Source organism: Aeromicrobium sp. P5_D10 (assembly GCF_054049535.1).
In genome coordinates this window covers 1-55,281 of the sequence record NZ_JBFUME010000003.1, presented here as the reverse complement: position 1 = coordinate 55,281, position 55,281 = coordinate 1, and the positions used below count along the sequence as shown (strand labels likewise).

Below are 55,281 nucleotides of genomic sequence, written 5' to 3'. Positions count from 1 at the left end.
GCCGATCTCTTCCGCCGCCCGAGCAGTCGTCCGTCCCCGTTCTGATCGTTGAACCGGCCGTGGACTGGTCGTTGGTGGTAGCGCTCCTGCGCACCGCGGCGACGGCGATCGGTCCGCTCCCGGACGGTGAAGAGTCACTCTTCGGACTGGCAGATGCGATTGCTTCGTTGTGCGGCGGGCCTGTGGTGCTGCTCGATCCGGCGTGGCGGCTCATCGCGTACTCGGGAGGACAACCGCACGACGAGGTCCGCAGCCAGACGATCCTGGCGCGCAGGGCTCCGGCCGATGCCCTGGAGGGTCTTCGCCGAACCGGCGCCATGGAGGCGCTGACTCGCGGGGAGATCGTCCGGCTGGCGGACGAAGAGGTGACCGGATTGGGGCAGCGTTACGCGGTTGCCGCCAGAGCCGGAACCGAGATGCTGGCGACCATCTGGTGGCAGCCCGACGGGGAGGTTTCCGACGCTGAGGTCCGCCAAGGTCTGCGGCAGGGCGCCGACCTGGCGGCCCTCACCCTGCTCAGGCACTCCGCCGGCGACCGTCTCGAGGGCGCCTCCGGTGCCGCTGCGTTCCATGCCCTGCTCTCGGGAGCGCGGACCGAGCGGCTCGTGGCCGATCGACTCGGTGTGGACCTCGAGCGGGGATTCGTGCTCGCCGGGCTGCGGCCCACGGCCACCGAGGAAAACGAACGTGCAGGCACGCTGCGCCGGCTCGCCAGCATGGTGCGTACGCACTGCGACGCCTACCGCGTCAACTCCCAAGTAGCCGCCGGGCCGGATGCGGTGTACGTCCTGTTCGAGGCGCCCGACGTTGAACAGCGACGGCGTGCCGTGCAGGTGGTCACGGACATGCACACGCGGCTGCAGAAGTCGGCTCCGCATCGCGCGATGGTGAGCTCGTCCTACCCATCGCTTGCCGAGACGGCCGCCATGAAGCAGACGGTCGACGAGCTCCTGGTGTTGTCTGAGCGCCGAGGATGGACTGCGCTGACCGACAGTGACGACGTCGAGGCAAGCTGGCGTCTGGAGCAGTTCCGGGAGGTGGCTCTCGCGCACCCGTCGCTGCTGAGTGGCCCCATCATCCGTCTGGGCGAGCACGATCGCACCGAGGGAACCGAGTTCGTCACGACGCTGCGCGCGTACTTCGAGTCAGTCGGGGACATGAGAGCCGTGGCGAAGCAGTTGGGGCTTCACGTCAACACGGTGCGCTACCGCATCAACAAGGCGCAGTCCATCGCGCACTTCAGCCTGGACAGTGCCGACGAACGGTTACTGGCCGAGCTCCAGATACGTCTGTTGTCGTAGCCCAGGAACTGTCGGCGTCCTCATACGACCGGTTGTGCCAGGCGAGCGAGGGCCGCGCCGAGGACGGCGGCACGGAAGTCACCGATGAGCTCCGGCGTTGCGACGTGCCCGACGTCGTTCCACGTGATGAACCGGCAGTCCGGAAGGCCTGCGGCAGTGCGGGACGCGGCGGAGTGCGGCACGAAATAGTCGAGGAGCCCATGGGCCCACACGACCGGAACCGCGACGTTCGAGAGGTCGAAGCCCCAGGGCGTGCTCCACAAAGCCACGTAGTCATCGACCATGCCCTCGACGCCCGGCTCCAGTGCGCTTCTTACTGTGCGGTCAGCCTGTTCGGCGCGCGCAAGGATCTTCTCGCGGTCCACTTCCGCGGCGTCCAGTACCACCGAAGCCAGACCGTCGCGCAAGATCGCTTCGCGCGCGGGCTCCAGCAGTTGCCGGAGCGTGGCAGCGTCGGCGCGGTGCTCATGGACGTGCCGGTTGTGCCCGATGAGCAGCTCGATTTCCTCGGGGAGAAGAGACGCCGTCGCTCCGACGAGCACCCCGACTGCGAGGACGCGCTCGGGTGCTACTGCACCGACGGCCAGGGCATGTGGACCCCCTCCGGAGCCACCGATGACGATCGCGCGGTCGATCTGGCACATATTCATCACCTCGACGACGTCATCGGCAACGTCGACCACGGTCCGACCGGGCCGTGGATCGCTGGATCCGTATCCGGGCCGCTCGGGCGTGATGACGCGAAGGCCTTGGCGGATGAAAACCTCGTGCTCCGCCGCTCCGGCGAGGCGTCCGCCCGGTGTGCCATGCAGTTGCACCACCGGGATGCCGTCGGGGTCCCCGAACTCCGCCCAGGCCAGGGTTCGTCCATCGGGCAGCGTGCAAGTGGAGAGATCGTTCATGGTGTTCCTTCCGGAAGGGTGATGAGACGGTGATCGAGCTCGTGGGTGCTGGTGGCGCCGAGCAGTTGCATGGTCCGAGTCAGTTCGGTCTGCAGGATCTGGAGCATCCTCGCCACGCCGTCGTGACCGCCGGCCATGAGTCCGAAGAGGTACGCGCGACCCACGAAGGCTGCGGTGGCGCCGAGAGCCACCGCAGCGGCGATGTCGGCGCCGCTGCGGACGCCTCCGTCCAGGAAGAGGTCGAGGTCTGGACCGACGGCATCTCGGATACCCGGGAGAAGGTTGAGGGGGACGGGCGCGCGATCGAGCTGCCGGCCGCCGTGATTGGAGACCACGATTCCGTCGACCCCGATTGAGGCCAGGTCGACGGCGTCATTCACGTCCTGGACGCCCTTCACCAGGATCTTGCCCTCCCAGACGCTGCGGATCCACTCCAGATCCGCCAGGGTCGTGGTGGGGTCGAACATCGTGTTGATCATGCCGGCGAGATCGCCGGGCGAGCCGCCTGCGGTGGCGAAGCTCAGGGGCTCGCTGGTCAGGAAGTCCCACGTCCAGGCCGGTCGCCTCATGGCTTGCCCTGCGGTCTTCCACCGCAGCGTCGGCGGGATCGTCATGCCATGGCGCACGTCGCGAAGTCGCGCTCCGGCGACGGGGACGTCGACGGTCAGGACCAAGACGTCCATACCTGCCTCGCGTGCCGTCGCGAGTCTCTCGAGGTTCTGGTTGCGGTCCCGCATGACGTACAGCTGAAACCAGTTCCACCCCTCGCCGGCCGCTGTGGTCAGGTCGGCCGCAGGGGTGGTTCCCATGGTGGACAGTGTGTACGGCACACCTGCCGATGCGGCTGCGGTGGCGACGCCGATCTCCCCGTCGCGATGCATCATCCGCGTGAAACCGGTCGGACCGAGCACGAGCGGCATCGCCGTCTCGCGCCCTAGAATCCGTGTCCTCGTTGTCACGGTGCCGACATCGCGCAGAATGCGGGGATGGAACACCAGCCGATCGAACGCCTCCACGGAGGCTCTGAGGGATCGCTCGTCCTCGGCTGCCCCGTCGACGTAGTCGAATACCAGACGTGGGGCACGCTTCTCAGCCAGTGCTCGGAGGTCACCGACGGTGGCCGCTTCTTGAAGCGCGGATCGTCTGGTGGGCAATCCGCGTCTCGCGGGGATGAAGGCCCGAAGTTCCCGGAGTCGAGGACGGCGTCTGGCTTCGGTGTTCATGAATCAACCGTAGGGTCGGTCTCGCACCCGTCCAATGTCGTTGTGCGCCATCTTCGAGGTCACGCGATTGTGCCGTGGCACAACGGCTCGTCCTGCACATGCGTCACGTGCGAGCCGCAACCTCCACGTGGCGGTCGCGTCCTGCGCCGTAGCCGAAGGCGGTCATGACAAGGCTGATCACGATGAGAAGGATGAGTGGCGCGGTCCAGTCATGGGTTGCCTCGTGGACGATCCCGAGCAGGACCGGACCGGCTGCCGCGACCAGATATCCCAGCGACTGTGCCATCCCGGCCAGCGCCGCGGACTCGCCGGCCCCGGCCGCGCGCTGCGACTGGAAGCTCAGGGCGAGGACGAGGCACACTCCACCGCCGACTCCGAGCAGCGTGCACGCGAGGATCGCGAGACCCGGCAGGATCAACAACACGCCGAAGCCCGCAGCGACGATGACGGACGCAGCAGATGCGATGAACCGTTGGTCGTGGCGGCCCCTGGTGATCAGTGGGAGCAGAATGCTCGCCGCGAGGGCGACGATCTGGTAGTAGAAGAGCATCCATCCAGCGGATGACGTACTCATGCCCTGATGCGCGAGCATGCTCGGCAGCCAGGCGATGGCTGTGTAGAAGCCCAGTGACTGCAGGCCCATGAAGAAGCTGACCTGCCACGCCAGGCCCGACCTCCAGGGAGTCGGACTGTGTGACCGTCCCGCCTCGGCGGCGGGCCGATCGCCCCGCATGCGGGGCAGCCACACAAGCAGTGCGATGACTGCGAGCACGCTGCCCCAAGCGAGCGAGGAGCGCCATGATCCCGGCAACACCTGGGCAAGCGGTACTGAAATGCCTGAGGAAAGTGCTGCGGTCAAACCCAGGATCGTGACGTACAGGGAGGTCACGAGATGGATACGTGCCGGCGGAACATGGTGGCGGATGAGGGAGGGGAGTAGGACGTTTCCGAAGGCGATCGCCGCCGAGAGGACCACGGTGCCGCCGAACAGGAAGGGCATCCCGGGAAGTGAGCGGACCACAGTTCCGATGGCGAGCACTGTGAGTGCACCCACCAGAACGCGAGCGGAGCCGAAGCGATGGGAGACGCGGCCGACGAACAGCGATGTGACAGCGAAGGTGACGAGCGGGAGCGCGCCCAGCGCTCCGCCCCAGCTCGCGGCGAGCCCCGTGTCCCTCTCGATGTAGGGGAGCAGCGTACCGACGCCGGTCAGTGTGGCTCGCAGGTTTGCGGCCACGAGCAGGATCGCGATGAGCATTCCTGCGGTCAGCGTGATGGCGGGAGTTTTCACTTTCGCGAGGGTTTCAGTCATGGTGTTGTCCATTCGTCGGTGTCCGGGCGCCGAGAGAAATCACAACTTGATTAGGACGCCCTAACTAATATTGATCAGGCTACCCTAACCCGATAGGATGGAACATCGCGCCTCGTGATCGGTCGATCGCGAGGCGGTTCCACAGGATCCGTCGAGCCGAAGGAGTAGGCGATGCCAGCACGACGTCACACCCGTGACGAGGTGATCCGGTCCGCGCTCGGCGTGCTCGACGACAAGGGTGTCGAGGCTGTGTCGGTGCGAGAGGTGGCTCGGCGGATGCGGGTCAACGTCAACACCGTCTCCTTTCAGGTCGGCACCAAGGCGGCCCTCCTGGAGCTGATGGCCTCGACGGTTCTGGCCGGGATGTCGTTGGAGGCGCTCCCCGATGACGGGATCGAGCGGACCAAGGAGGTCCTGCGTCGCTGTCGGCGGGCTCTTCTGACGCACCGGGACGGAGCACGCCTGGTGGCGGGGACGGCTCCGATGGAGGACAGCACACTGCGCATGGCCGAGGCGATCACGACCGCGCTCGTGGAGTCCGGGGTGTCAGACAGCGAGAGCGTTCGCGCGACCTGGGGGCTGTTCTACTTCATGCTCGGACTGACCCAGGATGAGCAGGCCGGCCCTGAAGATGGTCCCAAGGCCCTGGAAGAAGCTGTCGCAGCTGGTGACTTCCCGACGCTGAGGCGTCTGGGGCGAGGTCTGGTCGACATCAGCTTCGATGAGCGCTTCGAGTTCGGACTCGACGCCATTTTGGGAGCGGTCCATCCGTCGGCTCGATGTGCTGGCACGGGCTCGGATTCAGGCTGAATCCCCGTCGGAGACACAAGGACGCGTGGCCTGTCGCAGTCAGGACGACGTTGCCAGGCGCGCTGCGATCTCGATGCGTGTGCCGAGGTCTTCGAGTTCGTCGAGGATGTCGTTGGCTCCCCAGACCTGATCGCGTTTGCGGTCGGTCAGGGGTATGAGAATGTCAGCATCGACAAGTCTTTGGATCGAACTGTAGATGCTTGAGGTCGGCGCCCGGAAGGAGCGGGCCGCTCCTTCGGCAGTGACCACCGGGTTGGCCGCGATGGTGTCGAGCAGCCAGAAGGTTGCGCTGTTGGCGCGGACACGCCCCAGGCGGCCACGCCACTCGTCTGGAATCTGCCGGAGGTTGACAGCGGTGACCTGTGATTCCCGTGCCGCGATACTGCTTGCGCCGGCCAGTGCGTGGACCATCGCGGCCGCGTTCCCGGTGCGGTATCGGTCCAAAAGGCCGAAGTAGTGATCCGTTCTGGCCACCAGCGCCGAGGCGATGGGGATGACGACTTTCGTCGTGGTTCCGCGACGGCGCAAGATGGCGTTGACCAGGGCCCGCCCGATTCTGCCGTTGCCGTCGGTGAATGGATGGATGGACTCGAACTGGGCATGTGCAATCGCAGCCTGCGCGAGAGCTGGGATGTCGTCTCGGTTCGCGAACCGGATCAGATCGTCCATGTAGTCGGCGACAGTTTCTGGCGGCGGAGGGATGTATTGCGCGCCGCGTGGAGAGAAGTCGCTACCGCCGATCCAGTTCTGCATGTCGCGTAGTCGGCCGGCGTACTTTGATTCGGCGGAATCGTCTGCCATCAAGGCATGGTGCGCCGTGGTCAGCGATTCGAGGCTTATGACTCCCGTTGTGCTGACGGTCTCGATCATCGTCTGAAGCGCGGCGGTTGCGGCGACCATGGACCGGGCCGATGAGTTGGCCTTGGAGCCGTACATAGCTCGGGCGTAGTCGGTGATCGAAGCCTCGACATGTTCGATTTTCGACGAAGCAACGGACTCGCTCCGTAGGAGCATGCTCGATACCGCCTGGAGATTGGCGGCATGGACGCTCTGGTCGAGAACCGTGATCTCTCGGGCGGCGGCGTCCATCGATGACACCAGGGCAGAAGTCAGGATCGGTTCGCGGTCGGCGATCATGGGTGGCAACCACACATCGACGGAGCTGAACATGCGGTCTTCTCGAGGGCCTTGCCGGAAGGCCTGTGACCAAGGACGCGTCTCACGTTGATGAGCGGGCCAGTCCGGACTGGCCAGGGCGACACCGGGATGGGCCATGACTCCTCCGTAACTCGGAATAAGAAGACTTCTATTCCGAGTTAACCATATTAAACCCGAATAGTGATCGACCTATTTGGAGTTATCGGGCCGGGATCCGACACGGGCGGTTGATGCGTGCGTTGACCAACGAATGTGGAGATGATCAGCAAGTAGCTCTGACCGAGAGGCATGTGACATGACCATTCAACGCGAAGAGAACAAGTTCGACCGATTCATCGACCGGTTGGGATCGCTGCCGGGTATCGCGACGGTTCTGACCGCCATCGTCGGCGCCTACATCGCCCTCGTGGCGATCGGGAACATCACCGACTTCGACAGCAATCAGGCATTCGTGCACCACGTTCTCGAGATGGACACGACGTTCGACGATCCCGATGTCATGTGGCGCGCGATCGAGAGCAACACTTTGCAGAACATCGGCTACGTCGGCGTCATCATCTGGGAAACACTTGCCGCGGTCGTCATCATCTGGGCCGTCGTGAGGATGGTCAAGGCGTTCGGAACCGGTCACTGGCGCCCCGCGAAGCGGCTGGCGAGTGTCGGCCTGCTGATGATCCTGTTCCTGTTCGGCTTCGGTTTCATCACCGTCGGCGGCGAGTACTTCTCGATGTGGCAGTCGAGTGATTGGAACGGCTTGGACGCCGCGATCCGCAACTTCACCCTGGCTGCCGTTCCGCTGATTCTCCTGCAGCTGCCCGCCAGGGAGTGGGACCAGGACTGAGGTGGGTGTGACCCACGACACCGGCTTCAAGGTAGGCTGAACGCGCTTCACCACAACAGAACACACACCCATCACTCGGATCGTCCGGCACGTACCTGCCGGTGAAGGGAAGAATCAGCATGTCTTCAGTAACATTTGACAAGGTCACCCGTATCTTCGCGGGACACGACCAGCCCGCTGTGGATCAACTCGAACTCCAGGTCGAGGACGGCGAATTCCTCGTCTTGGTCGGGCCATCAGGTTGCGGCAAGTCCACCTCATTGCGGATGCTCGCGGGCCTCGAAGAGGTCGACGGCGGACGCCTCCTGATCGGCGATCAGGACGTCACCGATCTGCCGCCGAAGTCGCGGGATATCGCGATGGTGTTCCAGAACTATGCGCTGTACCCGCATATGACGGTTGCCGAGAACATGGGCTTCGCCTTGAAGATCGCCGGCGCCAACAAGTCGGAGGTCACCAAGCGGGTGACCGAGGCGGCCAAGATGCTCGACATCACGGACTATCTCGATCGCAAGCCGAAGGCGCTGTCAGGCGGTCAGCGGCAGCGCGTGGCGATGGGCCGCGCGATCGTCCGCTCGCCCCGAGTGTTCTTGATGGACGAGCCGTTGTCGAACCTCGACGCCAAGCTGCGGGTGCAGACCCGCACACAGATCGCCCAGCTGCAACGTCGACTCGGCACGACGACGGTCTACGTCACGCACGATCAGGTCGAGGCCATGACGATGGGCGACCGGGTGGCGGTGCTCAAGGACGGCGTTCTGCAGCAGTGCGATGCGCCCCGTGAGATGTACGACCGGCCGGCCAATCTGTTCGTCGCCGGATTCCTCGGATCGCCGAGCATGAATCTGATGGAACTTCCCGTCACCGACGGCGGCGTGGCCTTCGGCGATACGGTCACCCCAGTGTCGCGCAGCTCGATCGCGGAAGCGGACTCGGCGACCGTGACGCTCGGCATCCGGCCGGAGAATCTCGGTGTCGCGGAGACGGGTCTGCGTTTCGAGGTGGATGTCATCGAGGAACTCGGCGCCGACGCGTATGTGTACGGACGCGCGGACGTTTCCGGCACCGAGCAGATCATCGTGGCCCGTGCGGATTGGCGCAATCCGCCGGCCCGAGGCGAGGTCTTGCATCTGGCACCGATCGATCCTGACGGCGTGCACCTGTTCGACACAGCATCGGGCCGACGACTCGGCTAGTCGGACTGCTCAACCCGGTGAGGCCGGTACCCCGCATCGGGGCGCCGGCCTCACGCATATTGTCACGGGATTCGAAAAGCTCCTCGGGGGTAATCCCCTGGAGTGCCCCAGAGCGTTGCTGAAGAGATCGACTACGGCGGTTTGACGATCCAGTTCGACGACCGTGTCCTGCGCCCACGGCAGTGGACCTTGGCGCAGGCGTGCTGGGCAGCCGAATTGTTGGAGTCGGCACCAGCTGGCCCGGTGCTCGAACTCTGCGCGGGCGTCGGTCACATCGGTCTCGTGGCGACCGTCGCCAATGACCGGCATCTCGTCATGGTCGACGTCAATCCTGTTGCGTGCGAATTCGCCCGCACCAATGCGCGACGTGCCCAGATGGGGTCGCGGGCAGAGGTGCGTGAGGGTCGTATGGAAGAGGCACTCGACGAGCCGGAGCACTTTTCGTTGATCATCGCCGATCCGCCGTGGGTGCCGACAGCCGAGACCGGCAGGTTTCCGCAGGATCCGTTGATCGCGATCGACGGCGGTGACGACGGATTGGGCTTGGCACTGGTGTGCTGCGACGTGATCGGCAGCCACCTGCAACCAGGCGGTGATGCCCTCCTGCAGTTGGGCTCCGCGGATCAAGTCGCGAGACTGACGGAAGTCATCCCCCGACAGCTACGCGTCGTAGAGAGCAGGAGCTATGACGGTGGTGTGATCGTGCGGTTGACCCGTTAGGGCCGATCTGCCTTGGGGATGACTTTGTGCGTTCCGTCGCACCACGGTTGACGCGACGATTTGCCGCATCGGCACACCGCGCTGACAGGCCGGGTCGTCCGATGCTCGACACCGTCAGCGTCCTCGACGAGATGATCGCCGCGCAGCAACATGGGCCCGCCCGGGCACAGGATGACGTCCGGGTGCTGGTTCATGGATTCATCGCCTCCAGTACCGAATCGGCGAATCGATCTTCGAGGTCAAGGCATACATGGGCGCCGAACAGCACGTCTGGCAAGAGCGCGGGTTCATCGGCGATGAGGGAGCCGCAGATCGTCCGAACGGCCAGTTGCTCGTGAACCGCATCGGCTTCGACATGTTCCTCGTAGTAGTCGATCATCTGCTGGGGAAGACCCAGGCGTGACAGACCTTGTGCGATCCGTCGCGAAGGCAGCGAGCTGGTGGCCTCGAAAGCGGCCAGGTGTCCCAGGGCGGCACCACGCAGGCGGCGATTGAGCCCGAACAGCGACATCGCATTGTTCTGTTCCAGGACTTCGATCGGGACATCGTCGATGTACGCCCCGTACTCGGAGCGCAGCCCGCAGGCTTCGAGTCCGCGAGCGAACATCTCGGAGTGCAGGCGCGATGGATCACCGCACCCGTACTCGTCGTACTGGAGCTCCATCAATGCCGCTTTCGGAACCGTCGGAAGACGTGGGACGACCCACGCGGTCGGATCGGACTCCTTGAGGTGGTAGATCGAGCGCATCCTCAAAATCTCGAGGGTCTGTTCGACATCGGCCTCACGATGGACGAAGGCAGCCAAAGACGGCCCTTCGTGCTGACTGATCCACTCGAAGATCCCCTCGGCGAACGGACCCTCGATACTCGGCCCCGGTGTGCGCCGGCGCAGCTCGCGCTCGAAATCGCGTTCGAGCCGGGCGCGAAGGCCGATCAGTTCGGGCTGCCATTCGAGAGCGTCGTCGGTGTCCTCGAAGCCGCGGTAGTGCAGTTCGTACAGCCCCCACAACGCGATCTGGGCATCGTTGTCGTTGTCGGGATCCATACTGCAGACGGCGTCCCACGCCTTCGGGGAGGTGCGGAAGCCCTCGAACAGCGCCTCGCTGAGGGCGCCCCGTCCCTTCGGGGTCAGCACGCCGTGTTCCGATCTACTGATGCATTCATGAAATTCTGCCTCGGTCAGTCCGGTTCGGTGCCCGCCTGCTGCTGGACGAGACGTATACGCGCCGACTTGTACCCCGTTGGCGACGGTCTCAACCGGGTCAAGGTCTCGACGAGTTTGGCCCGATTGGCTACCGGGTACGCCCCAGTGACCGAATAGGCGGAGAACACGGGGGGCAGACAACCATGAGAGCAGTGACCTGGCAGGGCAAGAGGGACGTCAGCGTGGAGACAGTTCCCGATCCCACGATCGTGGAGGACAACGACATCATCATCGAGGTCTCCACAACGGGATTGTGCGGATCCGATCTTCATCTCTATGACCCGTTCGGACCATTCCTGCACCCGGGAGACATCTTGGGTCATGAGCCGATGGGACGTGTTGTCGAGAAGGGCTCGGCCGTCGCCGGCCTCGAGATCGGCGACCGGGTCGTGATTCCGTTCCAGATCGCGTGTGGTTCGTGTTTCATGTGCGATCGGGGATTGCAGACCCAATGCGAGACGACACAGGTGCGAGAACACGGTATGGGGGCTGCGCTGTTCGGCTACACCGATCTCTACGGCGCGGTGCCCGGCGGACAAGCGGAGTTCCTCCGTGTTCCGCACGGGGACTATGGGCCGATCAAGGTGCCCGAAGGCCCCAGCGACGATCGATTCGTCTACCTGTCCGACGTGGCTCCGACGGCTTGGCAGGGCGTCGAGTACGCGGACGTCGGGCCGGGCGAGACCCTGGTTGTCGTCGGCCTCGGACCCATCGGTGAGATGGCCTGCCGCATCGCGCTGCTCCGCGGAATCCGGGTCATCGGGGTCGACCTGGTGCCCGACCGGCTGGTGCGGTCGGCCGCGCTGGGAGTGGAGACGATCGACCTGACGCAGTCGGACCTGCTCGAACTCACGGGAGGCCGGGGCGCCGATGCCGTCCTCGATGCGGTCGGCATGGAGGCGCACGGCTCACCGATCGCCGAGACGATGCAAAAGGGCGTCGGTCTACTGCCCAAGGCTCTGGCGCGCCCCCTGATGACGAATGCGAGTGTCGACCGGCTCGCGGCGCTCAACTTCGCCCTGTCGGCTGTGCGCCGGGGCGGAAATGTGTCCATCAGCGGCGTGTACGCCGGAACCTCCGACCCGATGTCGATGCAGATGATGTTCGACAAACAAGTGCAGCTGAAGATGGGTCAGGCGAATGTCAAACGATGGATCGACGATCTGCTTCCCCTCGCCTTGGCCGACGACGACCCCCTGGGGCTGGAGACTTTCGCGACGCACCGCCTACCGCTGTCGGATGCACCGGCAGCGTACGAGATGTTCCGCGACAAGGCAGATGGCGCGATCAAGGTGTTGTTTCAACCATGACGTCGCTGTGGCTCGACCGGCCCGAAACGATCCCCGACGACCCGCTCCCGGACGGCGCAGACTTCGACGACATCGTGATCGGCGCCGGTCTGACTGGCCTGACGACAGCTTTGTTGTTGGCTCGTGCAGGACGGCGGGTCGCGGTGCTCGAAGCTCGAACAGTCGGTGCCCTGACGACGGGCAACACCACCGCGAAGGTGTCCTTGCTCCAGGGCACCAAGCTGTCCCGGATGCTCGGCTACCAGTCGCGCGAGGTTGTGGCTGCGTACGTCGAGGGCAACCTGGAGGGCCAGCAGTGGTTGCTCCGATTCTGCGCCGATCACCAGATCCCGTACCAGAGCCGCGATGCCGTGACATATGCCGCGACGCCTGAACAGGTCGGCGCGCTCGACGGCGAGCTCGCCGCAGCGAAGGCCGTGGGCCTTGCTGCCCATCGCGTCGACGATCTCGATGTCCCTTTCCCGAACTACGGCGGAGTCGTGCTTCCTGAGCAGGCTCAACTCGATCCCATGGACGTCCTGGCCGAGATGGCCGCTCAGCTGAGAAGCCACGGCGGATCGTTGCATCAAGGGCGCCGGGTGGTCTCGGCTTCCCGCACCGGACGTCCCTCGGTGAGTCTCGAGGACGGCTCCCGGGTGCACGCCGATCACATCGTCGTGGCGACGGGGTCGCCGATCCTCGACCGGGGTCTCTATTTCGCCAAGCTGGAGCCGCTGCGCTCGTATGCCCTGGCCTTCGAGGCTGCCGAATCCACGCCGCAGGCTATGTACCTGTCGGCCGGTTCCCCGTCGCGGTCGATCCGTGACGCCCCACGTGGCGACGGACGAACGTTGTTACTCGTCGGCGGAAGCGAACACGGCGTCGGTCGTGTCTCGTCCGAGGCCGGGCATGTCGACGAGCTCCGTGACTGGGTGGCCGAGTTCTTTCCCGGCGCGGTCGAATCCCACGCCTGGTCCGCACAGGACTATCGTTCGCACGATTCACATCCGTATATCGGCGCGCTGCCTCGCGGACGCGGCCGATTCCACGTCGCGACGGGATTCGACAAGTGGGGGATGGCCACAGCCGTCATGGCGGCTCGCAGCATCTCCGGCGCGATTTTGGGTTCACGACCCGAGTGGCAGGCCACGCTCGGCCGAAGGGTCACCCGCCCGTCAGGACTCGCGCATGGCGTCCTGATCAATGCGAAGGTCGGTGTCGCGGCGGTGGGGTCGCTCGTGGCGGCCGAATCCGCGGCCGAGCCGACCCGGCCGGTCGAAGGCGCGGGGGCCGTGGGGCGGCGCAAGATGGTGCCGACGGGGGTTTCCACGGTGGACGGCCGGACCTGCGCGGTCCTCGCGATCTGCACGCACGCAGGTGGTGTGCTGACCTGGAACGACAACGACCGCAGCTGGGATTGCCCTTTGCACGGCTCCCGCTTTTCGCCTGATGGCACGGTGATCGAGGGGCCGGCCACCCGCCGGCTGCGGGCCTTGTCTGCCAGGGCGCCTTCGTCTGACGGGGGTGCGGCGCCGCCAGCACTTGGTTGAACCGGCGGCACCTGGGACAGCAGCCGCCCTAGGCGCAGCATCTACCCTTGCACGATGGGTTACCCACCTGGCGGGTGATCAAATCATTCGCGGGAACCCCGATCAGGGCTCTTCGTCCTGTGCCAGGTCGGTTGTCGACGGGCGAGCGTTCGCCTCCCGTTGCACCACGATGGCTTCGGCCACGGTGTGGAGGCGCTTGTTCTCGTGCTGGGAGATCCGTTTGAGGAACTCGAATGCGGCATCGGCCTTGATGTCGAACTTCTCCATCAAGATCCCCTGGGCCTGTCCGATCGTGGTCCGTGACTCGAGCGCCGCGGTCAGGCCTTCGGCGCGCTCGCCGGCCACCAGCGCCGAGGTCGCGTGGGCCGCAAGCATTTCGGCGACCTGTTCGTCCGTCGCGGTGAAGGCGCTCGGCCGGTCGGCATAGATATTGAGCGAACCGTAGCCTCGGGTCCGGGTGGCCAAGCGGACGCCGACGGCGGAATGGATCCCGATCCCGGCGGCGGCCGGGCCCCATCGCGGCCAGCGCAGATCGGAACCGACATCGTCAGTGCGATATGTGGCGCGTCCGTTGATCGCGTCGAGGCACGGCCCTTCGTCGTATTCGACCTGCAGTTGGTGTGCACGGTCGACTCGGGGAGTGGTCGCTGCAGGCGTCTGGATGTTCGAACGTGTGTGGATGCGCATGATGCCGGCGTCATCGGCGTTGAGGGCGAGCCGTGCGTACTGCGCCACGCGGTTCAACATGGCCGGTGGTGCTTGGTCCTGCTGCAGCTCAAGGGCCATGTCGGCGAGCATCCGGGCGACGTCCATGAGATCAATCCTCGTCAAAACTCGTCGGGTCAAATATGTGTTGTACCCGAACTGGCCGCACGCAATCGGTATCCGCGGGGTGGGCCGATTTTGTTGTCATGCCTGGCTTTCCAGCGGTTGACGTACCGGACGATCGGTGTCACCTTGGAGTTTCCACCACCGGTTAAACCGCAGCCGGGTCCCAGACCCTGCCTGCGAAGGACGAACCAGTGGACCAGTTCGACACCATCGGGTTGTCGCCCGAAGAAACCAACGCATTGCTAGCTGCTGCCGCCGCGGCATCCCCGATTGAGCGCAGCCTGCTGGAAGAGCAGGTCATCACCGCGCATCTGGCGCTGGCCGCACGAATCGCCGGACGATACAGCCGACGGGGAATAGAGCTGGACGACCTCCAACAGGTAGCCAATATGGCTCTCGTCAAGGCAGTTCGTCGGTTCAATCCCGAGCGCGGCCAGTTCATAGCGTTCGCCGCAGTGACCATCTCGGGGGAGATCAAGAAGTACTTCCGCGACGCCGGCTGGATGGTGCGTCCGCCGCGATCGGTTCAACTCATCCAGGCCGCTTTGGGCAAGGCGCAACAAAATGGTGCGGCGTTCGACGCCGATGGATTGGCCGCAGAACTCGAGGTGGATCGCAAGGCAGTGATAGATGCGGCTGCGGCGCGGGGCTGTTTCGCAGCCGCCTCGCTCGACGCGCCGACGGCGCATGGCGGCAGGACTCTGGGCGACAGCATGGTGTCCGAGGGGCTCGACCTGCAGCTCGTCGAGGGGTGGGTGGACTTTCGTCCGGCCTGGAATGCGCTCGACGAGGACGAGAAGGAATTGCTCAAATTGAGGTTCTTCGACGATCTGACTCAAGAGAGCATCGCCAAGGCTGTCGGCTGCAGTCAGATGCAGGTCTCCCGCAGACTCAAATCGGTGTTGGCCAAGGTCAGGCAGATCATGTCGGTGCCGACTGCCGCATGACGAGGGCGGCGGAGCCTCAGCCAGGTTCTCGTCGCAACGTGCTCTGCGACATGAGCGGCACGTCTGTGACGACTCGCCGAGCTATCTCCACAAGCCGGACATTCTGTTCTTGCGAGAATCGTTTGAGAATCGCGAACGCCCGCTCGGGGTCGACCTTGTAGCGCTCGATCAGTACGCCTTGAGCTTGTCCGATGACGGTGCGGGTGTCGAGAGCGACGGTGAGTCCTTCGATCTTCGTGCTGAAGCGGAGGGCGACGGCGGCCTGCTGGGCCAGCACTTGGCCGAGTTCGATGTCTTCGCGGGTGAACTCGTGGTCGGCAGGCCCGTAGACGTTGAGTGCGCCGAGGCGTCGTCCTCCCGCATGCAGCTCCGACGACAGGATGCTCCCGAGACCGAGGGCCGCGACTTTCGGTCCCCACGATGGCCATCGCGGGTCGAATCTGATGTTGTTCGACACGACGGATCGGCTGGTCGTGGCCGCGTCGACGCACGGGCCCTCACTCAGTTCGTTCTGCAGTTCATCGGCGGAGCGCACGAGGGAGTCTGTCGACCCGGCCGTGCGGAACCGGGATCCGGTGTTCGGAATGAGGGTGACTCCCGCGTGGGCGGTCCCGAAGGCATGCGCCGCGAAGGCGGCGATCTGCTCGACGGTCTGCTCGACGGTGTCGGCGGCTGTCAGCTCAGCGGCCATGTCGGCGAGCGTGGCGTGGAAGGAGGGGGACATGGGAGTCCCTTTGCATTCGACGTGGAGACGCGCACTGTCTGACGTCGGGCCGAGTCTAATAGATGCGGGTGCCCCCGATGATCGGCCCCCGATGATCGAGGGGCGCCCGCATCCTAGGTACTCAGACGGGGAACCGATCCCATACGCGATGTTGTCCCAGCAGTTCGATGACAGTTGAAAGCACATCTTCCGGCTGGTCTCCGACATGGACGCCGACCGGCTCGGACGGGAGCCCGGCCGCCTCGAACACCGACGTCGCCTCCCCCCATCCGCCCATGGCCTTGCCATGCCGGTACGCCTCGGACAACAAGACGGCGAGGTGCGGATCGACTTCTCCGTCTGCGGGAGCTCCGGCCAACACGACGGCGTCGAGTTCGATCGAACGGACGGTCAGAAATGTCCGTTGCACCGGAACCGGATCGGCTGTCCTGTCGGTGAGTGTCCCGCCTGCCGAGGCGATGACAAAGGGAGTCATCCCGGCGGCAAGGACGGTCTGCCGGGCCTCGCGGACCGCACTCAGGTCTTGGAGTCCGTCGGGTGCGACGATGCCGATGATGCGGCCGTCGACCGGCCAGGACTCACCCAGCTGTGACAGTGCGGGACTGGGAACCTCGTCGGTCAGCGGTATTTCGGCTTCGGGTGGTTGGAGACCGAGCCCGGCAGCCACCACGGCACACAGATCCTGATCGATGTTCGCGATCTGCTGGAGCTGTCGTTCCCTGATGACCGGTTCGTAGCACTTGCCCAGTTCGAAGGTGTAGGCCTGGGCCACATGCGCTTGCTCGATCGGCGTCAGGCTCAGATAGAACAGGCGTGCCTGACTGAAGTGATCGTCATACGTGGCAGGCGCATCGCGAACCTTGCTGGCGGCCTCCACAGCCTGTGGGACATCGATGAATGCATTGACGTCGTCGCCCGCGAGGAATGGGCAGCCGCCGTCGAGTGAATTCGGCCTGTAGGGGGCGACGCCGGAGTGGACCGCGTCCTGATGGAATCCGTCGCGGAGCATGTCATTGACCGGGGCATGCGGACGGTTGATCGGGATCTGGTCGAAATTGGGTCCGCCGAGACGCGTCAGCTGGGTGTCGAGATAGGAGAACAGCCGGCCCTGCAGGAGAGGGTCGTCGGTCGCGTCGATGCCGGGGACGAAATGGCCCGCATGAAACGCCACCTGCTCGGTTTCGGCGAAGTAGTTGGTCGGATTGGCATTGAGCGTCATGGTGCCCACGATCTGCACCGGCGCGAGTTCTTCCGGCACGATCTTGGTCGGATCGAGCAGGTCGATGCCTTCGAACATCTGATCCGCGGTATCGGGGAACACCTGCACCCCGAGATCCCACTCCGGGAAGGCACCGGATTCGATCGCATCGGCCAGATCACGGCGATGGAAGTCGGGGTCGACGCCCGCCGCGATCTGGGCCTCCTCCCACATCAGGGAGTGCACACCGAGGCGCGGCTTCCAATGGAATTTGACCAAAGAGGTCTCGTCGGAGTGATTGATCAGGCGGAAGGTGTGGACCCCGAAACCCTCCATCATCCGGTACGACCTGGGGATACCTCGGTCCGACATGTTCCAGATCGCATGATGTTGTGCTTCGGTGTGCAGTGAAACGAAGTCCCAGAACGTGTCATGGGCGCTTTGCGCCTGCGGGATCTCGACGTCAGGATGCGGCTTGCCGGCATGGATGATGTCGGGAAACTTGATGGCGTCCTGGATGAAGAACACCGGGATGTTGTTGCCCACGAGGTCGTAATTGCCTTCGGCGGTATAGAACTTGACCGCGAATCCGCGGGTGTCCCGCACCGTGTCGGCCGATCCCCGAGAGCCCAGCACGGTTGAGAACCGGGTGAACACGGGGGTGTTCGCGCCTTCGGCGAGGAACGCGGCACGCGTGAGTTGCGAGGCTGCCCCGTTCGAGCTGAACACGCCGTGGGCGGCGGCACCGCGGGCGTGGACCACCCGCTCTGGGATGCGTTCGTGATCGAAGTGCATGATCTTTTCGCGCAGATGGTGGTCTTGCAGGAGCACGGGACCGCGCGCTCCCGCCTTCAGGGAGTGGTCTGTCTCGCGCAGCGGAACCCCCGTCGCAGTCGTCAAGAATGCGCCCTGCTGGGCTGCGGTCTTGTGGCTGTCGCGTGAGCGTGCCCCGGTCGGTGAGTGGGGGACCGGCCCTTGTTGCGACGACTTCGGTCGCAACGGTTCTTGGGGCTCGGTCGGCTCAGCCAGCGAAGGGGTGCCGGTGCCCGGCTTGCCCGGAATCGAGGGGTCGACGCCGGACGGTCCGACAGATTGCTTGTCAGTCATGGTTTCTCCGTCGATCTGCGAATGGTGTGCGGTCGCGCGTTGATACCCGGTCACCTGTCATGGCAAACCGGAAATGTCCGCTCGCCTGGATCGGTAGCGCCGGATACGCGTGTCGCAGCCGCAGGAGTGAGTAGCTGCGCAGTCAGCGGGAAGTCGGACGCGCCGAACTGGTGATTGCGGGACTCCACCGCTGCAGTTCATCCAGGACGGCTCGGACGATCGGTCGGTTGGCCGAACCCGTACGGCTCACCGTGAGAACCCGTCTGTTCAGCTTCGTGCCGGACAAGGTATGGATCGACACCGCAGCCGCATCTGCCGCCACGGCGAGTCGCGGCAGGAGGGCGATGCCCTGACCTTGGGAGATCGACTCGACCAGGAGCAGCAGATCGTCGGTCTCCCAGTGGACGGTGGGTTCGAAGCCCTCGGCCTTGCAGGCGTGCCGCACAGCCGCGCCGCATGCGGCGTCGGAGGGCGGCATGACCCAGGCTTCAGCGCTCAGGTCCGCCAGGGTGAGCCCGGGCGGTGCCTCGAAGCCGGGCGCCGTCACGAGAACCAGCGGCTCGCTCAGGATCTCGTCGACCTGGAGGTAGTCGGGAAACGGGATGGGGACGTGATCGTAGATGTCGATGACGGCAAGATCGAGAGTTCCGTTGATGACCCGGTCGATGCTGGCTGCGGGCTCGAGTGAGGTGACGCTCAACTGGATATTGGGTGAGCCGTGCCGGAGTCGTTCGGCGGCAGGCAGCACGATCGACGATGCCGCCGACGTGATCGACCCGACCCTGACTCGTCCGGACAACTCATTGCTCAGTTGGTCCATCGCGGTCCGGGTCTCTTCGAGGAGCTGCAAGACCGCTTGCGCGTGCTCCACGAGGGTCTCGCCGGCACCTGTCAGTGCCACCCCCCGATGACCTCTGTCGAGCAGTGGTACGCCGGTCTCGCGCTCCAGGATCCCGATCTGCTGTGAGACCGCCGACGAGGTGATCCCCATGAATCGGGCTGCGGCGGCGATCGATCCGTGACGGGATACTTCGCGGAGCAGCCGCAGACGAGAGACGTCTGGAAGGCTTCGCTCGGGCACGACGGTCATTCTGTCACCATAAGATCAACTTACGTCACTTGCAAATATGTCGTAAGTCAAGAATGATGGCGAGCATGACAGACATCGCAACCCGAACTCGTGAGATTCTCCAGCGTCTCGGCGCCGGAGACCCGTTCAGCGACAGCGGAGAGCTGATCGCCCGATCGCCGATCGACGGCAGCGAGATCGGTCGCCTCAAGGCGCACACCGCCTCCGACGCCGCTCAGATCATCGGCCAGGCCCAGACCGCATATGAGTCGTGGCGCTCGGTTCCCGGCCCGATCCGCGGTCAGCTGGTTCGTGAACTCGGTGAGTTGCTGCGCGAGCACAAGGAAGATCTCGGCGCCCTGGTCTCGATCGAGGCCGGCAAGATCGTGTCCGAGGGCCTCGGCGAGGTCCAGGAGATGATCGACATCTGCGATCTCGGTGTCGGGCTCTCGCGGCAGCTGTTCGGTCTCACGATCGCTACGGAGCGCCCGGGCCACCGGATGATGGAGCAGTGGCACCCGCTGGGCGTCGTCGGCGTCATCACGGCCTTCAACTTCCCGGTCGCGGTGTGGTCGTGGAACACCGCTCTGGCTCTGGTGTGCGGTGATGCGGTCGTCTGGAAGCCGTCGGAGAAGACGCTGCTGACCGGTATCGCCTGCCAGGCGTTGATGAACGAGGCCGCCAAGCGCGCAGGTGCTCCTGCCGATATCGCGAGCCTGCTGATCGGCGACCGCGCCGTCGGTGAGGTCATGGTCGACGATCCACGGGTCGCGCTGGTTTCGGCGACCGGTTCGACCCGTATGGGTAAGGAAGTCGCCCCGCGTGTCGCCGGACGCCTGGGCCGCACCCTGCTGGAACTCGGCGGCAATAACGCCGCGATCGTCGCGCCCAGCGCCGACATCGATCTGGCCGTCCGCGGCATCGTGTTCTCGGCTGTCGGCACCGCTGGTCAGCGCTGCACCTCGCTGCGCCGGGTCATCGCCCACCACTCGATCAAGGACGAACTCGTCGAGCGCCTCCGTGCCGCCTATGAGACCTTGCCCATCGGATCGCCCTTGGATGCCAAGACACTGGTCGGGCCGCTGATCGACGAGGGTGCCTTCGACGGATTCAGCCGCGCGATCGATTCGGCCAAGGCCGACGGCGGCGCCGTCGTGACGGGCGGCGATCGGGCCGAGGTCGCAGGCGACGGCTACTACGTCCGTCCGGCGATCATCGACATGCCCAAGCAGACCGAGATCGTCAAGACCGAGACATTCGCGCCGCTGCTGTACGTCCTGGGATACGACGAGCTCGACGAAGCCATCGAGTTGCACAACGAGGTCGCCCAGGGGCTGTCGTCGGCGATCTTCACCCTCAACGTGCGTGAAGCCGAGCTGTTCATGTCGGCGACCGGATCCGACTGCGGCATCGCCAACGTCAATATCGGTCCCTCAGGAGCGGAGATCGGCGGGGCGTTCGGCGGCGAGAAGGAGACCGGCGGAGGGCGCGAATCGGGCTCCGACGCCTGGAAGGCCTACATGCGTCGCACGACCAACACGATCAACTACTCGACAGAACTGCCACTCGCGCAGGGCGTCGAATTCGTCTGAGTCGAGATGGCTGACGAACTGTCCGACACCGATCCGGATCGACGCCGTGGTATCGATCCGATCGGAGTGCGTTGATGATCGAGACCATCGATGAGCACTTCATCCGCAGGATCGCCGAGTGGTCGAGCGGTGGGCCGGGCAGTGGGGAGTACGCCGATCCGGCGGCGGAGGCGATCGAACCGCAGCGGCTGATCGCGTACTTCGATGCCCAGATCCAGAGCAGGCACCTGGATCTCGCGGCTCGATGGCTGCAATCGCGAGGCGAGGGCTTCTACACGATCGGATCGGCGGGGCACGAGAGCAATGCGGCGGTCGCGATGGCGCTGCGAGTCGATGATCCGGCTCTGTTGCACTACCGATCGGGGGGTTTCTACGCGGCACGGGCCCAACAGGTCCCGGCGTCGACGCCGATCGAGGACGTTCTGCGGAGCTTCTCGACGTCCACCCATGACCCGATCTCGGGTGGACGGCACAAGGTGTTCGGCAATCGGGCGCTGTCCATCATCCCGCAGACGTCGACGATCGGTTCACATCTTCCCCGGGCATTCGGCTTGGGCTTCTCGCTGGGACGTGCGGCCGCGTCGAGGATCGCCACGCCCTGGCCCGACGATGCGATCGTCGTGACGAGCTTCGGTGATGCCTCGGCGAATCACTCGACCACGGTCGGTGCGCTCAACGCGGTCGCGTACTGCGCGCATCAGGGTGTCGAGGTGCCGGTGCTCTTGGTATGTGAAGACAATGGCATCGGCATCAGCACGCGGACCCCCGCCGGATGGATAGAAAGTTCGCTGTCGCGCTATCCCACGATCGAGTATTTCGCTGCTGACGGGACTCGACCGGCCGAGGCGATCATGAAGGCCGCCGAGGCCGCGCAGTGGGTTCGAGGATCGCGTCGTCCGGCGATCCTGCATCTGCGGACCGTGCGATTCATGGGACATGCCGGCTCCGACGCTGAGCTCGGCTACCGGTCCCGGACCGACATCTTGAAGGACTACAGCAAGGACCCGCTGATCTGCACCGCGGCGAGCCTGATCGAGACGGGCCTCATGGACGCGGCCGAGGTCCTTGCGCGATACGAGGCGATGCGCGTTCGCGTCATGGAAGCGGCGGCTCGGGTCGTGGGTGATGATCGCTTGTCGACGGCCGAGGCGGTCATGCAGCCGTTGACTCAGCGTCGCCCCGGTGAGGTCCGTCGTGCGGCGGCGGTCGCATCCGACTCGCGTCCGGAGTCCTTCGGTGGAAAACTTCCCGAGAACGAAGCGGCGCTGAATCTGTCGTCGTCGATCAATGCGACTCTGACCGACATCCTGGCCGCTTGGCCGCAGGCCACGGTGTTCGGCGAGGATGTGGCCGTGAAGGGCGGCGTGTACGGCGTCACGAGAGGTCTGCGCAAGAGGTTCGGCGCGGCTCGGGTGTTCGACACACTTCTCGACGAACAGACCATCCTCGGCACGGCACTCGGTGCGGCATTGGCCGGTGCGCTGCCTATTCCGGAGATCCAGTACCTCGCCTATCTGCACAATGCCGAGGATCAGATCCGTGGCGAAGCGGCGACGCTGAAGTTCTTCTCGAACTCGCAGTACTCCAACGGAATGGTCGTCCGCGTGGCCGGTCTTGCCTACCAGAAAGGGTTCGGCGGGCACTTCCACAATGACAACTCGATCGCGGTCCTGCGCGATATCCCCGGGATCGTCGTCGCGGTGCCGAGCCATGCCCGCGAAGTGCCCGCGCTGCTGCGCACCTGTGTCGCGCTGGCGGCGGAAGAAGGACGGGTCTGCATCTTCTTGGAGCCCATTGCGCTCTATCACACGCGCGATCTGTTCGAAGGTGACGAAAAGTGGCTCGCGCCGTACGCGTCCCCTCAGCCGACCGATGCTGATGTCGAGGTGTTCGGCAAGACCACGCTCCACGGTTCTGGCGAAGACCTGCTCCTGATCACGTTCGGCAACGGGGTTCGTATGAGTCGGCGCGCGGTCGCGCGACTGGAAGAGTCGGAAATCGGGTGCACCGTGATGGACCTGCGGTGGCTGTGCCCGCTTCCCGAGGACGAGATCGCTCTGCACGCCGCGAGATTCGACCGCGTACTGGTCGTCGACGAAACCAGGCGGAGCGGGGGTGTGGCCGAAGGGGTGCTCTCCGTGCTTTCCGATCACGGGCATCGTGGCGTGTCGATGCGCGTCTCCAGCCGTGACACCTTCATTCCCTTGGGCCCCTCGGCAGAGCAGGTTCTGCTGTCCGAGGACGATATCGTGCGCGCCGCTGACGCCCTCTGCTCGCTACCGCCTCATCCGTTCACTGCCCCTGGAGGCATCCGATGAATTCCGCACCGACCATCAATCCCGTTGACCTCGTGGATATCGACAGATTCCTGTCGCCTGAGGAACTGGCCGTCCGCGATTCGGTGCGGCGTGCGTGTGCCGATCTTGTCGATCCGTATGTGGCCGACTGGTACGAACAGGGCACGATCCCTGACATTCGCGCTCTCGCCCAGGAGCTCGGCAAGGTCGGCGTGCTCGGCATGCATCTCGAAGGCTACGGTTGCGCCGGAATGAGCGCGACGGAGTACGGAATCGCGTGCCTCGAGCTGGAGGCGTCCGATTCGGGAATCCGGTCACTCGTCTCGGTCCAAGGATCGCTGGCGATGTTCGCGATCCATCACTTCGGATCCGAAGAGCAGAAGCAGGAATGGCTTCCACGGATGGCAACCGGCGAGGCGATCGGCTGCTTCGGATTGACTGAGCCCGACCACGGATCCGATCCGGGAAATATGCGGACCCGCGCGCGTCGCGACGGGGACGACTGGGTGCTCAGCGGTCAGAAGATGTGGATCACCAACGGCAGCGTCGCGGACGTCGCGGTCGTGTGGGCGCAGACCGATCAAGGCATTCGCGGGTTCGTGGTCCCGACCGACACGGCGGGGTTCTCGACCCGTGTCATCAAGCACAAGATGTCGCTGCGCGCGTCGATCACCAGCGAACTGATCCTGGAGGATGTGCGGTTGCCCGCTTCGGCGGTTCTCGGCGATGTGATCGGCCTTCGCGGACCCTTGTCGTGCCTCAACGAGGCGCGATACGGCATCGTCTGGGGATCGCTCGGAGCGGCTCGATCCTCGTACGAGTGTGCTTTGGACTACGCCAACAACCGGCTGCAGTTCGGCAAGCCGATCTCCGGCTTCCAGCTGACCCAGCAGAAGCTGGTCGACATGGCACTCGAACTGACCAAGGGCAGCCTGCTGGCTGTGCAGCTCGGCCGGCTCAAGGACGCCGGGGTCATTCGACCTCAACAGGTCAGCCTGGGCAAGCTGAACAATGTGCGCGAAGCCCTCGACATCTGCCGGACGGCGCGCACGATCCTGGGTGCCAACGGGATCTCTCTGGAGTATCCGGTGATCCGGCACATGAACAATCTCGAATCGGTTCTGACGTATGAGGGCACCGTTGAGATGCACACCTTGATCGTGGGTCAGGCGATCACGGGCCAGGCCGCCTTCTCCTGATCGACGGAGGCCTGTAGGCCGATGCGGACCAGATCGTCGCGGTCGACGATCTTGGTCCGGGTCCTGCCTCTGGCGCGGCCGGCGTCCTGTTCGGCTTCGTCGATCCGATACCAACCGGAGATGTCGAACGTCTGAGCGTGCAATCTGCCCAGGACCTGGTCGACCGCGCCGGTGTCTCGGGGCGGGAGCGATCCGAGGCTGCTCATCATGGTCTGCACGCTCTGCCGGGCATCGGATTTGGTCGAGCCGATCAGGCCGACGCAACCGCGCTTGATCCAGCCGGTGACGAAGACGCCGGGCAGTGGGCTGCGATCCGGGCCCAGCACCGCTCCGGTGTTGTGGGGGATGGTTCGACTCCTGGCGTCGAACGGCAGGCCGTCGATCGGCTCGCTGGCGTAGCCGATCGCACGATAGAGCGACTGCACGTGGTGCACGGTCGTGATGCCCGTATTCGCATAGTGGCCCAGATGGTTGGCCGCGGTGCGGATGGTTCGGAGCCCTTCCACCCGGGTGCTGCCGAGAACCTCGATCGGCGCCTCGAAGAAGTGCAGGTGAATACGGCGCTCGGCATCGCGGGCCTCGGCGGGATCGCGGTGTGCCCAGCTCTCGAGAGTCTCGAAGACGTGTCGATTTGCAGTGAACTGGCCGATGACCCGTTCGACGTACTCGTCCCGGTGGACGTCCTCGGGATCGACGATGACCCGCAGCCCGGCGATCTCATCGAGCTCGCGCAGCTCGCCGACTGAGAACCGGGCATCGGCCGGTCCACGTCTGGCGAAGATGTGCACATCACGCGCGGCATTGTGGCTGAAAGCGGTCATGACATTGTCCGAGACATCGGTGGTCTGGAGTTCGTTCGGGGGACGCACGAGCATTCGCGCGACGTCCAACGCGACATTCCCGGCGCCGATCACCGCCACGTCGGTCGCGGTCAGATCCCAGCTGGTCGGGACATCGGGGTGGCTGTCGTACCAGGACACGAACTCAGCCGAGCCATGCGATCCGAGCAGATCCACACCGGGCAGGTCGAGCGGGACGTCGTGATTGGCGCCGGTGGCCACGATGACGGCGTCATAGGCTTCGCGCAGCTCCTCGATCGAGATGTCACGACCGATCTGCACATTGCAGAACAGCCGGACCCGAGGGTCGGCCAGCATGGGGTGCAGGGAGTCGATGATGGCCTTGATCCTCGGATGGTCCGGCGAGACGCCGTACCTGACCAATCCGTAGGGGGCGGGCAGCTTCTCGAACATATCGATCCGCATGGTCGAGTCGAGTTCGGCCGCGATTCCAGCTGCGTAGATTCCGGCCGGACCGGCACCGATGACGGCGATGTGCGGACGGGATTTCACGATGGTCATGCGTCGGAACGTACGTCCTCAACCACGGTTGAGATCAAATCCGGCCCACCGGATGGTGACGTCCCCCACATCCGGCCACGAATGGCTTGACCTCAACAATGGTTGAGGTCGTAGTTTCGAGGCATCGACGAAAGGACGCCCAACATGGCGATCTACACACTGCCTGATCTTCCCTATGACTACAGCGCTCTCGATCCGCACATCAGCGGCAAGATCATGGAGTTGCACCACGACAAACATCACGCCGCCTACGTCACCGGCGCGAACGCCGCCGTCGAGGCGTTGGAGGATGCGCGCGACAGAGATGACTTCGCGGCAGTCAACCTGTTCGAGAAGAACCTCGCATTCCACCTCGGTGGGCACACCAACCACATCGTCTTCTGGGAGAACCTCTCACCGGATGGCGGCGGTGAACCCGAGGGAGAGCTGGCAGCGGCCATCGCCGAACAGTTCGGCACCTTTGCCGCCTTCCAGAAGCATTTCGGTGCGACCGCGGCAGGCATCCAGGGATCGGGTTGGGCGGTTCTCGCGTGGGATTCGATCGGCCAACGGCTCACGATCTTCCAGCTGTTCGACCAGCAGGCCAATGTGCCGGTCGGAGTCGTCCCGCTGTTGATGCTCGACATGTGGGAGCACGCCTTCTACCTCGACTACCTCAACGTCAAGGCCGACTACGTCAAGGCGTTCTGGCAGATCGCGAACTGGCAGGACGTCGCTGCGCGGTTCGACCGGGCGCGGACCAGCACAGCAGGCCTGATCGTTCCTGTCTGACCCGTCATGAGTCAGCACCCGGGCCCCGAGGATCTGCTCGGCATCGGCGAAGTCGTGGCGCGCACCGGAGTGCCGATCTCGGCACTGCACTTCTACGAGCGCCAAGGACTCATCGACGCCGAGCGGGGCCCGGGCAATCACCGTTTGTACCGGCGACACATGCTGCGCCGGATCTCCTTGATCCTGGTGGCCAAGCGGATCGGGGTCCCACTGACCGAAGTCGCTGAGATCTTCGCGGCGCTGCCTGATGAGCAGGCACCCACACAAGACCAATGGACCCAGGTCTCACGCGGTTGGCGTCGAAGGCTCGAAAGCCAGCGCCACATGATCGAGAGCCTGGAACGTGAGCTCATCGGCTGCATCGGGTGCGGCTGTCTGTCCATGAAGGCGTGCGGCCTGCTCAATCCGGACGATGACCTCAGCAATCGAGGACCCGGACCGGTCCGGCTCGATCTGGACCCGGGTGCTCCACATTCGAAAGGAAATCCATGACCGCCGACGGTGTATTCCCCGCCGCCGAGACCTCGGAAAAGACCCAGCTGTTCAAGGCGGCGTTCCGTCGCTACTCAGCGGGGGTCTCCCTCGTGACCGCGAAGGCCGGGGACCGATGGTTCGGACTGACCGCGTCGAGTGTCGCGTCGGTATCGGCCGATCCGCCGATGCTGTCGTTCTCGATGCCGAAGAACGGCAGCAGCGCCGAGAGGATCGCCGAGGCCGCCAGTGTGGGGATCCACCTGTTGCCGGTTGGCAGGACCGATCTGGCCGAAGCCTTCGCTCGTCGCGGCGGTCCGCGCTTCACGCCCGATCAGGGCTGGAAGCTCGACGACGAAGGTCAGCTCTATCTTCCCGACTCGCTGGCTACGCTGACGGGGAAGCCGCAGCATGTCCTGCCCGCAGGGGCTTCATCCTTGGTGGTGCTGGGCGTTCGAGCGATCTTTGTCGGTCCGGTTGCCGAGCCGTTGACCTACCAGGACGGGACGTTCCGCGGTCTGGGTCGACCCGCAGTGTTGTCATTTCTTGATCGAGGAGTTGCCGGATGACGTACGTGATCGCTGAGCCATGTGTGGACCTCAAGGACCGGGCCTGCGTCGACGAGTGTCCCGTGGACTGCATCTACGAGGGGAAGCGGATGCTGTACGTGCACCCCGACGAGTGTGTCGACTGCGGCGCCTGTGAGCCGGTGTGTCCGGTCGAGGCGATCTTCTACGAGGACGACACCCCCAAAGTGTGGAAGGACGACTACTACGCTGCGAATGTGCACTTCTTCGACGCGCTCGGATCTCCGGGTGGCGCTTCGAAGCTGGGAGTCATCGACCACGATCACGAGTTCATCGCCACACTGCCGGCCGATATCTCTCAGTGAGTCACGGCAACAGCCCGAACTTGCGGGCATGGGCAACGGCCTGATGCCGATTTCCTGCGTCCAGACGACGCATGGCTGACTGGAGATAGCTTTTGACGGTATCGGTCGACAGGCCGAGCCGGAGCGCGGTTTCGGCATTGCTGCAGCCGAGGGCGACGAGGGCGAGCACATCTGTCTGGCGGGCCGTGAGCTCAGGTCCGTGTGGCCTCGGCGAGGTGAACCGCGACAAAACGCGTTCGAGGTCGTCGCGCAAGACGGACTTCTCGGCGTCGCGACTGATCTCGCGTAGCTCGGCGTACAGTTCGCGGACGTCTTCGCGAGGTCCGTCGAGTGGAGCGGGTGTCGAACCGGCCCCGAGCGCAGTGACTCGCCGCTCGACCTCGTCGCGGATGTCGATCTCCCGTGCGATCTTGGCGGCGGCCTGATGGAGACGACTGATCATCGCCTGGCCGATCGTCCCCTCACCGCGGGTTCCCCCGTAGATCAATCCGCGCACCTGCTCGCGCACCACGAGCGGCGACACCACGACCGAGGTCAGCCGTTCGCTGCGTACCGCGTCGTCGTACTGATGGCTGATCTGGTCGTAGGCGAAGTAGTCGATCGTCTCTACGCTCGACTTTCGTTGCCACGCCAGGCCGCCGAGACCCAGCGACGGACGGATCCGGACTCTGCTCAGCATCTTGTCGAGATTGCCTGCACCATGGCGCAACATGATCGTGTCGCCTTGCAGAAGTCCGCCGAAGACGATCGGCAGGCCTGAGCGCTGACGGGTCGCTCGGACCGCTTGGGCGAGATACACATCATCGTCTGGTCGAAAGGACGGATCGATGGGTTGTACCTCCTTTCGGACCTAGCGGAGCCGATGATTAACGGGGCAGGCTGTGTCGGGAGTCACATTCTATCCAGCACATGAGGAGACACCGTGGCAGTGATGGCCAGCCAGGACGCAGGACCCACCGATCTGCAGCTGATCGACACGACTATCGGGCAGAACCTCGCGAAGACCGTCGAGGCCCACGGCGAGCGTGAGGCGCTCGTCGAATGCGCCACGAGCCGTCGGTGGACATATTCCGAGCTCGCGGCGGCTGTCGACGAGGTCGCCCTCGGTCTGCTCGATCTCGGCGTCGTGGCAGGTGACCGGGTCGGCATGTGGGCTCCGAACTGCGCGGAATGGGTTCTGACCCAGTACGCGACAGCACGGATCGGCGCAGTGTTGGTCAACATCAATCCGGCCTATCGCACGCATGAACTGTCGTTCGTCATGGGGCAGTCGGGTCTCCGCGCGATCGTCGCGGTGCCGGAGTTCAAGGGGGCGAGCTTCGCCGACATGATCGAGGAGTCCAGGGCGGCCAATCCGGCCTTGACCGATGTTGTCCTGATCGGCGAACCGTCGTGGGACGCACTGGTCGCGGCGGGGCGGGCAGGTGACGTCGCAGACCTCGACGAGATCGCAGCAGGCCTGTCGGCGGATGATCCGATCAATATCCAGTACACGTCGGGGACGACTGGTTTCCCGAAGGGCGCGACGCTGTCGCACCGCAATATCCTCAACAACGGCTGGTTCGTCGGTGAGCTGATCAATTACACCGAGCAGGACAGGGTCTGCATCCCCGTGCCGTTCTACCACTGCTTCGGGATGGTCATGGGCAATCTGGGAGCCACGACGCACGGTGCCGCGATGGTGATCCCCGCGCCGGCGTTCGACCCGTCGGCGACGCTTCGAGCGACCGCGGACGAGAGGTGCACTTCGCTGTACGGCGTCCCGACGATGTTCATCGCGATGCTGGATCTTCCCGACTTCGACTCCTACGATCTCGGCTCCTTACGAACCGGCATCATGGCGGGTTCTCCGTGCCCGGTGGAGACCATGAAACAGGTCATCGAGCGGATGGGCGCCGAGGACATCTCGATCTGTTACGGGATGACCGAGACTTCGCCGGTGTCGACTCAGACCCGTACGGATGACAGCCTCGAGCGACGAGTCTCGACGGTGGGGCGGGTCGGGCCGCACCTCGAGATCAAGATCGTCGACCCGCTGACCGGCGCCGTCGTCCCGCGTGGCGAAGCCGGCGAGCTGTGCACGCGCGGCTATTCGGTGATGCTCGGCTATTGGGAGCAGCCCGACAAGACTGCCGAGGCGATCGACACCGAGGGCTGGATGCACACCGGCGACCTCGCAGTCATGGACGCCGACGGCTACGTCGGCATCACGGGCCGGATCAAGGACCTGGTGATCCGCGGGGGCGAGAACATCTATCCGCGGGAGATAGAGGAGTTCGTCATGACCCATCCCGATGTGCTTGACGTCCAGGTCGTCGGCGTCCCTGACTCCAAGTACGGTGAGGAGGTCATGGCCTGGGTGCGGATGAAGGCAGACACGGTCCCGCTCGACGCGCAACGGCTCAGAGAGTTCTGCCGCGGACGCCTCGCGCACTACAAGATCCCTCGCTACGTCGAGGTTGTCGACGAGTTCCCGATGACGGTCACCGGGAAGGTGCGCAAGGTCGAACTGCGTGAGACGGCTGCCCGGCTCCTGGCCGACAGCGGCCGATGAGCTTCTGATCACAATCGCGGGTATTTCACGACGTTTGGCGTAAGAGGCGCGACCTTGAGACGTCTCTGTATCGGAAGGTCGGTCACGATCCGATCCGAACTGTGAGGGGCGCAATGGTGATGGACGACGGGGAGTCGGTCATGGGCGAGGGTATGCCCGCGGCAGAGTTCTTGCTGATGGAGCGGATCCTGCAGCAGGAGTGTGCCGAGGTGGATCGTCCGCATGTCGTGATCTGCCGCGTGCCGGGGACTGGAGTCGTCTCCTATCAGGGGCCGTTCGCCACGGGTATGGATGCGATGATCGCTGCGGATCGGGAAGCGGCCGTCGAGGGAAGTTCCGACGATGCTGCCGAGTTCTCCGTCGCCCCGTTGCACCCCTTCGACGGTCCGGTATCAGCCTGAGGGAGTGGCTGACCGGACCTAGGGTGTCGCCTCGTCGACTCGGCGAAGCGCCCGATCGACCGCGGCGGCCGCGGAGCGCCGCCGTCTCTCGGCCGTCTTCAGGCCGGCTCTACGGTCGGCGTCGTCACGTAGCGCGATGGCCAGCCGCCGCTCGACATCGGCCAGCTCTTCGCGCAATCGTTCGCGTTGTTCCTTCAGCTCGGCATGAGCGGCCTGGGCGGTTTCAGAGTCCTTGACTGCTTGCTCGAGCTCACGCTGGATCGTGCGCGCCGAGTCCTGTGCCTCTTCCAGCTCGACTTCGGCCCTGCGCAGCGCCTCGACCTGCGCCGCGGTTGGCCCGGTCGGGCGCTGCGCTGCCCGGTGGGCCGGGGGCGCGGTCTGCGTCGGCACCTGCACGTCCAGTGCTGATGCGCCGGCCACGTCGACCTCGCTGAACCCGCCGGCCGACAGCGCCCTCACCAGAACCCCCGCCTGCACGATCGCCGCGGCTCGAGGGTCGATGATCGCGGCCCAGACGGTCTGTTCGACGTCGCGCAGGGTCGCGGCGGTGGCTGCCTTGCCAGATCGGACCGCCTCCTCGCCTGCCGCGGTGACCCAGCGGGCGACGAGTTCGCGGCGTTCTCGGCCCAGATCACGAAGTGTGGCGGCATCGGTCTGCGCGGTCCGCAGCCGCGTGCCGAGATCGACGACCTCGTCGGTCAGATCGGGCACGTTGCGCACGACACGATTGACGAGAGCAGCGGCTGCGGTCGGCTTCTTGAAGGCAGCGACCTGTCGGGCGGCATCGTCGTCGCCGCTCTTCTTCAGTTCGCGCACCTGCTGGTTGCGGGCGTCGACGAAGTCGGGTGGTGCAGCCGCGTACAGCGACCGGGCCACGTCCCAGAGCAACGAGTCGCCAGCCATGGCGACACGGTACGTCACGGCGGGAGACGTTGCAGAGAGGCGACGTGGCACAGCAGAATCGTTGACATCATGACGACTGACGAGATTTCCCCTCAGCTCCATCCCGCCGACGGCCACGATCTGATCCGCGTGCACGGTGCCCGGGTCAACAACCTCAAAGATGTCAGCATCGAGATCCCCAAACGTCGTCTGACGGTTTTCACGGGCGTGTCGGGATCGGGCAAGAGCTCGTTGGTGTTCGGCACGATCGCGGCCGAGTCGCAGCGCATGATCAACGAGACGTACAGCTCGTTCGTCCAGGGCTTCATGCCGACGCTGTCGCGCCCCGACGTCGATGTGCTCGACGGCCTGACGACCGCGATCATCGTGGGTCAAGAGCGCATGGGCTCCGATCCGCGTTCGACAGTCGGCACCGCGACCGATGCCAATGCGATGCTGCGGATCCTGTTCAGTCGCCTGGGTGAGCCGCACATCGGATCGTCGCAGGCGTTCAGCTTCAACGTCGCGTCGATCTCGGGTGCGGGCGCGGTCACGATCGAGAAGGCCGGCAACACGACTAAGGAGCGGCGAAGCTTCAGCGTGACGGGCGGCATGTGCAGCCGTTGTGAGGGGCGGGGGTCGGTCAACGACTTCGATCTGACGGCGTTGTTCGACGACACCAAGACCCTCAACGAAGGCGCGATCACGGTGCCCGGCTACAGCATGGAGGGGTGGCAGGGCCGCATCCTGCGCGGCTGCGGATTCTTCGATCCCGACAAGCCGATCGCCGCATTCAGCAAGAAAGAGCTGGCCGATCTCCTGTACAAGGAGCCGGTCAAGCTCAAGATCGAAGGCATCAACCTGACCTACCAAGGTCTGATCCCGCAGATCCAGAAGTCCTTCCTGGCCAAGGACGTCGAGGCGATGCAGCCGCACATCCGAGCATTCGTCGAACGGGCCATCACGTTCACGACCTGCCCAGACTGTGATGGCACCCGGCTCAGCGCGCTGGCCCGGTCGTCCAAGATCCGCGGCATGAGCATCGCGGATCTGTGCGCGATGCAGATCAGCGACCTCGCCGACTGGATCAAGAAGCTCGACGAACCTTCGGTGGCGCCGTTGTTGAAATCACTGGGGGAGACACTCGACTCATTCGTCGACATCGGGTTGGGTTATCTCGGTCTCGACCGGCCCGCCGGAACGTTGTCGGGCGGCGAGGCGCAGCGCACCAAGATGATCCGTCACCTCGGCTCCGCGTTGACCGATGTGACCTATGTCTTCGACGAGCCGTCGATCGGGCTGCATCCGCATGACATCGCGCGGATGAACGAACTGCTGTTGCAACTGCGCGACAAAGGCAACACGGTCCTGGTCGTCGAGCACAAGCCCGAGACGATCGCGATCGCCGATCGGGTCGTCGATCTGGGGCCACGCGCCGGCACAGCGGGCGGTGAGATCGTGTTCGAGGGGACGCTGGAAGGCCTGCGGGCGAGCGACACCCTCACCGGACGGCATCTGGACGACCGAGCGGCCGTCAAGGCCGAGGTCCGCACCCCGACAGGAACACTGGAGGTGCGCGGCGCCGACACCCACAATCTTCAAAATGTCGACGTCGACATCCCGCTCGGTGCCCTGGTCGTGGTGACGGGCGTCGCCGGATCCGGCAAGAGTTCGCTGATCCACGGCTCGGTCGCCGGACGGGAAGGCGTCGTCGTGGTCGACCAGACCGCGATCAAAGGCTCACGTCGCAGTAACCCGGCGACCTACACCGGACTGCTCGAACCCATCCGCAAGGCATTCGCGAAGGCCAACGGAGTCAAACCGGGACTGTTCAGCGCCAACTCCGACGGCGCGTGCCCGGCCTGCAAGGGAGCAGGCGTCATCTACACCGACCTGGCGATCATGGCCGGCGTCGAGACGGTATGCGTGGAATGCGAGGGCAAGCGCTTCGGTGCAGAGGTGCTCGAGTACACGTTCGGCGGCAAGGACATCAGCCAAGTGCTCGCGATGCCCGTGGCCGAGGCGGTCGAGTTCTTCGGCGACGGCGACGCCAAGATTCCCGCCGCCCACAAGATCCTGACCCGGCTCGACGATGTCGGACTCGGCTACGTCAGTCTCGGCCAGCCGCTCACGACGCTGTCCGGCGGCGAACGGCAGCGGCTCAAGTTGGCCACTCGCATGGCCGACGGCGGCAGTGTCTACATCCTCGACGAGCCCACGACAGGGCTACATCTGGCCGATGTCGAACAGTTGCTCGGCCTGCTCGACCGCCTTGTCGATGCCGGCAAGTCGGTTGTCGTGATCGAGCACCATCAGGCGGTCATGGCCCACGCCGACTGGATCATCGATCTGGGCCCGGGAGCCGGTCACGAGGGTGGCCGGATCGTGTTCCAGGGCACCCCCGCGGACCTGATCGCCGATGCCTCGACTCTGACCGGCCAGCACCTGGCCGAATACGTCGCCGTCGAATCCGCGGGATGACGCGATCACAGCACGGCGAGGGCCGGATCGCGTAGGAACATCGCGGTATCGGCCAGCAACTCGGAGCCTTGCTGCCCGTCCAAGACCCGGTGATCGAATGACAGGGCCAGCGTCGTGACCCAGCGCGGCTCGATGCGCTCGGTCGGCCCTTCGCCGACGACCCAGGGCTGACGCGAGATCGTGCCGACGCCGAGGATCGCGGTCTCGCCGGGGTTCAGGATCGGCGTGCCGGTGTCGACGCCGAACACGCCGAAGTTGCTGATCGTCACGGTGCCGTGCGACATCGCCTCGGGCGTGGTCTTCCCGGCGCGCGCAGTGTCCGCGAGCTCGGAGATGGAATTCGCGAGCTCGACCAGCGAGAGACGTTGGGCACTGCGGATATTGGGCACGACGAGACCTCGCGGAGTCGCGGCCGCGATACCCAGATTGACCTCGCGCAGTTGCACGATCTCCTGAGCAGCCTCGTCCCAGCGGGAATTGGCGGCAGGTGTCCGCTCGATCGCCCGCAAGAAGGCCTTGGCGATGAATGTCAACGGACTGAGCTTGACCCCGGCCAGCTCACGACGGGCGCTGACCCGCGATCGCAGTTCCATCGTCGCGGTGACGTCGAGCGTGATGAACTCCGAGACGTGTGGTGCCGTGAACGCCGATGAGACCATCGCTGCGGCGGTGTGCTTGCGGACCCCCTTGATCGGAATCCGAATCTCGGCAGCAGGATCTGCCGTGACGGAGACATCAGGCATAACCGCGGCGGGGGCATCGGACGTCGCGCGTTCCGCGGCGTTCAGGACGTCGGCACGGGTCACGACCCCGCCGGGTCCTGTCGGGGTGATCGATGCCAGGTCGACGTCGAGGGTCTTGGCGAGCTTGCGCACGGGGGGCTTTGACTTGACGACGCCTGAAGGGCCCGGCGTGGCAACCGGCGCGGCAGGCGGGGCAACCGCCTCCTCAGTTGCCGGGGTCCGGCGGCGACGGCGATTCGGCGCGTCCTTGGCGCCGTATCCGACCAGGAGCTTGGGCTCCTCCTCGGTCGAGGTCGTGATGCTGACGATGGTGGCACCGACGTCGACCGTCGCCCCTGGCTCGGCGTGCAACTCGGCGATGGCTCCCGCGAACGGCGATGGCAGCTCGACGACGGACTTGGCCGTCTCTATCTCCACCAGGATCTGGTTGACCTCGACGGTGTCACCCGGCTTGACCAGCCAGCTGACGATCTCGGCCTCGGTCAGGCCTTCGCCGACGTCAGGCAGTGCGAAGTGCTGGATCTGCGTCATGTGGATCCCTGGTCTCAGTAGGTGAAGCTGCGGTCGATGGCGTCAAGGATCCGGTCGAGCCCGGGCAGCCAGTCGCCTTCGTTCCGGCTCGGCGGGTACGGCGTGTCGTATCCGGTGACCCGGATGGCCGGCGCTTCGAGGAAATGGAACTTCTCATCTTGTACGCGAGACACGATCTCGGCGCCGAGGCCGGCGGTCTGTGACGCCTCATGGGCCACGACGAGACGACCGGTCCGCTCGACCGAGGCGAAGATCGTGGCATCGTCGATGGGCGACAGGGAGCGCAGGTCGATGACTTCGACCGAACGTCCTTCGTCGGCGGCGACCGTGGCGACCTTGAGAGCCGTCGGCACCAGGGCCCCGTACGTGACGAGGGTCAGGTCGTCGCCGGGCCGCACGATCTTGGCGGCGGACAGCGGTGCTGGCACCGTGGTGCGATCGAGCTCGCCCTTGAGCCAGTAGTTGTGCTTGGGTTCCAAGAAGATGACCGGGTCATCGCAGTCGATCGCCAACTGGATCAGGTCGAAGGCCTCCTGCGCTGACGAGGGACTGACGACTCGCAGACCGGCGGTGTGGGCGAAATAGGCCTCAGGCGATTCGGAGTGGTGCTCGATCGCGCCGATACCGCCGCCGAATGGGATGCGGATGACGACCGGCAGAGTCACGGTTCCTTCGGAACGATGGCGGTACTTCGCGAGCTGGGTGATGATCTGGTTCATGGCGGGGAAGACGAAGCCGTCGAACTGGATCTCGCACACGGGCCGGTATCCGGCCATGGCCAGACCGATCGCGCTGCCGACGATGCCGGCCTCGCCGAGCGGCGAGTCGACGACGCGTTGATCGCCGAAGTCCTTCTGCAAGCCGTCGGTGACGCGGAAGACGCCGCCGAGTCGGCCGATGTCCTCGCCGATCAGCAGAACCTTGTCGTTGCCTTCCATCGAGGCACGAAGACCTGCGTTCAGCGCGTGGGCGATTGCGGTGCTCATGCCTGGCTCCCAACGCCGGCCGCGATGTAGTCGAGGTGGTGATTCATCTGACGCTCCAGATCGGCGGGCATCTCGACGAAGGTGTTCTGGAACGAGGACGCGGGTGACGGATCGGGCAGTGCGCGGCAGCCGGCCCGCAACCGTTCGCTCAACTGCGCTTCCTCTTCGGTCACTGAGGCGAAGAAGTCATCAGGGGTATCGGCACCGTCGAGATATGTTCGCAACCGGGCGATCGGGTCGAGTCGCGTCCACTCATCGGTCACGACTCCTTCGCGATAGCGACCGTCGTCATCGGAGGTGGTGTGCGGATTGCGGCGATACGTGAAGGCCTCGATCAGCGTCGGACCGTTCCCGGCTCGCGCGTGCTCCATGGCCTCCGACGTCGCTGCGTGGCTCGCGACGACGTCATTGCCGTCGACGCGGACGCCTCGGAATCCGAATCCTTCGGCCCGCTGTGCGACCGGAACCCGGCTCTGTACGGAGTACGGCGCTGAGATGGCCCACTGATTGTTCTGGCAGAAGAATACGATCGGCAGATTCTGCGCAGCGGCCCAGACGAATGCCTCATTGGTCTCGCCCTCGCTCAGGGCCCCGTCTCCGAGGAACACCAGTACGGCCCGGTCGCGCTCAGGATCGCCTGTGCCGACGTCACCGTCGCGGACGATGGCCATCGCGTAGCCGACAGCGTGGAGTGTCTGCGCGCCGATGACCAGGGTGTAGAGATTGAAGTTGTTCTCGGTCGGGTCCCAACCGCCCAATGTCGTCCCGCGGAACAGGCCGAGCAGGCTGACCGGGTCGACGCCCCGGCACCAGGCGACGCCGTGCTCGCGGTACGTCGGGAAGGCGATATCGCGCGGCCGCAAGGCATGTCCCGCGCCGACCTGCGCGGCTTCCTGGCCCAGCATGGACGGCCACAGTCCGAGCTCGCCCTGGCGCTGGAGTGCTATGGCTTCGGTGTCTATGCGCCGGCTCATGACCATGTCGCGGAACATCTGGGGCAGATCGGCCCGCGTCGCGAGATCCGACTCGGCGAGGACGCCATCGGGCGTCAGGTAGGTGAGGAGATCCTGGTCCATGTGCACGTCCTCGTCATAGCGAGCCAGCAGGCACGCAATTGAGCGTTCTGATTCGCTCAGATTGACCTAGTGATAACTTCTGGTCAATACTTGCCGATACAACATGGCTCAGTGATCAGTAGGAGCTGTTACGGCGAGGATAAGGTGGCAGAAGTGATCAGCATCGACCGGCTCGACTCGGAGATCATCGCCAGGCTGGCCGGCAATGCTCGGGCCGGAATCGCCGAACTGGCAGGAGCGCTGGGAGTCGCTCGCAACACGGTGCACTCGCGGATCCGCAGACTGGAGGAGATCGGCGTCCTGACGGGTTTCAGGCCGGCGATCGATCTGGAGGCAGTGGGGGTTCCGGTTCAGGCGTTCATCGCGCTGGAACTCGATCAGCGCAAGATCGAGACAGTCGTCGAGGCGCTGATCGACATTCCCCACGTCCTGGAGATCAACACCCAAGCAGGTCGCGAGGATCTGCTCGTTCGGGTCGCCGCACCGACCAACGGCGAGCTGCAGGAGGTCGCGCGTCAGATCATCGAGATCCCCGGGGTGCGGCACACCGTGACAACCATGATCGTGTCGACACCGCTGCCATTTCGCACCCAGCCGCTGCTCGACCGGTTGACGCGGGGCTCCGGCTTCGGCAGGTCGACGCCGGCTGCCCAATGAGAGCGGGTCTACTCGTCGATGAGCTTGAGCATCTCCGCGCGTGAGGCGTCGATATGTCGGCGCATCGCCTCGGCCGCGGCCTCTCCGTCACCCTCCGCGATCTGATCGAGCACAAGCTGGTGCTGGGAGTGGCTGGACTCCTTGACGAACTCGTAGTCCGCGAGGTCGACGGGGTGGAACATGCTCGCCCGCGAGTCCTCGATCGCCGTGACGAGGTGAAAGTTGCCGGCCGCACGTGCCACTGCCAGGTGGAATGCGGTGTCGGCCCGTCGCGACTCGTCCTTGTTGTGCGCCTTGCGCAGCGCATCCTGGGCCAGGTGCATCTCGGCGAGGTCCTCGTCGCTGCGACGTCCCGCTGACAACCGTGCCGCGATCGACTCAAGCTCTCGGCGGAACTCGACGAGGCTGAGCAGTGTGTCGCGCCGCTGCCGCAGCTCGTGCAGTGCGACTTCGGGCGCGACGTGATTGTCCTGGATGATGGCGCCGCCGGCGGTTCCCCGAACGATCACGATCTGCCCGCTGCCCTCAAGCACACGGAATGCCTGCCTGAGGGTTTCGCGGGCCACCCCCAGCTTCTCGGCGAGCTTCCGCTCGGCGGGTAGCTTCTCGCCTGGCATCAGACGTCCCAGGGAGATCTCGCGACGGATGAAGTCCACGACGTCGGCGTATCCGGACAACGTGTGAGCGGGGCGCAGGTCGTTGGAAGTGACCTTCGTGGAAGCTTCAGTCATGGCACTGTGATTCTACGGTGTCAGGGCTGGGGCCCACCTGCGTTCGGCGCGCGTCGTCGCAGGCTGTCACGACACGTCGGACGTCGTGTCTGCAGCGACGGCGTCCAGGATGGCCGGCTTCTGCTGGCGGGCACCGATCACGAAGCCGATCGCCGCGATGACCAGGATCAGGAACGGCAGCCGATTCACGATGTCGGACGTGCTGCCGGTCACCACTGCGTAGTTGTCGACGATCAGGTACGCGAAGTAGCTCAGCGCGAGTCCAGCCGCGATGGGTGCCACGATGTGATGCCACGGCCGGAGCGGACCGCGGCCGCGGAAGTAGAACGGCACCGAGAACGAACACATCGCCATGAGCAGGATGATCGACAGCGATCCGAAGCCTGCGGTCTGGGATCCGAGATCGACATACGGATCGGCCCCGACAATGGCGTACGTGCCGGCGACGACGGCGACGATCACGGCCTGCGTGATGCCGGCGTTGCGGGGGGTCTGGTGCACGGGGTGGGTGTGGGCCAGCCAGCGCGGGAGAATCTGCTCGCGGCCGAAGGCCATCAGGTAGCGCGACGACATGTTGTGCAGGGCCATCAACACGGCCAGGAGGCTGGAGAGCAGGAGCCAGTTGGCGACACGGGTCGAACCGCTGCCAAGAACTGACGACATCGCGTCGAAGGTGAACGTGCCAGGATCGGCGGCGGCGATCTCGCCCGCGTTGGTTCCGCCATTGGTGCCGACGAGGACCCAGGCGGTGAAGACGTAGAGCGTTCCGATCAAGCCGATGGCCATGTAGGTCGCGCGCGGGACCGTGGTGTGGGGATCGCGTGCCTCTTCCCCGAAGATCGCGGTGGCCTCGAATCCGATGAAGCACGTGACGGCGAACAGGAGGGCGAGTCCGGGCGATCCCGAGAACACCTCGCTGGGCTTGAAGGATTCCACCGGAAGACTGCCGAATCCGTTGCGGAGCAGAGCGACGACGTCGAATACGACCAGCAGCCCGGTCTCGACGATCAAGATGATGCCGAGCGTGCGGACGTTGACCTCGAGTCCGCGAATTCCCAAGGTCACTGCCATGCCGAGAGCGACGGCCGAGTACAGCCACCACGGCAGGTCGAGACCCAGCTCGGTGTCGAAGGTCTGCTTGGCGAAGTAGCCGATCAATCCGACGACGTAGATCGTCAGCACGTTGTAGGCCACGACTGCGACGAGTCCCGAGGCCATGCCGAGGCGGCGGCCGAGGCCCGCACTGATGTAGGCGTAGAACGCTCCCGCGTTGACGATGTGCGCGCTCATGGCCGAGTAGCCGACCGCGAACAGCGCGAGGACCACCGCGACGAGCAGGAACGTTCCGGGTGCGCCGACTCCGCTGCCGAATCCGACGACGAGCGGCAGCGCGGTGGCCATCGCCGTGAGGGGTGCCGCGGTCGCCAGGACCATGAAGACGATGCCCCATGGCGAGATGCTCCCGACCTTCAACGAGTCACTTCTGGACTTGCTCATGCCTAGCTCCTTTGTCGGCCCCCATGCATTGGTCGCTTGGACCGTAACATAGGCCAATCCAATCTGTCACCGTCTTTCCGCAGAGAAAATGGACCGAATTTTTCCTGTTGTGTCAGCGAATGTCGATCCGTTCATAGAATTTTTGCCGGAGGGGTGTTCAGGACTGGTCTATTGGTCTAGCATCTATGCCAAGATCCGCTGACGGCGTGCTGACCGTTGGCGCCACGACAAAGGAGCACCGTGAGAGCAACACGCCGCAAGCCCCTCATCGGGCTGACAGGACGACGGATGACAGCGCAGGTGATCGGCGTTCCGGCGGGCTTTCACGACGCCCCGCTCGACGTGTACATGAGCGAGTATGCGACGTCAGTCGTGGCGGCCGGAGGGGTGCCCGTGCACCTTCCCCTCGACATGGAGCCGCAGGACGTCGTGGATCTGGTCGACGGCGTGATCTTCGTGGGCGGGGCCGACGTCGATCCGCGCCGCTACGGGCAGGTGCCCAACCCACGGTCGGGCGGGCTGGAGCCCATGAGGGACCAGTTCGAGCTGGATGTCGTGGCCTGCGCGCTGCGAGCCGGAACGCCGATGCTCGGCATCTGTCGGGGTGCGCAACTCATCAACGTCGCTCTCGGCGGGACGCTCGTGGCCGACCTCCCGACGGGCGTGGGGGAGTCGCACGGCTCGTACGCCTATCCGCGCGCTCATCGGACCCACACTGTGACGTTCGAGCCCCAGTCGGCCGTCGGCCGGATCTACGGTGCCGAGTCGCAGGTCAACTCGTTCCACCACCAGGCCGTCGACAGACCCGGTCGTGACGTCGTCGTCACAGGCCGTGCTCCCGACGGCGTGGTCGAGGCTTTCGAGGTCGTCGACCGACCCATCGTGGGCGTTCAATGGCACCCCGAGTGCTTCGCAACAGATCCGATTTTCAACTGGCTGGTCGACGCAAGCGCCGACCACTTCCTTCAGGAGAGTGCAGCATGACCGCAGTTCACGCCGACAAGATCGCCTTCATCACCGGGGCCGGCTCCGGCATCGGCCGCGAGACCGCACTTCGGTTGTCCCGCGACGGGGCGCGGGTCATGGTCACCGACATCGACCTGGCCCTGGCGCAGTCCACGGTGAGCGCCATCGCCGACGAGGGCGGGACGGCCTTGGCCTCCGCAGTCGACGTCCGCGACAGGGAAGCCGTCACGGCTGCGGTCGATGCCACTGAAGGGGCGTGGGGAGCGCTTCACCTGTTGGTCAACAACGCCGGCCTCGTGACTCCTCACTCCTTCCGTGATCTGACGGACGACGCCTGGGACCTGGTCCTCGACGTCAATCTGAAGGGGCAGTTCCTCGTCGCGCAGATCGCCGCACCGCTCATCGCCGCGTCGGGCGGCGGGGCCATCGTGAACCTGTCGACCGTCGAGGCGATCGCCGTCGTGACGTCCGGCTCGACGACCCAGCCGCACTACAACGCGAGCAAAGGCGGTGTGCCGATGCTCACCAAGGCGCTGGCCATCGAGCTCGCGCAGGACAACATCAGGGTCAATTGCGTGGCACCGGGCCCGATCGCCACGGACTTCTTCGACCTCGAGATGGTCACGTCCGAGGCTGGACTCGACTTCATGAAGCAGCGTCTGCTCGTGCCCCGGGTCGGTCTTCCTGCCGACATCGCGGCAGCCGTCTCGTTCCTGCTGTCCGACGAGGCCTCGTTCATCGACGGGATCCAACTGCCCGTCGACGGTGGATGGCTGACGCGATGAGCGAGTACGTGCTGGATCCGGCCAACCTGGTCGATCTCGGCTTCCACACCGTCGTCGTGGCCTCGCCCGATCTGCAGGGTCGCCTGGTCGGTCGGAGGGTTCCGGCTGAGTCGTTCGACCGGATCATCGCCGACGGGGTCGAGGTCTGCACGTGTGTCTACGCGTGGGACCTGACCCAGGACCTCGGGCTCGTGGACGCCAATGTGTTCCCGCTGTGCGGGATGCACAACGGCGTCCCGGATGTCACGTTCAAGCCTGACCTGACGACGTTGCGGCCGGCCGCCTGGCTCGACGGCATCGCGATCTGCATGGCTGATCCGTGGGACCCGAGGAAGCAGGAGTTCCTGCCGCTCTCGCCGCGCGTCATCCTTCGCACGCAGATCGAGCGGTTCGCCGGACTGGGCCTGCGGGCGAAAGTGGGCACCGAGCTGGAGTTCTACCTGTTCCGCAACGAGCCCCGCGAGCTGCGCAAGTCGGGGTTCCGGGATCTCGAGCCGACGACGATCGTGCCGGCCGACTTCATGATCCACGAGGGCAACACGTACGAGCCCTTCTTTCGCAAGCTCCGGTCGGATCTGACGGCTTCCGGGATCGAGATGGAGGCCGCCCAGTCCGAGTGGGGGACCGGTCAGTGGGAGATGACGTTCCGCTACGGCGATCCGCTGGAGATGGCGGACCGCCATGCGATCTACAAGCTGGCGGTCCGTGACTCTGCCGCAGCCGCGGGAATGAGCGCGACGTTCATGGCCAAGCCGCTCAACGGCGGTCAGCCCGGTTCGTCGTGCCACGTGCACTTCTCGGTCATCGACGAGAACGGTGCCTCAGCGTTCTGGGACGACGCAGCCGACGCGCACCTGGGTGAGCGGATGCTGCACGCGATCGGCGGTGTGCTGCAGGAGGTCCCGGGGTTCATGGCGTGGTACGCACCGACCGTCAACTCCTACCGCCGGGCCAACAGCGCTGACGTCGCGGGCTGGGGTCGCACCTGGGGGCTCGACAACCGCACGACGTCGGTCCGTGTTGTCGGCCGCAAGCCGGAGGACATCAGGTTCGAGTTCCGGCTGCCCGGCGCCGACACCAATCCGTACCTCACGCTCGCTGCGCTGCTGGCCTCCGCGCGTCAGGGCATCGAACTGGGCATCAAGCCCCCTGCCATGACCGATGGCAATGGATATGACTCGACGATCGACGAACAGGTGCCGCTGCACCTGGGAGATGCCGCGAAGGCACTCGCAGGTTCGTCGTTCGCGCGGCAGGAGCTGGGCGACGAGGTCGTCGACCACTTCCGGATCCTGCTCGAGCACGAATGGCGCTCGTTCCTGGGCGCCGTCAACAGCTGGGACCTCGACCGATACTTCGACAGGATCTGACATGAACACCGACATTCCGGACCTCGCGACCTGGATCGGCGATGTGGCCGAGCCGTCTGGCGTCGAGCTCGACGGCTTCCTCCACGATCCCAACACCGGCGAACGACTCCAGTCGAACCGTGCTTCCTCGCCCGAGCAAACCGATCGTGCGCTCGCGGCGGCGTGGGCGGCCCACGAGTCGCGGGCATGGCAGGACCTCGGGCTCGACGGACGTGCGGTCGGCCTGCTGCGGCTCGCTGACCTGGTGGACGAGCAGCAGGGTGCGATCGCCGAGCTGGACTCGGTCAACAGCGGCGTGACGATGCGGGAGGCGAGGCTGTTCGCGTCGAGCCTCGGCGGCACGATCCGCTCAGCCGTGCAGATCGCGCAGGAGCGCGGAGAGTCCACTGCGCTCAAGGCCTCGCAGGGTCCGGTCAGGCTCCGGCGGATCGCTTGGGGGCCTACGGCGCTCATCGCCCCGTGGAACGCGCCGGCGGCCGTGGCGGTCAAGAAGATGGCGTACGCGCTGATCTCCGGAGCGCCGGTGATCCTCAAGCCCTCGCCGGCGTCGCCATGGAGTGCGCAGCTCATCGCGGCGGCAGTCGCGGAGGCGGGCCTGCCGCCGGGAGTGTTCTCCCTCGTCCTCGGCGGCGGCGACGTGGGTCATCAGCTTTGTAGCGATCCGCGGGTCAAGGCGATCTCGATGACCGGATCGACCGCGACGGGCCGACTCATCGCGCAGGCCAGCGCCCCGAATCTGACGCGCCTGCGGCTGGAGCTCGGATCCAACAATCCCGCAGTGGTCCTCGGAGACGCCGACGTCCACCAGACTGTGGAGGATCTCGCGGCCGGTATGACCAAGCTGAACGGTCAGTGGTGCGAGGCGCCGCGTCGGGTCTTCGTGCACGAGTCGCTCTACTCCGAGCTCCGGCATGAGCTCTCCGCCCGTCTGGGACGAACGCGGGTGGGCTCCAGCTTCGAAGACGACACCGAGGTGGGGCCCATGGCATTTCAGCAGCGTCAGCACGATCTGCGAGCTCAGCGCGAAGCAATCGTCGCGGGAGGCGCGCGAGCGGACTTCGACGCTGTGACACCGCACGAGGGCTGGTTCTTCGCGCCTACCGTGGTCTCGGGGTCGTCGGTGGAGCTGCCGGGTGAGGTCTTCGGCCCCATGATCGCCCTCGAGCCGTACTCCGCCCTGGAGTCGGCGATCTCGCGGGCCAACACCGGACCGCACGGTCTGGCGGGGTACGTCTTCGGCCAGGACGTGGAGCATGCGATCGACGTGGGCGGACGACTCGAGGCGGGAGAGGTCAAGATCAACGGCACGAGCCTGCTCGACATGTCGGAGGAGTCGGCACAGAGCTTCTTCGGGGACAGCGGCCTGGGCGGCCACGGAGACGTCGACGTCCTGGACTTCTACTCAGGCAAGCAGGTCGTGGGCCGCGATCTCATCGATCCGCCGATGTGACCGGCGGTCAGGAACATCCTGAGAGCGGCTGAACGTCGCGGGTCCTCCCGCGACGTCCATGCCGTCTGAACCGGGATAGGCTGGAGCGTGGTCTATCGCGCCTTCTTCGACGCCGTTTTCACTTCCATGGATCCCGAAAAGGCCCACGAACGCGGCTTTGTCGCGATTCGCGCCGGTCGTTTCGCCAGCCGGGTGATCTTCAAGCAGACCCGTGCTCCGCGCACCGTCATGGGGATCGAGTTCCCGAACTCCTTCGGTCTGGCGGCGGGCTTCGACAAGAACGCCTGCGGTGTGCCGGGGCTGCTCGCCCTCGGTTTCGGCCACGTGGAGATCGGCACCGTCACGGCCCGTCCGCAGGCTGGAAATCCCAAGAAGCGACTGTTCCGTCTGGTCGAGGACCGCGCGATCATCAACCGGATGGGCTTCAACAACGACGGCGCGGCCGAGGTCGCGTCCCGGTTGCATCGGCTGCGCCGTACGAAGGCGGGCCGCTCCGCGGTGATCGGCGTCAATATCGGCAAGACCAAGGTCGTCGACCCCCAAGACGCTGTGGCCGACTATGTCGAGAGCGCGCGCCTCCTTGCCCCGTACGCGAGCTATCTCGTGGTCAACGTCTCTTCGCCCAACACGCCCGGATTGCGTGACCTGCAGGCGGTCGACGAACTGCGGCCGCTCCTGGCGGCGGTCAAAGAGGTCGCCGACCGCAATCCGTCCGGGCGAGTGCCGCTGTTGGTCAAGATCGCTCCCGATCTCGCCGACGCCGATGTCGACGCCGTGGCGGATCTCGCGTGCGAGCTGGGTCTCGACGGGATCAGCGCGACCAACACCACGATCGCCCGTCCGGATTCGCTGCTCACCGACCGCGCCACGATCGACGCTGCCGGCGCGGGGGGGCTGTCGGGACCGATCCTCGCTGAACGGGCCACGGAGGTCCTGGTGAGGCTGCGGGCGCGCGTGGGGGACCGGCTCGCGATCATCGCGGTCGGCGGTGTCACGACCCCCGACGACGTCCGGGCCAGATTGGCCGCCGGAGCCGACCTCGTGCAGGGCTACACGGGTTTGATCTACGAAGGCCCCACCTGGCCGTCGCGCCTCGCGGCCGCTGCGATTTGAGCGGTTCGGGGCGCAGCCGGACCCCGATTTCACAAAGCGCCACCGCACCCGGTATCTTTGCTTGTCGGCTTGCCCCTTTAGCTCAGTCGGCAGAGCGTTTCCATGGTAAGGAAAAGGTCTACGGTTCGATTCCGTAAAGGGGCTCTGGGATCCGAGGTCACTCGGATCCCTTGCGGCTGGGTAGCTCAGGTGGTTAGAGCACACGACTCATAATCGTGTTGTCGCGGGTTCGAGTCCCGCCCCAGCTACCGCACGATGACACGGTAAGACCCCAGCACCACCGATCAAGAAGAGGCACCCTCGTGGCCAGCAAGAGCTCAGACGTTCGCCCCAAGATCACTTTGGCCTGCACCGAGTGCAAGGAACGCAACTACATCACCAAGAAGAACCGTCGTAACGATCCCGATCGTCTCGACCTCAAGAAGTTCTGCCCGCGTTGCAAGACGCACCAGACGCACCGCGAGACGCGCTGACCCCAGTTCTCGGTACGACGGCTCCCGCTGCTCCGGCAGGTGGGAGCCTTCGTCGTTCCTCCTGCGAAGTCGCTGCTAGCGTCGCGGCCATGGACCTGGCTGAACTCACGACCCTGCGACTCGGCGGAACGGCACGTGTCGTCATCGACGCCACGACCGAGCAGCAGCTGATCGAGGCGGTGCGGGTCGCCGACGAAGCCGGCGATGAGGTTCTGCTCGTGGCCGGTGGCAGCAATCTGGTCGTGACCGACGGTGACGTCGACGCGTCTGTCATCCGGGTGCTGACCCGCGGTGTCACGATCGATTCCGACGCGTGCAGCGGGGCCATGGTCACGGTGGCGGCCGGTGAGCCCTGGGATGCGTTCGTCGCCCGTGCGGTCGAGGAGCAGTGGGTCGGTATCGAGGCGCTGTCGGGCATCCCCGGCTCCACCGGTGCCACCCCGATCCAGAATGTCGGAGCGTACGGCCAGGAGGTCTCGCAGACGATCGCGTCGGTACGTACCTACGACCGTCGTGATCAGACGATCCGCACCTACGCCGCGAGTGACTGTGGTTTCGGCTATCGGCACAGCCGGTTCAAGGCCGAGCCTTCACGCCACGTCGTCTTGTCCGTCACCTTCCAGCTCGCTCTCGGCGATCTGAGCGCCCCTGTCGCGTACGCGGAGCTGGCCAGGGTCCTCGGAGTCGACGTGGGCGCACGGGCGCCGTCTGCCGCCGTCAGGGACGCTGTCCTGGCGCTGCGAGGTGGCAAGGGCATGGTGCTCGACGAAGCGGATCACGACACATGGAGCGCGGGGTCCTTCTTCACCAATCCGTTGCTGACGACCGAGCAGGCCGCGGCGCTGCCGCCCGACGCGCCGCGGTTCGAGCAGCCCGACGGCACGGTCAAGACGAGCGCGGCCTGGCTCATCGACCACGCCGGATTCGCCAAGGGATACGGCAACGCGGCCGTCTCGTTGTCGACCAAGCACACCCTGGCGTTGACCAATCGCGGCAGCGGTACGACGGCCCAACTGTTGGAACTGGCCCGCGAGATCCGCGACGGGGTCCAGCGGGCCTATCGCATCACGCTCGTCAACGAGCCGGTGCTGGTCGGCTGCGTTCTCTGAGGGCGGTCAGCGCAACAGGCTGCTGAACGCTCCGCGCAGGAATGTCGAATCGTACGAGTCGTAGTCGTAGTCGTCGTCCCAGAAGCCGTCGATCGTTATCCCGAGGATGATGATCAAGATCACGAACGCGATGATGATCGTGAGTATGACCGTGCCGATGATGCCGAGGATCATGCCTGCCTTCGCCTCGCTGCGGCCGCTCAGGGCTCCGCTGCTGGCGTCGATCTCGCGTATCGCCTTGGCGCCGGTGAACCAGGCGAACGGTGCGGCGAAGATCGGCAGCCAGCACATCGCGGCTCCGGCGGTGCCGACCAGCCCGAGGACCAGTGCGGTCGTCGCGGAGCCGTGCTTGGGGGCCTGAAAGTACTGCGGGTAGGCATATCCGGGCGGCGGGTAGTAGCCGCCTTGCGGGGGATATCCGGGCTGTTGACCTGGAGGCGGATAGGCGCTGCCCCAGTTGGGCTGGTGCTGGGTGCCTGCGTACGGGTCGTGCGGCGGCCTCGGTTCCTCTTCGGTCATGGCGACAGCTTTCCACAGGTGCCGCTCATGGGTTCACGTCCCGTAGCCCGCGTCGTAGTGGTGGGCGAAGATCGCCCCGGCGACGAGTACGGTCATGACGAGCAGGACCAGGGCGAGCAGGCATGTGCCGATGACTCCGAGGATGACCCCGGCACGAGCCTCCCCGGCCCCGCTCCAGCGCGCCGGTTCGCGCTCGATCTCGCGTTGCGCGTTGACCCCGTGATACCAGGCAAGGGGCCCGAGAACGACCGGCAGCACGGCGAAGATGCCGATGACGCTGAAGAGCCCGAGCACCAAAGACACGGTGGCGCCGGGCGCATGTGGGCGGGGCGGCGGGTGGAGGATCACGGGACGCTCAACCAGGTGTCGATCGCCGCCAGGCCGGCCGCGACGCGATCCGACGGCGCGTACGAGCGCCGGATCGACATCCGAGCCAGGTCGGCGAGCTCGGTGTCGCTGAAGTCCTGGGCGGCGCGTAGGACGGCGTACTGACCGGCCAGGCGCGAGCCGAATAGCAGCGGATCGTCCGATCCCAGCGCGACGTCGATCCCGGCCTGGGTCAGCACCCGGATCGGAACCTCTTCGAGCGTGCTGTAGACCCCGAGCGAGACATTGGAGGTGGGACACACTTCCAAGGCGACGCCTGATTCGGCGAGCCGTCCGAGTACCGCTTCACTTTCGCTGGCTCGGACGCCGTGCCCGAGCCGGTCGGGATGCAGATGGTCGAGGCATTGCATGACGTGGGACGGGCCGCGCAGCTCGCCGCCGTGCGGCACCAGCGCCAGCCCGGCCCGCTTCGCGATCGCAAATGCGGGACCGAAGTCGGCGGTGTCGCCGCGGCGCTCGTCATTCGACAGTCCGAAGCCGATGACCCCACGACCGGCGTACTGCGCCGCCAGCCGTGCGAGCGTCCGCGCGTCGAGGGGATGCCTGGTCCGGTTGGCCGCGATCACCAGGCCCATGCCGATGCCGGCCCGGTCGGCTGCATCGCGGACCGCGTCGATGACCAGATCCGTGAACGCGGTGATACCGCCGAAGCGGGCGCCGAAACCCGACGGGTCGACCTGGATCTCGGTCCACACAGAGCCGTCGGCCGCATCGTCCAAAGCGGCTTCGAGCACCAGGCGACGTACATCGTCCTCGGTCCGGAGCACCGAACGCGCCACGTCGTACAGTCGCTGGAAGCGGAACCAGCCCTTCTCGTCCTCGAGGCTGAGCTGCGGTGGCCACTCGTCGGTCAGAGACGGTGGCAGCCCGATACCGTCGCGTTCGGCGAGCTCCAGCAGCGTGCCGTGGCGCATCGAACCGGTGAAGTGCAGGTGCAGGTGTGCCTTCGGTAGTGCCGTGACTGCCCTCATGCAACCATCATGGCCGCTCGTGGCGAAGCCGTGTCGACGGACTCGGTTCGACGGCGACACCGTCGAGCACGTACACTGGACCCACCGGTGAAAATTCACTCTGAATCGTCATGCCCTCACGGGCTTTTCGCATCCTGAGCGATTTTGATCAAAGGGCACTAGCTCAACTGGCAGAGCATCGGTCTCCAAAACCGAAGGTTGGGGGTTCAAGTCCCTCGTGCCCTGCAAGACATGACCACGAAGAACTAAGGAGCATCGTGAGCGATCGTCACGAGTTGGCTGGCACGTCCGGCAAGCGCACGTCGCTAGTCACGTTCTACCGTCAGGTAATTGCCGAACTCCGCAAGGTGGTTTGGCCGACCCGACCCCAGGTCATCAACTATTTCTGGGTTGTTCTCGTGTTCGTGCTCGTCATGATGGCGATCGTCGCCGGACTCGACTACGGGTTCGGTCGCGCAGCATTCGCCATCTTCGCTTAGCACTCGCCCATAAATTCTGTATGGCAAAAGGATCACAGTGACTCAAGGTATCGACCCGCAGATTCCCGCGGAGACCGACGAGGTCGTCGAGGACGAATCGGCGCCCCCGGAAGCTCCGGAGACCGATGAGGTCGAGGTCCTCGAGGACGAAGCGGCTTCCGACGACGAGACCGGCGAAGCCGAAGACGGCGAAGCTGCCGAGACCGGCGAAGCCGAAGACGGCGAAGAGCCCGTCGTCGACGTGATGCAGGAATTCAAGGATCGGCTGTACAGCCAGATCGGCGATTGGTACGTCGTCCACACCTACTCCGGTATGGAGAAGCGGGTGAAGTCGAACCTGGAGAACCGGGTCACCTCGCTCAACGCCGAGGACTACATCTTCGAGGTTGTCGTCCCGACCGAAGAGGTCGCCGAGATCAAGAACGGCCAGCGCAAGCTCGTCAAGCGCACGGTGCTGCCCGGCTACGTCCTGGTCCGCATGGACCTCACCGACGAGTCGTGGGGCGTCGTCCGCCACACGCCGTCCGTTACGGGATTCGTGGGCAATGCCCACCAGCCCGTCCCCCTCAGTCTTGCCGAGGTCGAGAGCATGCTCGCCCCGGCAGTGGAGGCCGAAGTCGCAACTGCGGCGGATGCCCCCGACAAGCAGCAGACGAAGGCCGCCAAGGTCGAGTTCTCCGACTTCGAGGTCGGAGACTCCGTCATGGTCGTCGACGGACCGTTCGCCACGCTGCATGCGACCATCACCGAGATCAACATCGACGCACAAAGGGTCAAGGCCCTCGTGGAGATCTTCGGTCGCGAAACGCCGGTCGAGCTCAGCTTCACCCAGATCCAGAAGGTGTGATCGCGTAGCGATCGCAGGTTGAGGAGCCGTGGGGAACCAACGGCGTCTCGAAACCACTGAGCTCCGGCAACACTAAGAACAACCATCAAAAGGACCCGAGAAATGCCTCCCAAGAAGAAAGTCGCAGCCATCGTCAAGGTGCAGCTGCAGGCCGGTCAGGCCAACCCGGCACCGCCAGTCGGTACCGCGCTGGGCCCCCACGGCGTCAACATCATGGAATTCTGCAAGGCGTACAACGCTGCAACAGAGGCCATGCGTGGAAACGTCGTCCCGGTCGAGATCACGATCTACGAAGATCGCACCTTCAGCTTCATCACCAAGACGCCGCCCGCGGCTGAGCTGATCAAGAAGGCCGCCGGCCTGCAGAAGGGTTCGGCCGTCCCGCACACGGACAAGGTCGGCAAGATCACCAAGGATCAGATCCGCGAGATCGCCACGACCAAGATGCCTGACCTCAATGCGACTGACATCGACGCTGCCATGAAGATCGTCGAGGGCACTGCGCGCTCGATGGGCGTCACGACAGACTGAAGTTTTTCCTCCCGTACCACTAGTGGCAGGGCCAGCTGGGCCCGTACCGACCACGACTGGTTCACCAAGATACGAAAGAAGACCAGAGATGGCACAGCACAGCAAGGCGTACCGCGCGGTCGCCGAAAAGATCGAAAAAGACAAGCTCCACACTCCGTTGCAGGCCACGACGCTTGCCAAAGAGTCGGGTAGCAAGAAGTACGACTCGACGGTGGACGTCTCCGTCCGCCTCGGTGTCGATCCCCGCAAGGCCGACCAGATGGTGCGCGGCACCGTCAACCTCCCTCACGGCACGGGCAAGACCGCACGGGTCCTGGTCTTCGCCACCGGCGCCAACGCCGATGCGGCTCGTGAGGCCGGCGCCGACTTCGTCGGTGCCGATGAGCTGGTCGACAAGGTCAACGGCGGTTGGCTCGACTTCGACGCCGTCGTCGCGACGCCCGACATGATGGGCAAGGTCGGTCGCCTGGGTCGCGTGCTCGGCCCCCGCAACCTGATGCCCAACCCGAAGACCGGTACCGTCACCCCCGACGTCGCCAAGGCCGTCGGCGACATCAAGGGCGGCAAGATCGAGTTCCGCGTCGATCGCCACGCCAACTTGCACTTCGTCATCGGCAAGGCATCGTTCACCGCCGAGCAGCTCGCCGAGAACTACGGTGCCGCGCTCGACGAGGTTCTGCGTATCAAGCCGGCCAGCTCGAAGGGTCGCTACGTCAAGAAGATCACGGTTTCCACGACCAACGGTCCTGGTGTGCCGATGTCGCGAGACATCGGCACCGGGCCGTTTCGCATGTCACGTGGGTTGGTCATCCCACATTGTCAACGAGGGTTACCAAACTTGTGTTTTGTGACCCCGGGCACCCTTAGCCTTCTGCTATGTCCGTACGCCGAACGAGAATCGCCAGCATCGCCACCGCCGTCGCAATGACGTTCGCCCTGACGGCGTGCGGCGGCAGTGACAACCCAGACAAGGACGCGGCCCCTGAGAAGCCGGCCTCGAAGACGGCGTCCATGTCCGGAGAGCTGACGAAGGACAATTTCGTCGAGCGACTCACTGCGGCGCAGATCAAGGCCGGGACCAGTCAGGTCCGGATGGAGATCGACGCCGGGGGCCAGAAGAATCTTGCAACCGGCCAGTTCAAGGCCGGCGAGAGCGTCAAGGACTCGGCTGTCGCGCTGCGGATCGACGGCAAGTCCTCAGGTCTCGGCACATTGGACCTGCGCCTCGTGAACGGCGCAATCTACATGAACTTCGGCGAGATGACCGGAGACAAGTTCATGAAGCTCGCGCTTGACGGTTCAGGTGATGCCGCAGCCGATCAGCTCAGCGAGTTGATCGACCAGGTCAACCCGACCGCGCAGCTCGAGCAGTTCGATGCGGCCCTGACGTCGTTCAAGCAGACGGGCCGGGCCAAGACAATCGACGGGGTCAAGGCACTGCCGTACGAGATCGTCCTCGACACCTCCAAGATCGACGGAATGGCGGCTGCCGCCAAGAAGTCCGGCACCAAGGTGCCGGCGACTTTGACCTACACGATGTTCCTCGGCCCCGATGACCTGCCGCGCAGGATCACGGCCAAGGTCGTCGCGATGTCGTTCGCGCTCGACTACAGCAAGTGGGGTGAGCCGGTGGACATCAAGGCTCCGCCCGCGAGCGAGATCTCCGACAAGGCCGCCGGCGGGGCCTGATCTTCCCCGAGAATCGGCGGTTGAGGTGCGTAGGCCGCTTCGGTGGTTGAGGTGCGTAGGCCGCTCGCGGCCGTAGCCTCGAAACCCGGCCATAGCCTCGAAACCCGGCTCGTTGCTGCGCTCGTCGGCACCTCAACCCGCTCGACCGGACCCCAACTGAGCGCGCTCGGGCCTCGCGGATTTGGTCAGCCCGCCATCGTGCACTAGTCTGGACAAGCCGAAGACCGCTGGCAGCAGCTCCCCGGAGTTGCCCGAAGCGCCCGAAGGGGCGGCCCGCGCAGGTTCACGATTCAGATGCAGCAACTCAGCGTCCCGTGGCCTTGCGCCCGGGACGTTTTTTCGTGTCGGGCCCTGTAACGCACGGGGGTCGAAAGTCTAGGTATGACCACCGTGCCATTTGGTATTGGGCTGGAAGGAGATCCATGGTAAACGCGGAAAAGATTGCTGCCGTTGCCGAGCTTGCGGATAGTTTCCGTGAGTCGAACGGCGCAGTTCTCACCGAGTACCGCGGTCTCACCGTGAAGCAGCTGCAGGATTTGCGCCGCTCGCTCGGTGAGGACGTGAACTATGCCGTCGCCAAGAACACGCTGACCAAGATCGCCGCCAAGGACGCAGGCGTGGAGCTCGATACCGATCTCCTCACCGGTCCGACCGCAATCGCCTTCATCAAGGGCGATCCGGTGCTGGCTGCCAAGAGTCTGCGCGACTTCGCGAAGGCGAACTCACCACTCGTCATCAAGGGAGGCTTCCTTGACGGGAAGATCCTCACTGCTGAAGAGATCACGAAGCTGGCCGACCTCGAGTCGCGTGAGGTCCTCCTCGCAAAGCTCGCAGGTGGCATGAAGGCCAGCCTCTCGAACGCCGCGTCGCTGTTCAACGCCCCGCTGTCGCAGGCTGCCCGAGTTCTGGGTGCCCTGCAGGCGAAGGCCGCAGCCGACCCGTCGATCCTGGCTGCAGGCCCCGAGCCTGTCGCCGAAGCTGCCGACGAGGCCCCCGCGGCCGAGCCGGTTGCAGAAGAAGTTCCGGTCGAGGCATCCGCCGACGCCGGCTCCGAGGGCTGAAAGCCCGATTAATTCAATCGGGACCCCCTCGGGGTCTCACAACGGAAGGACGCCACCATGGCGAAGCTCAGCTCTAGCGATCTGCTGGACGCATTCAAGGAAATGACCCTCATCGAGCTCTCCGAGTTCGTCAAGGAGTTCGAGGACACGTTCGACGTGACCGCCGCTGCTCCGGTTGCCGTTGCTGCTGCCGCCCCGGCTGCTGCCGGTGGCGCGGACGCCGCTGCTGACCAGGACGAGTTCGACGTCATCCTCGAGGGTGCCGGCGAGAAGAAGATCCAGGTCATCAAGGAAGTTCGTACCATCACCGGTCTCGGACTCAAGGAGGCCAAGGACCTCGTCGAGGGTGCTCCGAAGCCCGTCCTCGAGAAGGCCACCAAGGAAGCCGCTGACAAGGCGAAGGAGGCCCTCGAGGCCGCCGGCGCCAGCGTCACCGTCAAGTGATTTCCTAGCTCCAAGCGCCAGGGCGCTCCCTCTTCGGAGGGGGCGCCCTTTTGCATGCCCAGACCGACCCATCCGGACGCGCCGCGAAGAATCAGGACCTTGGTCCTGCACAGGAGTGCCATCTCGGGTAGCGTGTCAGCCGTCACAGTGTCACCCGAAGTTACGCGCTTGGGAGTCCTAGGTCCTGACTTGTTACTCACGAGTCACAATCTTGGAAATTCACGTAACCTCGGTTGACGGAAGTCGTTAGTTCCTGTGTCTGCGGTCACGTCGACCAACGACAAGCAAGTTCTGCCAGCAGTTGCGGGCAGTCCGCGGTAAGCAAGGAGGGGCCATCCGTGGGTGTTGAAGTGGTAGTTGAGGGGCTGACCAAGAAGTTCGGTAGTTCGTTGATCTGGAAGGACGTGTCGCTGACGCTTCCGGCTGGTGAGATCTCGGTGATGTTGGGTCCGTCGGGCACGGGTAAGTCGGTGTTCTTGAAGACGTTGATCGGGTTGCTGAAGCCCAATGAGGGCCATGTCTTCATCGAGGGTGTCGATATCGCGAACTGCAAGGAGAAAGAGCTTTACGAGATCCGCAAACT

General features: G+C 65.0%; 54 protein-coding genes, 3 tRNA genes and 1 pseudogene (1 of these 58 only partly in view). 37 read left to right on the top strand and 21 right to left on the bottom strand.

Translation table 11 applies throughout. The features are described from left to right. Positions 1 to 1,301, top strand: partial view of a PucR family transcriptional regulator gene (locus ACXJKC_RS05340; protein WP_456695647.1) — the 3' portion only. The gene continues 238 nt to the left of window position 1, outside the view; 1,301 of the gene's 1,539 nt are visible here — the last part of the coding sequence; its start codon lies beyond the left edge, outside the window; the stop codon is at positions 1,299 to 1,301. A gap of 20 nt (positions 1,302 to 1,321) precedes the next feature. Here ACXJKC_RS05340 and ACXJKC_RS05335 read toward each other — a convergent pair whose 3' ends face one another. The 3 genes from ACXJKC_RS05335 to ACXJKC_RS05325 all read right to left on the bottom strand — a co-directional run bounded on the left by ACXJKC_RS05335 (position 1,322) and on the right by ACXJKC_RS05325 (position 4,738). Continuing rightward, positions 1,322 to 2,203 (bottom strand): alpha/beta fold hydrolase, encoded by an 882-nt coding sequence (locus ACXJKC_RS05335; RefSeq protein WP_456695646.1) that lies wholly within the window; start codon positions 2,201 to 2,203, stop codon positions 1,322 to 1,324. Then, positions 2,200 to 3,426, bottom strand: a complete 1,227-nt coding sequence (locus ACXJKC_RS05330; RefSeq protein WP_456695645.1) for an alpha-hydroxy acid oxidase — start codon at positions 3,424 to 3,426, stop codon at positions 2,200 to 2,202. The genes ACXJKC_RS05335 and ACXJKC_RS05330 overlap by 4 nt, the downstream gene beginning before the upstream one ends. 103 nt (positions 3,427 to 3,529) lie before the next feature. Then, positions 3,530 to 4,738 (bottom strand): CynX/NimT family MFS transporter, encoded by a 1,209-nt coding sequence (locus ACXJKC_RS05325; protein ID WP_456695644.1) that lies wholly within the window; start codon positions 4,736 to 4,738, stop codon positions 3,530 to 3,532. A 171-nt stretch (positions 4,739 to 4,909) separates the two neighbouring features. On the opposite strand from ACXJKC_RS05325, the gene ACXJKC_RS05320 reads away from it, so the two are divergent. Continuing rightward, positions 4,910 to 5,548, top strand: a complete 639-nt coding sequence (locus tag ACXJKC_RS05320; protein ID WP_456695643.1) for a TetR/AcrR family transcriptional regulator C-terminal domain-containing protein — start codon at positions 4,910 to 4,912, stop codon at positions 5,546 to 5,548. A 39-nt stretch (positions 5,549 to 5,587) separates the two neighbouring features. Here ACXJKC_RS05320 and ACXJKC_RS05315 read toward each other — a convergent pair whose 3' ends face one another. Beyond that, positions 5,588 to 6,718 carry a Fic family protein gene (locus ACXJKC_RS05315; protein ID WP_456695642.1) on the bottom strand — a complete coding sequence of 377 codons (1,131 nt, stop codon included), beginning with the start codon at positions 6,716 to 6,718 and terminating at the stop codon, positions 5,588 to 5,590. 283 nt (positions 6,719 to 7,001) lie between these two features. On the opposite strand from ACXJKC_RS05315, the gene ACXJKC_RS05310 reads away from it, so the two are divergent. The 3 genes from ACXJKC_RS05310 to ACXJKC_RS05300 all read left to right on the top strand — a co-directional run bounded on the left by ACXJKC_RS05310 (position 7,002) and on the right by ACXJKC_RS05300 (position 9,463). Next, the gene (locus tag ACXJKC_RS05310) at positions 7,002 to 7,547 is read left to right on the top strand and encodes a DUF2165 domain-containing protein (protein WP_456695641.1); all 546 of its coding nucleotides are present in this window, start codon (positions 7,002 to 7,004) and stop codon (positions 7,545 to 7,547) included. A 119-nt stretch (positions 7,548 to 7,666) separates the two neighbouring features. After that, positions 7,667 to 8,743 carry an ABC transporter ATP-binding protein gene (locus tag ACXJKC_RS05305; RefSeq protein ID WP_456695640.1) on the top strand — a complete coding sequence of 359 codons (1,077 nt, stop codon included), beginning with the start codon at positions 7,667 to 7,669 and terminating at the stop codon, positions 8,741 to 8,743. Between the two features lie 102 nt (positions 8,744 to 8,845). Continuing rightward, positions 8,846 to 9,463 carry a methyltransferase gene (locus ACXJKC_RS05300; RefSeq protein WP_456695639.1) on the top strand — a complete coding sequence of 206 codons (618 nt, stop codon included), beginning with the start codon at positions 8,846 to 8,848 and terminating at the stop codon, positions 9,461 to 9,463. Here ACXJKC_RS05300 and ACXJKC_RS05295 read toward each other — a convergent pair. Both ACXJKC_RS05295 and ACXJKC_RS05290 read right to left on the bottom strand, forming a co-directional pair. Continuing rightward, positions 9,460 to 9,657, bottom strand: a complete 198-nt coding sequence (locus ACXJKC_RS05295; RefSeq protein ID WP_456695638.1) for a CDGSH iron-sulfur domain-containing protein — start codon at positions 9,655 to 9,657, stop codon at positions 9,460 to 9,462. The genes ACXJKC_RS05300 and ACXJKC_RS05295 overlap by 4 nt on opposite strands. Then, entirely contained in the window at positions 9,654 to 10,598 is a 945-nt protein-coding gene (locus ACXJKC_RS05290; RefSeq protein ID WP_456695637.1) for an iron-containing redox enzyme family protein, read from the bottom strand. Before ACXJKC_RS05290 ends, ACXJKC_RS05295 begins: the two co-directional genes overlap by 4 nt. A gap of 212 nt (positions 10,599 to 10,810) precedes the next feature. On the opposite strand from ACXJKC_RS05290, the gene ACXJKC_RS05285 reads away from it, so the two are divergent. After that, positions 10,811 to 11,977 (top strand): alcohol dehydrogenase catalytic domain-containing protein, encoded by a 1,167-nt coding sequence (locus tag ACXJKC_RS05285; protein WP_456695636.1) that lies wholly within the window; start codon positions 10,811 to 10,813, stop codon positions 11,975 to 11,977. After that, positions 11,974 to 13,506, top strand: a complete 1,533-nt coding sequence (locus tag ACXJKC_RS05280) for an FAD-dependent oxidoreductase (RefSeq protein WP_456695635.1) — start codon at positions 11,974 to 11,976, stop codon at positions 13,504 to 13,506. Before ACXJKC_RS05285 ends, ACXJKC_RS05280 begins: the two co-directional genes overlap by 4 nt. A gap of 102 nt (positions 13,507 to 13,608) precedes the next feature. Here ACXJKC_RS05280 and ACXJKC_RS05275 read toward each other — a convergent pair whose 3' ends face one another. Beyond that, positions 13,609 to 14,319: a GAF and ANTAR domain-containing protein gene (locus tag ACXJKC_RS05275; protein ID WP_456695634.1), complete on the bottom strand. Its 711-nt coding sequence runs from the start codon at positions 14,317 to 14,319 to the stop codon at positions 13,609 to 13,611. Between the two features lie 209 nt (positions 14,320 to 14,528). Here ACXJKC_RS05275 and ACXJKC_RS05270 point away from each other — a divergent pair, with 209 nt between their 5' ends. Continuing rightward, complete coding sequence (locus ACXJKC_RS05270; protein ID WP_456695633.1) at positions 14,529 to 15,284, top strand: sigma-70 family RNA polymerase sigma factor; 756 nt, start codon at positions 14,529 to 14,531, stop codon at positions 15,282 to 15,284. A 16-nt stretch (positions 15,285 to 15,300) separates the two neighbouring features. On the opposite strand, the gene ACXJKC_RS05265 is transcribed toward ACXJKC_RS05270, so the two are convergent. The 3 genes from ACXJKC_RS05265 to ACXJKC_RS05255 all read right to left on the bottom strand — a co-directional run bounded on the left by ACXJKC_RS05265 (position 15,301) and on the right by ACXJKC_RS05255 (position 19,403). Further along, positions 15,301 to 16,008 (bottom strand): GAF and ANTAR domain-containing protein, encoded by a 708-nt coding sequence (locus ACXJKC_RS05265; RefSeq protein WP_456695632.1) that lies wholly within the window; start codon positions 16,006 to 16,008, stop codon positions 15,301 to 15,303. 121 nt (positions 16,009 to 16,129) lie between these two features. After that, positions 16,130 to 18,313, bottom strand: a complete 2,184-nt coding sequence (locus ACXJKC_RS05260; protein WP_456695631.1) for a catalase — start codon at positions 18,311 to 18,313, stop codon at positions 16,130 to 16,132. A gap of 142 nt (positions 18,314 to 18,455) precedes the next feature. Continuing rightward, on the bottom strand, positions 18,456 to 19,403 hold the full coding sequence (locus tag ACXJKC_RS05255; RefSeq protein ID WP_456695630.1) for a LysR family transcriptional regulator: 948 nt from the start codon (positions 19,401 to 19,403) through the stop codon (positions 18,456 to 18,458). A 65-nt stretch (positions 19,404 to 19,468) separates the two neighbouring features. Between ACXJKC_RS05255 and amaB the strand changes: the two genes are divergently transcribed. The 3 genes from amaB (at position 19,469) to ACXJKC_RS05240 (ending at position 24,470) form a co-directional block, all read left to right on the top strand. Then, positions 19,469 to 20,974, top strand: a complete 1,506-nt coding sequence (gene amaB, locus ACXJKC_RS05250) for an L-piperidine-6-carboxylate dehydrogenase (protein WP_456695629.1) — start codon at positions 19,469 to 19,471, stop codon at positions 20,972 to 20,974. A gap of 74 nt (positions 20,975 to 21,048) precedes the next feature. Beyond that, on the top strand, positions 21,049 to 23,292 hold the full coding sequence (locus ACXJKC_RS05245; protein WP_456695628.1) for a thiamine pyrophosphate-dependent enzyme: 2,244 nt from the start codon (positions 21,049 to 21,051) through the stop codon (positions 23,290 to 23,292). Then, complete coding sequence (locus ACXJKC_RS05240; protein WP_456695627.1) at positions 23,289 to 24,470, top strand: acyl-CoA dehydrogenase family protein; 1,182 nt, start codon at positions 23,289 to 23,291, stop codon at positions 24,468 to 24,470. Before ACXJKC_RS05245 ends, ACXJKC_RS05240 begins: the two co-directional genes overlap by 4 nt. Here the strand turns inward: ACXJKC_RS05240 and ACXJKC_RS05235 are convergent. Beyond that, positions 24,437 to 25,831 (bottom strand): FAD-dependent oxidoreductase, encoded by a 1,395-nt coding sequence (locus ACXJKC_RS05235; RefSeq protein ID WP_456695626.1) that lies wholly within the window; start codon positions 25,829 to 25,831, stop codon positions 24,437 to 24,439. The genes ACXJKC_RS05240 and ACXJKC_RS05235 overlap by 34 nt on opposite strands. 144 nt (positions 25,832 to 25,975) lie before the next feature. Here ACXJKC_RS05235 and ACXJKC_RS05230 point away from each other — a divergent pair, with 144 nt between their 5' ends. Genes ACXJKC_RS05230 through fdxA form a run of 4 tightly spaced genes read left to right on the top strand, consistent with a single transcriptional unit; the run spans position 25,976 to position 27,965 of the window. Then, complete coding sequence (locus ACXJKC_RS05230; RefSeq protein ID WP_456695625.1) at positions 25,976 to 26,602, top strand: superoxide dismutase; 627 nt, start codon at positions 25,976 to 25,978, stop codon at positions 26,600 to 26,602. Positions 26,603 to 26,608: 6 nt separating this feature from the next. Next, a complete protein-coding gene (gene soxR / locus ACXJKC_RS05225) occupies positions 26,609 to 27,094 on the top strand; it encodes a redox-sensitive transcriptional activator SoxR (protein WP_456695624.1) in 486 nt (161 codons plus the stop codon). Beyond that, positions 27,091 to 27,642: a flavin reductase family protein gene (locus ACXJKC_RS05220; RefSeq protein WP_456695623.1), complete on the top strand. Its 552-nt coding sequence runs from the start codon at positions 27,091 to 27,093 to the stop codon at positions 27,640 to 27,642. The genes soxR and ACXJKC_RS05220 overlap by 4 nt, the downstream gene beginning before the upstream one ends. Further along, a complete protein-coding gene (fdxA, locus tag ACXJKC_RS05215) occupies positions 27,639 to 27,965 on the top strand; it encodes a ferredoxin (protein WP_456695622.1) in 327 nt (108 codons plus the stop codon). Before ACXJKC_RS05220 ends, fdxA begins: the two co-directional genes overlap by 4 nt. Position 27,966: 1 nt before the next feature. On the opposite strand, the gene ACXJKC_RS05210 is transcribed toward fdxA, so the two are convergent. Beyond that, positions 27,967 to 28,764 carry a response regulator transcription factor gene (locus ACXJKC_RS05210; protein ID WP_456695621.1) on the bottom strand — a complete coding sequence of 266 codons (798 nt, stop codon included), beginning with the start codon at positions 28,762 to 28,764 and terminating at the stop codon, positions 27,967 to 27,969. A 132-nt stretch (positions 28,765 to 28,896) separates the two neighbouring features. Between ACXJKC_RS05210 and ACXJKC_RS05205 the strand changes: the two genes are divergently transcribed. Together ACXJKC_RS05205 and ACXJKC_RS05200 are read left to right on the top strand one after the other, a co-directional pair. Continuing rightward, the gene (locus ACXJKC_RS05205) at positions 28,897 to 30,519 is read left to right on the top strand and encodes an AMP-binding protein (RefSeq protein ID WP_456696143.1); all 1,623 of its coding nucleotides are present in this window, start codon (positions 28,897 to 28,899) and stop codon (positions 30,517 to 30,519) included. A 113-nt stretch (positions 30,520 to 30,632) separates the two neighbouring features. Then, positions 30,633 to 30,920, top strand: coding sequence for a hypothetical protein (locus tag ACXJKC_RS05200; protein ID WP_456695620.1), 288 nt, complete (start codon positions 30,633 to 30,635; stop codon positions 30,918 to 30,920). Between the two features lie 18 nt (positions 30,921 to 30,938). Here the strand turns inward: ACXJKC_RS05200 and ACXJKC_RS05195 are convergent, their stop codons facing one another. Then, complete coding sequence (locus ACXJKC_RS05195) at positions 30,939 to 31,823, bottom strand: hypothetical protein (RefSeq protein ID WP_456695619.1); 885 nt, start codon at positions 31,821 to 31,823, stop codon at positions 30,939 to 30,941. Between the two features lie 69 nt (positions 31,824 to 31,892). On the opposite strand from ACXJKC_RS05195, the gene ACXJKC_RS05190 reads away from it, so the two are divergent. Beyond that, the gene (locus ACXJKC_RS05190) at positions 31,893 to 34,283 is read left to right on the top strand and encodes an ATP-binding cassette domain-containing protein (RefSeq protein WP_456695618.1); all 2,391 of its coding nucleotides are present in this window, start codon (positions 31,893 to 31,895) and stop codon (positions 34,281 to 34,283) included. A gap of 5 nt (positions 34,284 to 34,288) precedes the next feature. Here ACXJKC_RS05190 and ACXJKC_RS05185 read toward each other — a convergent pair whose 3' ends face one another. The 3 genes from ACXJKC_RS05185 to ACXJKC_RS05175 are packed head-to-tail and all read right to left on the bottom strand — an operon-like array spanning position 34,289 to position 37,619. Beyond that, a complete protein-coding gene (locus ACXJKC_RS05185) occupies positions 34,289 to 35,557 on the bottom strand; it encodes a dihydrolipoamide acetyltransferase family protein (protein WP_456695617.1) in 1,269 nt (422 codons plus the stop codon). Positions 35,558 to 35,571: 14 nt separating this feature from the next. Then, the gene (locus ACXJKC_RS05180; RefSeq protein ID WP_456695616.1) at positions 35,572 to 36,543 is read right to left on the bottom strand and encodes an alpha-ketoacid dehydrogenase subunit beta; all 972 of its coding nucleotides are present in this window, start codon (positions 36,541 to 36,543) and stop codon (positions 35,572 to 35,574) included. After that, entirely contained in the window at positions 36,540 to 37,619 is a 1,080-nt protein-coding gene (locus ACXJKC_RS05175; protein ID WP_456695615.1) for a thiamine pyrophosphate-dependent enzyme, read from the bottom strand. The genes ACXJKC_RS05180 and ACXJKC_RS05175 overlap by 4 nt, the downstream gene beginning before the upstream one ends. 153 nt (positions 37,620 to 37,772) lie before the next feature. On the opposite strand from ACXJKC_RS05175, the gene ACXJKC_RS05170 reads away from it, so the two are divergent. Beyond that, positions 37,773 to 38,276 (top strand): Lrp/AsnC family transcriptional regulator, encoded by a 504-nt coding sequence (locus ACXJKC_RS05170; RefSeq protein WP_456695614.1) that lies wholly within the window; start codon positions 37,773 to 37,775, stop codon positions 38,274 to 38,276. Between the two features lie 8 nt (positions 38,277 to 38,284). Here ACXJKC_RS05170 and ACXJKC_RS05165 read toward each other — a convergent pair whose 3' ends face one another. Next, a complete protein-coding gene (locus ACXJKC_RS05165) occupies positions 38,285 to 39,007 on the bottom strand; it encodes a FadR/GntR family transcriptional regulator (RefSeq protein WP_456695613.1) in 723 nt (240 codons plus the stop codon). 66 nt (positions 39,008 to 39,073) lie between these two features. Further along, complete coding sequence (locus ACXJKC_RS05160; protein WP_456695612.1) at positions 39,074 to 40,504, bottom strand: APC family permease; 1,431 nt, start codon at positions 40,502 to 40,504, stop codon at positions 39,074 to 39,076. A 240-nt stretch (positions 40,505 to 40,744) separates the two neighbouring features. Here ACXJKC_RS05160 and ACXJKC_RS05155 point away from each other — a divergent pair, with 240 nt between their 5' ends. The 9 genes from ACXJKC_RS05155 (at position 40,745) to ACXJKC_RS05115 (ending at position 47,770) form a co-directional block, all read left to right on the top strand. After that, positions 40,745 to 41,488 carry a gamma-glutamyl-gamma-aminobutyrate hydrolase family protein gene (locus ACXJKC_RS05155; protein WP_456695611.1) on the top strand — a complete coding sequence of 248 codons (744 nt, stop codon included), beginning with the start codon at positions 40,745 to 40,747 and terminating at the stop codon, positions 41,486 to 41,488. Next, the gene (locus ACXJKC_RS05150) at positions 41,485 to 42,255 is read left to right on the top strand and encodes an SDR family NAD(P)-dependent oxidoreductase (RefSeq protein ID WP_456695610.1); all 771 of its coding nucleotides are present in this window, start codon (positions 41,485 to 41,487) and stop codon (positions 42,253 to 42,255) included. The genes ACXJKC_RS05155 and ACXJKC_RS05150 overlap by 4 nt, the downstream gene beginning before the upstream one ends. Then, positions 42,252 to 43,625 carry a glutamine synthetase family protein gene (locus ACXJKC_RS05145; RefSeq protein WP_456695609.1) on the top strand — a complete coding sequence of 458 codons (1,374 nt, stop codon included), beginning with the start codon at positions 42,252 to 42,254 and terminating at the stop codon, positions 43,623 to 43,625. The genes ACXJKC_RS05150 and ACXJKC_RS05145 overlap by 4 nt, the downstream gene beginning before the upstream one ends. Position 43,626: 1 nt before the next feature. Continuing rightward, complete coding sequence (locus tag ACXJKC_RS05140) at positions 43,627 to 45,075, top strand: aldehyde dehydrogenase family protein (RefSeq protein ID WP_456695608.1); 1,449 nt, start codon at positions 43,627 to 43,629, stop codon at positions 45,073 to 45,075. A 126-nt stretch (positions 45,076 to 45,201) separates the two neighbouring features. Beyond that, the gene (locus tag ACXJKC_RS05135) at positions 45,202 to 46,188 is read left to right on the top strand and encodes a quinone-dependent dihydroorotate dehydrogenase (protein WP_456695607.1); all 987 of its coding nucleotides are present in this window, start codon (positions 45,202 to 45,204) and stop codon (positions 46,186 to 46,188) included. Between the two features lie 71 nt (positions 46,189 to 46,259). Beyond that, positions 46,260 to 46,332, top strand: a tRNA-Thr gene (locus tag ACXJKC_RS05130). A gap of 30 nt (positions 46,333 to 46,362) precedes the next feature. Next, positions 46,363 to 46,436, top strand: a tRNA-Met gene (locus ACXJKC_RS05125). A 54-nt stretch (positions 46,437 to 46,490) separates the two neighbouring features. After that, positions 46,491 to 46,661 (top strand): 50S ribosomal protein L33, encoded by a 171-nt coding sequence (rpmG, locus tag ACXJKC_RS05120; RefSeq protein WP_108579795.1) that lies wholly within the window; start codon positions 46,491 to 46,493, stop codon positions 46,659 to 46,661. Further along, a complete protein-coding gene (locus tag ACXJKC_RS05115) occupies positions 46,658 to 47,770 on the top strand; it encodes a UDP-N-acetylmuramate dehydrogenase (RefSeq protein WP_456696142.1) in 1,113 nt (370 codons plus the stop codon). Before rpmG ends, ACXJKC_RS05115 begins: the two co-directional genes overlap by 4 nt. Positions 47,771 to 47,776: 6 nt before the next feature. Here ACXJKC_RS05115 and ACXJKC_RS05110 read toward each other — a convergent pair whose 3' ends face one another. The 3 genes from ACXJKC_RS05110 to ACXJKC_RS05100 are packed head-to-tail and all read right to left on the bottom strand — an operon-like array spanning position 47,777 to position 49,647. Further along, a complete protein-coding gene (locus tag ACXJKC_RS05110; RefSeq protein WP_456695606.1) occupies positions 47,777 to 48,289 on the bottom strand; it encodes a DUF4190 domain-containing protein in 513 nt (170 codons plus the stop codon). 33 nt (positions 48,290 to 48,322) lie between these two features. After that, positions 48,323 to 48,637, bottom strand: a complete 315-nt coding sequence (locus ACXJKC_RS05105) for a DUF4190 domain-containing protein (RefSeq protein WP_456695605.1) — start codon at positions 48,635 to 48,637, stop codon at positions 48,323 to 48,325. Continuing rightward, the gene (locus ACXJKC_RS05100; RefSeq protein WP_456695604.1) at positions 48,634 to 49,647 is read right to left on the bottom strand and encodes an adenosine deaminase; all 1,014 of its coding nucleotides are present in this window, start codon (positions 49,645 to 49,647) and stop codon (positions 48,634 to 48,636) included. Before ACXJKC_RS05100 ends, ACXJKC_RS05105 begins: the two co-directional genes overlap by 4 nt. Positions 49,648 to 49,799: 152 nt before the next feature. On the opposite strand from ACXJKC_RS05100, the gene ACXJKC_RS05095 reads away from it, so the two are divergent. From ACXJKC_RS05095 to ACXJKC_RS05055, 9 genes and pseudogenes are all read left to right on the top strand, one after another. Next, a tRNA-Trp gene (locus ACXJKC_RS05095) sits at positions 49,800 to 49,872 on the top strand. 32 nt (positions 49,873 to 49,904) lie between these two features. Then, on the top strand, positions 49,905 to 50,126 hold the full coding sequence (gene secE, locus ACXJKC_RS05090) for a preprotein translocase subunit SecE (RefSeq protein WP_456695603.1): 222 nt from the start codon (positions 49,905 to 49,907) through the stop codon (positions 50,124 to 50,126). A 37-nt stretch (positions 50,127 to 50,163) separates the two neighbouring features. Next, entirely contained in the window at positions 50,164 to 50,973 is an 810-nt protein-coding gene (gene nusG, locus ACXJKC_RS05085; protein WP_456695602.1) for a transcription termination/antitermination protein NusG, read from the top strand. A 102-nt stretch (positions 50,974 to 51,075) separates the two neighbouring features. Continuing rightward, positions 51,076 to 51,504 (top strand): 50S ribosomal protein L11, encoded by a 429-nt coding sequence (gene rplK, locus ACXJKC_RS05080; RefSeq protein ID WP_456695601.1) that lies wholly within the window; start codon positions 51,076 to 51,078, stop codon positions 51,502 to 51,504. An 88-nt stretch (positions 51,505 to 51,592) separates the two neighbouring features. Beyond that, positions 51,593 to 52,258 (top strand): annotated as a pseudogene (gene rplA / locus ACXJKC_RS05075) (50S ribosomal protein L1); the annotation flags it as partial. 122 nt (positions 52,259 to 52,380) lie between these two features. After that, entirely contained in the window at positions 52,381 to 53,193 is an 813-nt protein-coding gene (locus ACXJKC_RS05070) for a hypothetical protein (RefSeq protein WP_456695600.1), read from the top strand. Positions 53,194 to 53,615: 422 nt separating this feature from the next. Next, complete coding sequence (gene rplJ, locus ACXJKC_RS05065; RefSeq protein WP_456695599.1) at positions 53,616 to 54,254, top strand: 50S ribosomal protein L10; 639 nt, start codon at positions 53,616 to 53,618, stop codon at positions 54,252 to 54,254. 57 nt (positions 54,255 to 54,311) lie between these two features. Further along, positions 54,312 to 54,698 (top strand): 50S ribosomal protein L7/L12, encoded by a 387-nt coding sequence (gene rplL / locus ACXJKC_RS05060; protein WP_456695598.1) that lies wholly within the window; start codon positions 54,312 to 54,314, stop codon positions 54,696 to 54,698. 338 nt (positions 54,699 to 55,036) lie between these two features. Beyond that, a partial coding sequence (locus ACXJKC_RS05055; RefSeq protein WP_456695597.1) for an ATP-binding cassette domain-containing protein occupies positions 55,037 to 55,281 on the top strand: 245 nt, incomplete at its 3' end.

What these genes read in the sequence shown, in the direction of transcription:
- ACXJKC_RS05110 (WP_456695606.1), bottom strand. Translation starts at nt 48,289, where the DNA reads ATGACCGAAGAGGAACCGAGGCCGCCGCACGACCCGTACGCAGGCACC.
- ACXJKC_RS05315 (WP_456695642.1), bottom strand. Translation starts at nt 6,718, where the DNA reads ATGTTCAGCTCCGTCGATGTGTGGTTGCCACCCATGATCGCCGACCGC.
- ACXJKC_RS05180 (WP_456695616.1), bottom strand. Translation starts at nt 36,543, where the DNA reads ATGAGCACCGCAATCGCCCACGCGCTGAACGCAGGTCTTCGTGCCTCG.
- ACXJKC_RS05285 (WP_456695636.1), top strand. Translation starts at nt 10,811, where the DNA reads ATGAGAGCAGTGACCTGGCAGGGCAAGAGGGACGTCAGCGTGGAGACA.
- ACXJKC_RS05195 (WP_456695619.1), bottom strand. Translation starts at nt 31,823, where the DNA reads ATGGCTGGCGACTCGTTGCTCTGGGACGTGGCCCGGTCGCTGTACGCG.
- ACXJKC_RS05260 (WP_456695631.1), bottom strand. Translation starts at nt 18,313, where the DNA reads ATGACTGACAAGCAATCTGTCGGACCGTCCGGCGTCGACCCCTCGATT.
- ACXJKC_RS05200 (WP_456695620.1), top strand. Translation starts at nt 30,633, where the DNA reads ATGGTGATGGACGACGGGGAGTCGGTCATGGGCGAGGGTATGCCCGCG.
- ACXJKC_RS05175 (WP_456695615.1), bottom strand. Translation starts at nt 37,619, where the DNA reads ATGGACCAGGATCTCCTCACCTACCTGACGCCCGATGGCGTCCTCGCC.
- ACXJKC_RS05320 (WP_456695643.1), top strand. Translation starts at nt 4,910, where the DNA reads ATGCCAGCACGACGTCACACCCGTGACGAGGTGATCCGGTCCGCGCTC.
- ACXJKC_RS05205 (WP_456696143.1), top strand. Translation starts at nt 28,897, where the DNA reads ATGGCCAGCCAGGACGCAGGACCCACCGATCTGCAGCTGATCGACACG.
- ACXJKC_RS05160 (WP_456695612.1), bottom strand. Translation starts at nt 40,504, where the DNA reads ATGAGCAAGTCCAGAAGTGACTCGTTGAAGGTCGGGAGCATCTCGCCA.
- ACXJKC_RS05230 (WP_456695625.1), top strand. Translation starts at nt 25,976, where the DNA reads ATGGCGATCTACACACTGCCTGATCTTCCCTATGACTACAGCGCTCTC.
- ACXJKC_RS05265 (WP_456695632.1), bottom strand. Translation starts at nt 16,008, where the DNA reads ATGTCCCCCTCCTTCCACGCCACGCTCGCCGACATGGCCGCTGAGCTG.
- ACXJKC_RS05275 (WP_456695634.1), bottom strand. Translation starts at nt 14,319, where the DNA reads ATGGACGTCGCCCGGATGCTCGCCGACATGGCCCTTGAGCTGCAGCAG.
- ACXJKC_RS05140 (WP_456695608.1), top strand. Translation starts at nt 43,627, where the DNA reads ATGAACACCGACATTCCGGACCTCGCGACCTGGATCGGCGATGTGGCC.
- ACXJKC_RS05190 (WP_456695618.1), top strand. Translation starts at nt 31,893, where the DNA reads ATGACGACTGACGAGATTTCCCCTCAGCTCCATCCCGCCGACGGCCAC.
- rplJ (WP_456695599.1), top strand. Translation starts at nt 53,616, where the DNA reads ATGGTAAACGCGGAAAAGATTGCTGCCGTTGCCGAGCTTGCGGATAGT.
- ACXJKC_RS05100 (WP_456695604.1), bottom strand. Translation starts at nt 49,647, where the DNA reads ATGAGGGCAGTCACGGCACTACCGAAGGCACACCTGCACCTGCACTTC.
- rplL (WP_456695598.1), top strand. Translation starts at nt 54,312, where the DNA reads ATGGCGAAGCTCAGCTCTAGCGATCTGCTGGACGCATTCAAGGAAATG.
- ACXJKC_RS05255 (WP_456695630.1), bottom strand. Translation starts at nt 19,403, where the DNA reads ATGACCGTCGTGCCCGAGCGAAGCCTTCCAGACGTCTCTCGTCTGCGG.
- ACXJKC_RS05295 (WP_456695638.1), bottom strand. Translation starts at nt 9,657, where the DNA reads ATGAACCAGCACCCGGACGTCATCCTGTGCCCGGGCGGGCCCATGTTG.
- ACXJKC_RS05220 (WP_456695623.1), top strand. Translation starts at nt 27,091, where the DNA reads ATGACCGCCGACGGTGTATTCCCCGCCGCCGAGACCTCGGAAAAGACC.
- ACXJKC_RS05245 (WP_456695628.1), top strand. Translation starts at nt 21,049, where the DNA reads ATGATCGAGACCATCGATGAGCACTTCATCCGCAGGATCGCCGAGTGG.
- ACXJKC_RS05165 (WP_456695613.1), bottom strand. Translation starts at nt 39,007, where the DNA reads ATGACTGAAGCTTCCACGAAGGTCACTTCCAACGACCTGCGCCCCGCT.
- soxR (WP_456695624.1), top strand. Translation starts at nt 26,609, where the DNA reads ATGAGTCAGCACCCGGGCCCCGAGGATCTGCTCGGCATCGGCGAAGTC.
- ACXJKC_RS05335 (WP_456695646.1), bottom strand. Translation starts at nt 2,203, where the DNA reads ATGAACGATCTCTCCACTTGCACGCTGCCCGATGGACGAACCCTGGCC.
- ACXJKC_RS05235 (WP_456695626.1), bottom strand. Translation starts at nt 25,831, where the DNA reads ATGACCATCGTGAAATCCCGTCCGCACATCGCCGTCATCGGTGCCGGT.
- ACXJKC_RS05280 (WP_456695635.1), top strand. Translation starts at nt 11,974, where the DNA reads ATGACGTCGCTGTGGCTCGACCGGCCCGAAACGATCCCCGACGACCCG.
- rplK (WP_456695601.1), top strand. Translation starts at nt 51,076, where the DNA reads ATGCCTCCCAAGAAGAAAGTCGCAGCCATCGTCAAGGTGCAGCTGCAG.
- ACXJKC_RS05240 (WP_456695627.1), top strand. Translation starts at nt 23,289, where the DNA reads ATGAATTCCGCACCGACCATCAATCCCGTTGACCTCGTGGATATCGAC.
- ACXJKC_RS05325 (WP_456695644.1), bottom strand. Translation starts at nt 4,738, where the DNA reads ATGACTGAAACCCTCGCGAAAGTGAAAACTCCCGCCATCACGCTGACC.
- ACXJKC_RS05135 (WP_456695607.1), top strand. Translation starts at nt 45,202, where the DNA reads ATGGATCCCGAAAAGGCCCACGAACGCGGCTTTGTCGCGATTCGCGCC.
- ACXJKC_RS05150 (WP_456695610.1), top strand. Translation starts at nt 41,485, where the DNA reads ATGACCGCAGTTCACGCCGACAAGATCGCCTTCATCACCGGGGCCGGC.
- ACXJKC_RS05310 (WP_456695641.1), top strand. Translation starts at nt 7,002, where the DNA reads ATGACCATTCAACGCGAAGAGAACAAGTTCGACCGATTCATCGACCGG.
- amaB (WP_456695629.1), top strand. Translation starts at nt 19,469, where the DNA reads ATGACAGACATCGCAACCCGAACTCGTGAGATTCTCCAGCGTCTCGGC.
- ACXJKC_RS05145 (WP_456695609.1), top strand. Translation starts at nt 42,252, where the DNA reads ATGAGCGAGTACGTGCTGGATCCGGCCAACCTGGTCGATCTCGGCTTC.
- ACXJKC_RS05330 (WP_456695645.1), bottom strand. Translation starts at nt 3,426, where the DNA reads ATGAACACCGAAGCCAGACGCCGTCCTCGACTCCGGGAACTTCGGGCC.
- ACXJKC_RS05070 (WP_456695600.1), top strand. Translation starts at nt 52,381, where the DNA reads ATGTCCGTACGCCGAACGAGAATCGCCAGCATCGCCACCGCCGTCGCA.
- fdxA (WP_456695622.1), top strand. Translation starts at nt 27,639, where the DNA reads ATGACGTACGTGATCGCTGAGCCATGTGTGGACCTCAAGGACCGGGCC.
- ACXJKC_RS05305 (WP_456695640.1), top strand. Translation starts at nt 7,667, where the DNA reads ATGTCTTCAGTAACATTTGACAAGGTCACCCGTATCTTCGCGGGACAC.
- ACXJKC_RS05185 (WP_456695617.1), bottom strand. Translation starts at nt 35,557, where the DNA reads ATGACGCAGATCCAGCACTTCGCACTGCCTGACGTCGGCGAAGGCCTG.